Here is a 48,021-nt window from a genome sequence, read left to right on the forward strand (position 1 = left end):
CCTTGTCGGCCTTGGAGTAGACGGCAACGGTCTTGATGCCCAGCTCTTTGCAGGCACGCAGGATCCGCAAGGCGATTTCGCCGCGGTTGGCGATCAGAACTTTTTCCAACATCGCAGGCTCTCCGCTGGTCAAACGATGGTGAACAGCGGCTGGTCGTACTCAACCGGCTGACCGTCTTCTACCAGGATCGATTCGATCACACCGCTGGTTTCAGCTTCGATGTGATTCATCATTTTCATTGCTTCGACGATGCACAGGGTATCGCCTTTCTTGACGGTCTGACCGACTTCGGCAAAGGCCGGCGATGCTGGCGACGCCTTGCGGTAGAAGGTGCCGACCATCGGCGAGCGGGCCACGGTGCCATTGAGCTTGGCAGCCACAGGCTCCGCCGGGGCGACAGGTGCAGCGGCGACGGGCGCTGCGGCAGGCGCGGCCATCGGCGCCGGTGCGTAGTACTGCTGGGCCGGAGTCTTGCTGTGACGGCTGATCCGTACGGATTCTTCGCCTTCCTTGATTTCCAGCTCGTCGATGCCGGACTCTTCCAGCAGCTCGATCAGTTTCTTGACTTTACGAATATCCATCAATCATCAACTCCCAAGGGTCGGTCAGGGGCGTTCAGTAGGTGTTCTTGCCATGCGCCTTTCGAAGAAGGCTGCAAACACTCATGTGCCGTTGAAAAGGGCCGAGTGACGGCGAAAATTCTCGAACGTGTCGGTGAAAAACATGCACGTCGAACAGTGGGATGCTCATCGACAGCAGCGCGTCACGTCAGGGGTGACATCGGTCATGAAAAGCTGTCGAGTCATGTCCATTTCAAGCGGTGTCTCGCCATCGGCTTCACGGGCAAAGCGGGCGAACTATGCCGGAAACATCAGGCGTGTGTCCAGTTAAGCGCAATAGCCCGCACGTTGTCCGATGTTTGCGCGAAATTTGTGACTCGCTTGTCGGTTTCGGTCACTGCCGATGTCACCGATTGCCTGAAGAAGGTATTTTCCCGAGGAACGTTGCCGCGTCGACTTCGCCCACCACACGCGAGGCTGCCTGTTCGTTGCCGTTGCCGTCGAAGAACAGCAATGCGGGTGGGCCGAACAGCTTGAAGCGATCGAGCAGGGCACGTTGTTCCGCGTTGCTCTGGGTCATGTCCAGGCGAACCTTGCGGTAGCCCTGCAACCCGGCGATCACCTGCGCATCGGTCAGTACTTCATGTTCGATGACCTTGCAGCTGATGCACCAGTCGGCATACCAGTCCAGTACCAGCGGTTGTCCGGCGGCAGTCGCCTGGCGCAGGGCCTGTTCGAAGCCGTCGGTGGTGGTGACCGTCTGCCAGGCGTCCTGCGCGGCCGTCGCGGCAGCCGCTGGCGCACCGGTCGTGGCCTGGCGCGCCAGCGGCTGGAACGGATCGGATTGGCCGCTCAAAGCGCCGTGCCAGCACGCCAGGGCATAAAACACCAGGGCCAACCCGAGCACCTGTTGCAGGCGCTGGCGCGCAGGTTTGGCGACCCACTCCAGAGCCCCCATGAACACCCCGACGCCGGCTGCCAGCAGGCCGATCAGCAGCAGGGTCACGCTGCCTGGCAGCACGCGAGCGAGCAGGGCGATGGCCAGGCCCAGCAGCAAGACCCCAATGGCATTTTTCACGGTGACCAGCCAAGGGCCGCTTTTGGGCAGCCAGGCCGCGCCACCGGTGGCCACCAGCAGCAACGGCGCGCCCATGCCCAGACCCAGTGCAAACAGTTTCAGTCCGCCCCCCAGGGCATCACCGCTGGCGCTGATATAAAGCAGCGCGCCGGCCAGCGGCGCCGACACGCACGGCGACACCAGCAGGCTCGACACCACCCCGAGCACGGCGGCTCCCCACAGCGAGCCGCCCTTGGCATTGCCTGCCACACGATCGAGGCGCTGGCTCACGGCAGCCGGCAGCTTGAGCTCGAACAGGCCGAACATGGCCAGCGCGAATACCACGAAGAACAGGGCGAACGGCACCAGCACCCACACCGACTGCAGTCGTGCCTGCAGGTTGAGTTCGGCGCCGAACTTGCCCATCAGCGCACCTAGCAGGGCAAAACAAACGGCCATCGGCAGCACATAGGCCAGCGACAGGCTGAAGCCGCGCAGCCCGCCCACCTGCCCGCGCAGCACCACGCCGGACAGGATCGGCAGCATCGGCAGCACGCAGGGCGTGAAGGTCAGGCCGATACCGGCCAGAAAGAACAACGCCAGTTCATGCCATTGCCATCCCCCTGGGGATGCCGCATCGCTCGCCACTGGAGCAGCCTGGCCAATGCCAGGCACGGAAAGGCGTTGGGTTTCCGGCGGATAGCACAGGCCTTTGTCGGCGCAGCCCTGGAAGCCTACAGCCAGGGTGAAGGCACGCTGGTCACCGGCGGGGCGAGGGATCTTCACGTCGAGAATGCCGTGGTAGACCTCGACATCGCCGAAATACTCGTCGTGTTTCTGCTCGCCGGCCGGCAGTTGCGCGGCCCCCAGCGCGATGTCGGCAGGCTCGGTCTTGAATTCGAAGCGATGACGGTAGAGATAGTAGCCTTCGGCAATCACGAAGCGCAGGGTGATGTCCTGTGCAGAAGCCTCTACCTGTTCGAGTTGGAACGCCTGGCCGACCGGCAGGAAGTCGGCGCTGTTATTGAGCGAAGCACCGCCCAGGGTGGCGCTGGGCCTCGCGTCGAGCAGGCCCGAAGCCGCAACGGGCAGTGCGAAAACCAACAACAGGAGGCAAAGCAGGCGGCGCATGACAGTTCTCGAACAGCAATTGAGCGCGCATCATACTGGAGCGATGCGGTACTGCCGAATTGCCAGGGCCCGATTTCATGTAACAGGATGGGTCACCTGGACAGGGTCGCCCGGACAGGGTCGCCCAGTTCGCTACAAGCTCTACACCCTGAACGCCTCCACCGCCGTGCGCAACTCGCCACCCAGGCGCAGCAGATGCTCGCCCTGCGCGCGCCCCTGCCCGATGCGCAGCAGGTTGTCTTCACCCAAGCCATGAATGCGCTCGCCGTGCTCGCGAATCTCGCCCACGGCACCGCTCTGCTGCGCGGTTGAATCAGCGATGCGCACGGCGGTGGCAGAGATGGTCTGGATGGCCGCGACGATCTGCGCCAGCGCACCGTCCGCTGCCTGGGCCTGGCTGGCCGTCGCCTGGGCATGAACGACTTGGGCGCGCATGCCGTGCACGGACTCGCGCGCCGCCGTCTGCAGGTTGCCGATCAAGCTCTGGATCTGATGGGTCGCCCCGGTCGTGCGCGACGCCAGCGAACGGACCTCTTCGGCAACCACCGCGAAGCCGCGGCCCATTTCTCCGGCACGCGCCGCCTCGATTGCGGCATTGAGTGCCAGCAGGTTGGTCTGGTCGGCGATCGAGCGGATGACGGTCAGCACCCCACCGATGGTGGCCGACTCCTCGGCAAGCTGCTCGATCATCTGCGCGTTGCCCTGCACTTCACCCACCAGCGCATGCAGCCCTTTGAGGCTTTGCCCGATGACATGCTGGCCATGCTCCACCGCTTCGCCCGCTGATCGGCTGGCCGCAGCTGCCTGGCTGGCATCGTCCGCTACCTGGCCGATGGTTGCCTCCAGCTCGCCCAGCGCATCGCGAATCTGTGCGGTATCGCCTGCCTGACGCAGCGCCCCCTGGTGCAGGCCACCGCTGAGTTCGGCCAGTTGGTGACTGCTGCCTGCCACTTGCTCGGCGTTCTGGCGAATGGTGCCGACCAACCCGACCAGATACCGGCGCAAGCGATTCAGAGACGCTTCGATGGCCTGCAATTCATGGTTGGTACGGCCCAGGGCGATCGGCTTGGCGAAATCCCCCTCGGCCCAGGTCGACAAGGCCGGATCCAGGCGTGTCAGCGCACCGGCCAGGCGGCGCTGCATGCGGTCGATGAGCAACGCGATCAACAGGATCAGGCCGATCATGGCCCCCTGCAGCAGACGCACTTCGCCCTGGATTCTGGCGTGCTCCCCACGCACGGCCGGCTCCAGCTCGCCCAGGCCATGCTGGACTGCGCCGATGCGTTGCTGGGCGGAATCGGCCAGTTCGGTACGCCGCTGGATCAGCTCACGGGTACGGCCCAGTTCGGCCGGATAGCGCGTCAGCAAGCTGGCCAGCTCGCGCTTGAAGTCCACGCCATCATCCTGAGCCTCGCCGGTGTTTTCGTTCTGCAAACCCATCAGCGCCGCAAAGTCATCGGCCCCCGACGCGGTGGAGCTGGCCACCCCCAGCAGCGGCAGGCTTTGCAGCGTATCGGCCTGGGCCCTGATGCCGGCAAGTTCGCGCTCGACGTCTGCGGCCAGTTCGCTGCGTCCGCTGCTGATCATTTTCTCGCGTGCCAGGGACAGTTTTGCCAGGTGCTGGCTGGCGGGCAGCAGTGCGGCCTGATAGGGCCCGTTGCTCGCGGCATACCGAGCCAGTTGTTCCAACGTACCACCCAGTTCACGTTCTGCCTGCACCAGCAGCGCCTGTGGATCGCCCGCCAGCTTGCCGGCAGCCAGCAACTGCTCGGCAGTGAATGTGCCCAGCGCATCGACGTCGCTGCGCAATGCGCCGCTCAGTTCACTGGGCAGGGTGGCGATCCCTTCACGCAGCCGCATCAGGCCCTGGGTCGCTTCGGCATGGCGCAGCGCATCGCCGCTGTTCAGGTAATCCTGGACGTTGCGCACGACGTCGTCCTGAAACTGCCGGGACAGTTGCAGGTAGCGCTCCATCAACAGATAGGGCTTTTCCAGCGCCCGTTGCGACCACCACAGCGTTGCCGCCAGGGCGGTGCACACGGCGACCAGCAGCAGGGTGTTCAGATTGGTGAGCAGTTTCAGGCGCATGGGGGGCACTACCAACAGCGAAATGGTCAGTGCGTGAAGGTAGGGGCGATCTGTTACAGGCGCGTGACTTCAACGTGAAAAAGATGGCACATGGCCTGTATTTTCGGTTGGCCATTGAATTCGACGCTCAGACACATCCGGATGTCTTTACCGCGACTGCGACATGCCGATGCATCCTTTATAGTGGCGATACTGCCTTGCCCGGAAAACTTTGCCCATGGGAGGCACGTTAGCCGGGTGGCGAGGTCAGAACCCATGAATTCCGCGATAGAAAGGACATAAGCCATGCTGGACTGGAAGAATCGTGCGGGCAACGGCGGAGCGCGCGAGCGTGCCGACAGCAGTGGCGGCCCACGCAGCCATGTCAAGAGCCTGCTGCTGAGCAAGGCCGTGCTGGGTGCGCTGGCTGTCTATCTGGTGGTGACCCTGTTGCTGGGCTGGTACTGGAGCGAAGAGCCCGAGCTGTTCCCGGTGCAGCAGAACGCACAGTCGGCTGCCCAGCGCGACGGGCGTCAGATGGTGGTGGGCTACACCACGGTGGAGACCCTCAAGACAGTAGCGTCGACCCTGCTGAACAAGCCTGGTGGCTACATTTCCAACGACCGCTTTCCGCCTGGCCTGTGGATGGACAACATGCCCAGCTGGGAATACGGCGTGCTGGTACAGGTTCGCGACCTGAGTCGTGCGCTGCGCAAGGACTTCGCTCGTTCGCAGTCGCAGTCCGCCGAAGACAGTGACCTGGCCCGCGCCGAGCCGCGCTTCAACTTCGACAACAAGAGCTGGGTGCTGCCTTCCAGCGAGTCGGAGTTCCAGGAAGGCATCAACCTGCTCACTCGTTACCAGAATCGCCTGTCCGACCCAAGCCAGACCAATGCGCTGTTCTACACCCGTGCCGACAATCTGAACAACTGGCTGGGCGACGTCGGTACGCGTCTGGGCTCGTTGTCGCAGCGTTTGTCTGCCAGTGTCGGTCGCGTCAAGTTGAACACCACGCTCAAGACCGAAAGCGTCATTGCTGGCCAGGCGCCTCAGGTCGACGAGGAAATCGTCGAGACACCGTGGATGCAGATCGACAACGTGTTCTACGAGGCACGCGGTCAGGCCTGGGCGCTGTCGCATCTGCTGCGCGCTATCGAAGTCGACTTTGCCGATGTATTGGCCAAGAAGAATGCAACCGTCAGCGTGCGCCAGATCATCCGCGAGCTGGAAGCGTCGCAGGCACCGGTGTGGAGCCCGATGATTCTCAATGGCAGCGGTTTCGGCATGTGGGCGAACCACTCGCTGGTGATGGCCAACTACATCTCTCGGGCCAACGCCGCAGTGATCGACCTGCGCCAACTGCTGTCGCAGGGCTGAAGACATGCCGATCTCGACCCAGGAGGTCGAACATCGTGCAGCGTCCGATGCCGAGTCGATCGCCTGGGTCGACGAGTCCGATCAGGTGCTGGGGACCTTGCCCAGGCTAGAACTGCGCGAGCGTGGGCTGATCGGCCGCGGCACCTACATTCTCCTGTTCAACAGCCAGGGTGAGCTGTGCGTGCACCGGCGTACCTTGAGCAAGGCGATCTACCCTGGCTACTGGGACGTGGCGGCGGGCGGCATGGTGCAGGGCAACGAGACCTATGCGGAATCGGCCGCGCGCGAGCTTGAGGAAGAGTTGGGCGTGAGCGGCGTGGAATTGACCGCTCACGAGCATTTCCTTTTCGACCAGCCCGGCAACCGGGTCTGGTGTGCAGTGTTCTCGGCCGTCTGGGATGGCGATCTGCAACTGCAACCGGAGGAAGTGCTCGAGGCCCGGTTCGTCCCGGTTCAGCAGGCTCTGGATGAAAGCACCACCGAGCCTTACTGCCCCGATTCCCTGGCTGCATTACTGCGATTCCTGACCTGCCGGGACAACGCCTGACCCCGCGGCCGCTTTGCAGGAGCGGCCATCGACCGCGAAGCAGACACTGCGAACTTGCGGCCCCACCGCGCAGCCCGTTCCCACGCATCACTCAACCCCCTGTAGGAGCGGTCATCGGCCGCGAAGCAGACACCGCGAACTTGCTGCCCCACCGCGCCGCTCGTTCCCACGCATCACTCAACCCCCTGTAGGAGCGGTCATCGGCCGCGAAACGGGCACTGCGGACTTGCTGCCCCACCGCGCCGCCTGTTTCGCGGCCACTGACCGCTCCCACGCATCACTCAACCCCCCTGTAGGAGCGGTCATCGGCCGCGAAACGGGCACCACGGTATTCCCTGTAAAGCATCGCACTTGATGAAATCATCCGATCCTCGGCAATTGCCCCCGCCAGGCACTTAGCACACACCCGGTTTCCCGTTAAACTGCTCGGCCTGATCCACTTCACATGAGGCATGCCGGTGGCCAAGAAAGCCGCATCCTTCGCCGCCCTCGGCGGCTTGGTGTTCTCCACCGACAGCGGTCGGCATTGTCCGGACTGCCGTCAGCCGATCGACGCCTGCACCTGCAAGCAAACGGCCGTGCCCGAAGGCGACGGCATTGCCCGGGTGCGGCGCGAAAGCAAGGGGCGCGGCGGCAAGACCGTGACCACCATCACCGGTGTCCCACTCCCGGCCGATGCGCTCAAGGAGCTGGCAACCACCCTCAAGCGCCGTTGCGGCACAGGCGGTGCGTTGAAAGACGGCGTCATCGAAATCCAGGGCGACCATGTCGAGCTGCTGCTCGCCGAGCTGGTCAAGCAGGGCTTCAAGGCCCGCAAGTCCGGTGGTTGAGCCGCACACCTTGTAAACTTGAAGTACTCGCCGGGGTCTACCCCTGCAGGCGCAGCAATCGTCATCTTTACCCTCTACACTGCGCAGGGCCCGACGGCCCGCGACAACCGACTTTTTTCATAGGGGACCTCGATGTCCGTACGACGCACACGTAAAGACGATGGCAGCCAATGGACAGTGGCCGACAGCCGCAGCGTTTATGGCATCCGCCACTGGGGCGCGGGCTATTTCGCCATCAACGAGGCGGGCCGTGTCGAGGTTCGTCCGAACGGCCCTGATAGCTCGCCGATCGATCTTTACGAGCAGGTCGACCAACTGCGCAAGAGCGGCCTGTCGCTGCCGCTGCTGGTGCGCTTCCCCGATATCCTGCAAGACCGCGTGCGCCAGCTGACCGGCGCCTTCGATGCCAACATCGCTCGCCTGGACTACCAGAGTCGCTACACCGCGCTGTACCCGATCAAGGTGAACCAGCAGGAAGCGGTGGTGGAAAACATCATCGCCACCGAAGGTGTGTCGATCGGCCTGGAAGCCGGCTCCAAGCCTGAGCTGCTGGCCGTGCTGGCACTGGCGCCCAAGGGCGGGACCATCGTCTGCAACGGCTACAAGGACCGCGAATTCATCCGCCTGGCCCTGATTGGCCAGAAGCTGGGCCACAACGTTTTCATCGTCATCGAAAAAGAGTCCGAAGTGGCACTGGTGATCGAAGAGGCGGCCGAGCTCAAGGTCAAGCCGCAGATCGGTTTGCGCGTGCGCCTGTCGTCCCTGGCATCGAGCAAGTGGGCCGACACCGGCGGTGAAAAATCTAAGTTCGGCTTGTCTGCCGCTCAGTTGTTGTCGGTCGTCGAGCGTTTCCGCGAAGCCGGCGTGGACCAGGGCATTCGCTTGCTGCACTTCCATATGGGCTCGCAGATCGCCAATCTGGCGGACTACCAGCACGGTTTCAAGGAGGCCATTCGCTATTACGGCGAGCTGCGTTCGCTGGGCCTGCCGGTCGATCACATCGATGTGGGCGGCGGCCTGGGTGTCGACTACGACGGTACTCACTCGCGCAATGCCAGCTCGATCAACTACGACATGGACGACTATGCCGGTGTGGTAGTGGGCATGCTCAAGGAATTCTGCGATGCCCAGGGCATGCCGCATCCGCACATCTTCTCGGAGAGTGGCCGCTCGCTGACCGCGCACCACGCCATGCTGGTGGTGCAGGTCACCGACGTCGAGCGTCACAACGACGAAGTGCCGGAGATCGTCGACAAGCAGAGCCTGCCCGAAACCCTGCAGTGGCTGGTGGATCTGCTCGGGCCGACCGACATCGAGATGGTCACCGAAAACTACTGGCGTGCCACCCACTACATCAGTGACATCGCGGCGCAGTATGCCGACGGCAAGGTCACCCTGGCGCAGAAGGCCCTGGCCGAACAGTGCTACTTCGCCGTGTGCCGCCGCCTGCATAACTCGCTCAAGGCCCGTCAGCGCTCGCATCGCCAGGTGCTGGACGAGCTCAACGACAAGCTTGCCGACAAGTACATCTGCAACTTCTCGGTGTTCCAGAGCCTGCCCGATACCTGGGCCATCGGCCAGGTCCTGCCGATCCTGCCGCTGCACCGTCTCGACGAAGAGCCGCTGCGCCGCGCCGTACTGCAAGACCTGACCTGCGACTCCGACGGCAAGATCAAGCAGTACGTCGATGAACAAAGCATCGAGACCAGCCTGCCGGTGCACGCCGTCAACCAGGGCGAGGATTACCTGCTGGGCATCTTCCTGGTCGGCGCGTACCAGGAAATTCTCGGCGACATGCACAACCTGTTCGGTGACACCGACTCGGTGAATATCTATCAGCGCCAGGATGGCAGCGTCTACAGCGCCGGTATCGAAACCCACGACACCATCGAAGACATGCTGCGCTACGTGCATCTGTCTCCGGAGGAGTTGATGACGCATTACCGCGACAAGGTTGCCAGCGCCAAGATCACCGCGCGCGAACGCACCCAGTACCTGGACGCCCTGCGCCTGGGCCTGACGCGTTCTTCGTACCTGTCGTCGTAACGAGTGGGTCTGGTTGCCCGGCTCCTCGCGCTCGCCGCCCTGCTGGGGCTGCTAAGCGCTTGTTCCGGGCTGCACACTCTGGATGCAGTGACGGCGTCCGGCGGCTACCAGCTCACGCAGGGCGTAGCCTACGGCGCCGACCCGCGCCAGAAGCTGGATGTGTACCGCTCCACTCGACCACTGCCGGATACTCCGGTGGTGGTTTTTTTCTATGGGGGTACCTGGAACAGCGGCGAGCGAGGCGACTATCGTTTCGTCGCCCAGGCGTTGGCCGCCCGTGGGTTGCTGGTGGTGGTCGCCGACTACCGTCTCTATCCACAGGTGCGCTATCCCAGCTTTCTCGAAGACGGCGCCCAGGCCGTTGCCTGGACCTATCGCAACATCGGCAAGTACGGTGGCAGCGTTCAGCGTCTGTTCGTGATGGGCCACAGCTCCGGCGGCTATAACGCCGCCATGCTTGCCCTCGATCCGCAGTGGCTGCGTAAAGCCGGGGTCCCCGCCAATGCGCTGCGCGGCTGGATCGGCCTGGCCGGCCCCTATGATTTCTTGCCGATCGAGAATCCCGAAGCCAAGCCGGTATTCTTCTTCCCCGATTCACCGCCCCAATCGCAACCCATCAACCAGGCTCTGGCAGGCTCGCCGCCGGCGCTGCTCATCGCCGCGACCCATGACTCGACCGTGGACCCGGTACGCAACAGCGAAAACCTCGCACACCGACTGCGCCTCGCCGGCGTCCCGGTGCAGGAACGCTATTACCGCCGACCGAACCATCGCACCCTGGTAGCCTCATTCGCCTGGCCCTTGCGCTGGCTGGCACCCGTGCTGGACGAGGTAGAACGGTTCGTTACCCACAGCCGATAAGCCTGCCCCAACCCTGTAGAAGCAGGTTCTACCCACGCAAGGCACTCCATAGGCCTGACTAAGCTCCTATGGAAGCGGGTCCTACCCACGCAATGCACCCCATAGGCCTGACCCAAATCCTGTGGGAGCGGGTTCTACCCGCGAAAGGGCCGTCGCGAGCGATGCAGGACTAAGGCACCCACTCATCCCTACGCTGCAACCGCCACGCCACCCACCCCAGCGTCGCCGCCCGCAGCGCCATGAACAGCAGGAAGCTTATCCACAGGCCGTGATTTCCCCATCCAGTGCTCAACCAGCCGATTGGCAACATCACCGCTACGCTGACCAGCATGGCATTGCGCATCTCCCGGGCGCGGGTAGCGCCGATGAACAGGCCGTCCAGCAGATAGCTGCCTACTGCAATCAACGGCAGCACCGCCAGGTATGGCAGGAACGGGTAGGCCGCCTCGCGGACACTGGCAATATCGGTCTGCAGGTTGATGAATACATGCCCGCCCAGCAGAAACAGCACGGCAAACCCGCTGCTGGCAATCAGCGACCATCCCAGGGATACCACCATCGAGCGGCGCAGCGTCTGCCGATCGCGTGCACCGATGGCGTGACCGCACAGGGCTTCGACCGCATGGGCCAGGCCGTCCAGCGCATAGGCGGTTATCAACAGGCCATTGAGCAACAGCGCATTGGCGGCCACGGTGGCGTCGCCGAAACGGGCGCCCTGGATGGTGATCAGCAGGAAGACCCCGGAGAGCGCCAGACTGCGCAGGAAAATATCGCGGTTCACGCCCAGCAGCGGGCGCCAATTGCGCCATGACCTCAGCGCCGCCCACGCCATGGCGCCCGGATACGCTCGCAGGGAAGGCCGGGTAAGTGCCAGGCCGAGCAGGGCGCCGACCCATTCGGCTATCACCGAGGCGCGCGCCGAGCCGATCACGCCCCAGTCCAGGCCGAGCACGAACCACAGGTTAAGGGCGATGTTGACCAGGTTGGTGGTCAGCAGCAGTTGCAACGGCGCGCGGGCATTCTGGGTACCAAGGAACCAGCCGATCAAGGCGTAGCTGGCCAGGGCGGCAGGCAGCCCCAGCAGGCGTGTCTGGAAGAAATCGTGGGTGGCTTGTTCCAGTGCCGCAGACGGCGCCATGAAGCTCAGGGCCAGATGGCTGAAGGGCAGGGCCAACAGGGAGAGCAGCAGGGAGAACAGCAGGCTCAGGGCAAGACCCTGCACCAGAATCTGGCGCAGTGCACGACCATCATGGCGTCCGGCAGCCTGTGCGGAGAACCCCGTGGTGCCCATGCGCAGAAAACTCATCAGCGACACCATGAAGGTGAACAGGCTACCCCCCACGGCCACTGCGCCCAACTGGTGGGCATGGGGCAGATGGCCGATCACCGCGCTGTCCACCAGCGTCACCAGGGGCACCGACAGGTTGGACAGGATCATCGGCGCAGCCAGGGCCCAGACCCTCTTGTGAGTAGGGCGATGGCGCCAATCGGTCAGTAGGATGGACATGTAGGCTCCGAAGTCGGGGCCGGGATTGTAGCTCAGCCCACTGTAGGAGCGGTCCGTGGCCGCGAAGAATACGCTGCGATACCCCTGACACACCGCAGCGCTCATTTCGCGGCCGATGACGGCTCCCACAGGATGATCGCAATCCATGTAGGAGCGGTCTGTGGCCGCGAAGGAATCGGCGCGGTCCACCTGACATACCCCCCTACACTTGTCTCAGCCGGTAACCCCGGCCACGAAAACATCAATATTGATATATATTCTCAGCCTTGCTTTTCACTGCCTTGGGTACCTCGAATTGAACAAAGGACTGTTTCTGGCCTGCGCCCTGGCCCTGCTCGGCGGGTGCGATTCATCGACATCGGAGAAACCCGTCGAGCCCCCGCCACCGGCCGCCGTGAATGCTCTGCCCAAGCCTGCGGCGAGCGTCGATCTGCCGGCCCTGGCGCAACGTTACAAAGGCCGTGAACTGGCCGTTGCCGACGTCTCCGAAGTCCAGCTCGACGGCGCCAGTACCCTCGCCGTGACCTTCACTGCACCGCTGGACCCCAAGCAGAATTTCGCCGACAAGGTTCATCTGGTTGACAGCACCCGTGGCAAGCTGGACGGCGCCTGGGAACTGTCCGACAACCTCATGGAGCTGCGCTTTCGCCATCTGGAACCCAAGCGCAAACTGGTACTCACGGTCAATACCGGTCTGCTTTCCGTGAACCAGAACACCCTGGCAGCCCCACACACCGTTCGCCTCGAAACCCGAGACCTGCAGCCTACCGTAGGCTTCGCCAGCCGCGGCTCGCTGTTGCCCACCCGGCTCGCCGAAGGCTTGCCGGTCATTGCCCTGAATGTCGACAAGGTCGATGTCGAATTCTTCCGCGTCCGACCCGAGCAACTGCCAGCCTTTCTCAGCCGCTGGGGCCGCAACAGCAGCCTGCAAAGCTACGAATCCCGCGAGCTGTTGCCCATGGCCGAACTGGTCTACGGCGGCCGCTTCGATCTCGATCCCGCACGCAATACCCGCGAGACCCTGCTGCTGCCTCTCGGCGGCATCAAGCCATTGCAGCAACCAGGCGTCTATCTGGCGGTGATGCGTGCCTCGGGCAGCTACGACTATGCGCAGCCAGCGACGCTGTTCACCCTCAGCGATATCGGCTTGTCCGTGCACCGCTATGCCGAGCGCATGGATGTATTCACACAGGCCCTGGAGGGCGGCAAGGCCTTGGCCGACGTCAGCCTGCAGTTGCTCGACGCCCAGGGCCGGGCCATCGGCGAAGGCAAGACCGACGCCGCCGGCCATGCCCAACTCGCCTCGCCGGTGAAAGCCGAAGTATTGCTGGCGCGCCAGGGCGACCAGACCAGCCTGCTGCGCTTGAACACCGCGGCACTGGATCTGGCCGAATTCGACATCGCCGGACCCAAGGCGCACCCGTTGCAGTTTTTCGTGTTCGGTCCGCGAGACCTCTACCGTCCCGGCGAAACCGTGCTACTCAATGCCTTGTTGCGCGACAACGACGGGCACCCGGTCAAGCCGCAACCGGTCAGCGTCGAGGTCCGCCGCCCGGACGATCAGCTCAGTCGCAAGTTCGTCTGGCAGCCGGATGCCTCCGGCCTGTATCAGTACCAGTTGCCACTGGCTGGCGAAGCCCCGACCGGGCGCTGGCAGCTGCTGCTCGATCTGGGCGACGGCAAGCCTCAGGTTCACGAATTCCAGGTGGAAGATTTTCTCCCCGAGCGCATGGCGCTGGACCTCAAGGGCCCGGACACGCCCATCGCGCCCGCCGATGCGCTGGCTGTCGAGGTGACCGGCCGCTATCTGTACGGCGCGCCGGCTGCGGGCAATCGTTTGAGCGGTCAGGTCTACGTGCGTCCGCTGCGCGAGGCTGTGTCGACGCTGCCCGGGTTCCAGTTCGGCTCGCTGACCGAAGGCGAACTCAATCAGGATCTGGAGCTGGACGAGACCACTCTCGACGCGCAGGGCAGGGCGACCCTCGCCATCGACAGCCGCTGGAGCGAAGCCAAGTCCCCATTGCAGGTGGTGCTGCAAGCCAGCCTGCAGGAATCCGGCGGCCGGCCCATCACTCGTCGTCTGGTGCAACCGGTATGGCCTGCGGATCGGCTGCCCGGTGTGCGAGGAACGTTCGAAGGCGAGAACGTCGACGGCGATGGACCGGCCGAGTTCGAGCTGCTCGTGGCCGATGCCCAGGGTCACAAGCTCGCTGCCGATGCCCTCAAGGTACGCCTGGTGCGCGAACGCCGCGATTACTACTGGAACTACTCCGAGAGCGACGGCTGGAGCTACAACTACAACGAGAAATTCCTGAACCTGAGCGAGGAAACCGTTGCAGTTGCGGAGGGTGGCACCGCCAAGGTCAGCTTCCCCGTTGAATGGGGGCCGTACCGCGTCGAGGTCGAAGATCCGCAAACCGGCTTGGTCAGCAGCCTGCGCTTCTGGGCCGGCTACAGCTGGCAGGACAACACCGAAGGCGGCGCGGTACGCCCCGATCAGGTCAAGCTGGCCCTGGACAAGCCCCACTACGCAGATGGCGATACGGCCAGGGTGACAGTGACACCGCCCGCGGCCGGCAATGGCTATCTGCTGGTGGAGTCCGCCGAGGGCCCCTTGTGGTGGCAGGAGATCGACGTACCTGCCGAGGGCAAGACCTTCGACATCAAGGTCGATCCGAAGTGGGCCCGGCATGACCTCTACATCAGCGCGCTGGTGGTCCGTCCCGGCGAGCGCAAGGCCAACGTCACCCCCAAGCGTGCGGTCGGCCTGCTGCACCTGCCGCTTGAGCGTGCCACGCGCAAGCTGGCGCTGACCCTCGACGCGCCTGCGAGCATGCGCCCGCAGCAGCCGCTCACGGTCAAGGTCACGGCCCGCAACAGCGATGGCAGCATCCCCCGTCAGGCCCACGTACTGCTGGCAGCGGTGGACGTCGGTATCCTCAATATCACCCAGTACGCCACGCCCGATCCTTTCGCCGCGCTGTTCGGCCGCAAGGGCTATGGCGCCGACCAACTGGACATTTATGGGCAGTTGATCGAAGCGGGGCAGGGCCGGCTGGCCAGCCTGGCATTCGGTGGCGATGCGGCCGATCTGGCCAAGGGCGGCAAGCGCCCGCAGACCAGCGTCACCATCGTTGCGTTGCAAAGCGCTCCGGTGACGTTGAACGAGCAGGGCGAAGGGCAAATCACCCTCGATATTCCTGACTTCAACGGCGAGCTGCGCGTGATGGCCCAGGCCTGGACCGATGATCGCTTCGGCATGGCCGAGGCGCGTACGGTGGTCGCCGCGCCGCTGGTTGCAGAACTGTCCGCGCCGCGCTTCCTCGCCGGTGGCGACCAGGCCCGCATTGCGCTCGACATCACCAACCTCACCGAACGAGCGCAAACCCTGACCGTGCAGGTGAACGCAGATGGGCCGTTGACCCTGCTGGACGCTCCCCGGCAACCGCTGCAACTGGCCAAGGGGCAACGTCAGACCCTGCATCTGCAGGTACAAGCTACGGGCGGATTGGGTCAAGGTCACATCAAGGCACGAATAGAAGGGCTGAACCTGCCCGGCGAAACCTTGCCTGCCATTAGCCGGGACTGGACCCTGGGCGTGCGCCCCGCCTATCCGGCGTTGGTCAGGCATCTGCGCAACGTGCTCAAGGATCAGCCCTGGACGCTTCCCGCCGGTACCCTGTCGCCCTTCGAGCCCGCTGGGCGCGAGGCACTGCTCAGCCTGTCGAACCGGCCGCCGCTGAACATCGGCGAGCAGATCAAGGCGCTCAAGGCGTATCCCTACGGCTGCCTTGAGCAGACCGTCAGTGGCCTCTACCCGTCGCTGTATTCCGATGCCGCCAGCCTGAAAAAACTGGGTGTGGAAAGCGACACCGACACCGAGCGCACGCGCAAGATGGACATCGGTATCGAGCGGCTGCTGGGCATGCAGCGTTACAACGGCAGCTTCGGCCTGTGGGGTCCGGATGGCGAGGAAGAGTACTGGCTGACCGCGTACGTGACCGATTTCCTCCTGCGTGCTCGGGATCAGGGCTACGCCGTACCACCCGAGCCGTTGAAGAAAGCCAGCGAGCGACTGTTGCGCTATCTGCAGGAGCGCGACCTGATCGAGGCCGACTACAGCGACAATCTCGACCACACCCGCTTTGCGGTCCAGGCTTATGCCGGCCTGGTGCTGGCGCGCAGCCAACAGGCACCGCTGGGCGCGCTGCGCAGCCTGTTCGAACGGCGCAGTGATGCGCGCTCGGGCCTGCCACTGGTGCAATTAGCGATCGCGCTGCAGAAAATGGGTGATCAGCCCCGTGCCGACCAGGCACTGCAAGCCGGTCTGGCGGCAGGACGCAACGACAGCGACTGGCTCGGCGACTATGGCACCCCGCTGCGTGACCAGGCACTGATCCTGGCCTTGCTGCAGGAGAACGATCTGAGCAAATCCACACTCGAAGAACGCCTGTTCACTCTCTCGGATCTGCTGGCCGGCAACGGTTGGCTATCGACCCAAGAGCGCAATGCCCTGTATCTGGCCGGTCGCAATGCGCTGGCCTTGCCCGAGCAACCCTGGACTGCCCAGGTACAAAGTGCCGGCGTCAGTCACCTGTTGAGTGACGCCCAGCCAGCGCTGAAACTTGCAGACGGTGCGCTGTCCGAGTCGCTCACCGTTACCAGCCAGGCACAACAGCCGCTCTACCAGCAGGTGACGCTGTCGGGCTATCCGGTACGGCCGCCGGCGCCGCACGAAGAAAATCTGTCGATCCGTCGCCAATACCTGAGTTTGGACGGCGAGCCGCTCAAGCTCGATACCCTCAAGAGTGGCGAGCTGGTGCTGGTGCATCTGGTGGTGGGTGCCAAACAGCGTGTACCGGACGCGCTGGTGGTGGATCTGCTGCCCGCTGGGCTGGAAATCGAAAACCAGAACCTGGCGCTAAGTGCCGCCAGTCTGGACAACGCCAGCAGCAGTGTCCGGCAGTGGCGCGAATCGATGCAAAACGCCAACCTGCAGCATCAGGAGTTTCGCGATGACCGCTACGTGGCCGCACTCAAGCTCGATGGCTACGGCAGCACGCACCTGCTGTATCTCGCGCGTGCCGTAACGCCGGGTATCTACAAAGTACCGCCACCGCAGGTGGAGTCGATGTACCGGCCCAACTGGCAGGCCGTCGGCATTACGCCAGCGGACCTGACGGTACGCCCGAGGTGAGGCTGGGCAAGGGCAGCGAACGGTTGCCCTTGCCATTCGACCCATGGCTCACTGAATGATCCAGCTCAGCAACCACAGGCCCAGTACGGCCCAGATGACACCCATGATGATCGATGCACGCATGAACGCTCGCACAGCGGAGTACAGGAACAGCAAGCCGACGATCAACGCGGCGATGGTGACGACATTGGTGTCCATACCCAGGGTCCGCGACAGGCCGTCGACGAAGTTGCCTCCTGCGTTGCCGAGCAGGCTGAAAAACCAGCTCAGGCTGTCTACCACCCAGCGGATGATTGCGCCCAGGGCCTGTCCCAGCCACTCGAAAAAGCCTTCTACATGCATAGTTGCGTCCTGATTCGGTTAGTGGCATTCATGCCATTGTGCCCCCTTTGGCCATGCGCCAGCGAGCCAAGTTCCCGACAGCGCCTGCAAGGTCGCCGCACTTGATCGGCAGCTTTCTGGTTTTTCCGAAACCGCGTCGAGGCAGATTCATTCGCTGTGTGCTGTTGGCGATTTGTGTGCCGGTCTTTCTTCTGTGGCTGGCCGATCGACTCTGGCCACTGCCGTTGCCCCGGGATGATCTGGCGCGCGTGGTACTCGCCGAGGACGGCACACCGCTGTGGCGTTTCGCCGATGCCGAAGGGGTATGGCGATATCCGGTCAGCGTGGACCAGGTTTCGCCCTATTATCTCGAAGCTTTGCTGACCTACGAGGACCGCTGGTTCTACCAGCATCCAGGGGTCAACCCGCTGGCCCTGGCCCGCGCGGCCTGGCTCAACCTCAGCGGCGGTCGGGTGTTGTCGGGCGGCAGTACGTTGTCGATGCAGGTGGCCCGCTTGCTCGATCCGCATTCACGGACCTTCGCCGGCAAACTGCATCAGCTATGGCGAACCGCGCAGTTGGAGTGGCACCTGAGCAAGGCGCAGATCCTCACGCTGTATCTGGACCGCGCGCCGTTCGGTGGCACCCTGCAGGGCGTGGCGGCGGCCAGTTGGGCGTATCTGGGCAAGTCGCCTGCACAGCTCACTCGCAGCGAAGCCGCTTTGCTGGCGGTGTTGCCCCAAGCGCCTAGCCGCCTGCGTCCCGACCGCCATCCGCAGCAGGCGCAAGCCGCTCGCAACAAAGTGCTGCAGCGCATGGCCGAGCACGGCGTGTGGCCCACTGCACAGGTACGCGAAGCACAACAGGAGCCTTTGTTGCTGGCCCCGCGGCAGGAGCCGGCGTTGGCGCCATTGCTGGCCAGGCGCCTGAACCGCAGTGACAGTCCGCCGCTGATCCACACCTTGATCGACGCCAGCCTGCAACGGCGCCTGGAAGACCTGCTGCTGGGCTGGCGAGCGCGCCTGCCCGAGCGAACCTCGGCGGCCATCCTGGTGGTAGACGCGCAGACCATGGCCGTGCGCGCCTACCTGGGCTCGGTGGACCTGGCCGATGACCGGCGCTTCGGTCACGTCGACATGGTCAGTGCCGTCAGGTCGCCAGGCTCCACGCTCAAGCCGTTTCTTTACGGCATGGCCATGGACGCCGGCCTGATTCATTCCGAGTCTCTGTTGCAGGATGTCCCGCGACGCTACGGTGATTACCGCCCAGGCAATTTTTCCGCAGGATTCAGCGGTCCGGTCGCGGCCAGTTCGGCGCTGGCCCTGTCGCTCAATCTGCCCGCCGTGCAGGTGCTCGAGGCGCTGGGCCCCAAGCGCTTTGCCGCGCAGTTGCGCAACGGCGGCCTGCACCTGAGCTGGCCCGTGGCCGCCGAGCCCAACCTGGCGATGATCCTGGGCGGGATGGGCAGTCGCCTCGACGATCTGGTCGCCGCCTACAGTGCTTTCGCCCGCAGCGGCAACAGTGCTGCACTGCGCTGGCAGCCGCAGGATGTACTGCGCGAGCGGCCGATGATGTCGGCAGGCGCGGCGTGGATCGTGCGGCGCATCCTCAGCGGTCAGGCTCGGCCGGATCAAGACCTGCACGCCGAACTCGTCCGGCGTCCGACGCTGGCCTGGAAGACCGGCACCAGCTACGGTTTTCGTGACGCCTGGTCGATCGGCATCGGCCCGCGTTATCTGATCGGGGTATGGATCGGTCGCCCAGATGGCACCCCGGTCCCCGGCCAGTTCGGCCTCGCTTCGGCCGCGCCGTTGATGCTGCAGGTGCACGATGTCCTGAGCAATCGCGACACGCAGCGGGCCATTGCGGCGCCTGTCCAGCGCGTACCGTCCAGCGTCGGCGTCGCCGCGATATGCTGGCCTTTGGGTCAAGCGCTGGATCGGCGCGACCCCAGCTGCCGACGCCAGCGCTTTGCCTGGACACTGGACAAGACCGTCCCGCCCACCCTGCAGGCGCTGGACCAACCGCTGGGTACCGGGCTGCAGGAACAGGTCTGGCTCTCGCCCGCAGGATTGCGCACCAGTGCCTCCTGCCCCGGCGCCCAGGCACGCTCCATTGCCCTGTGGCCGGCCGCACTCGAACCCTGGCTGGCCAAGGCCGAACATCGCCAGATGCGTGTGCCGGACTCGGATCCACAATGCCCCGCGCCACCGTTGCCGGCCATGGCACCCTTGTCGATCGTCGGCGTGCGCAGCGGTGATCGGCTGCGCCATCCGGCCGCCGATGCCGGCCCATTGCGGATACACCTCGAAACACTCGGCGGACAGGGACAGCGTTGGTGGTTCATCAATGGCATGCCCCAGCAAAGCAGTGCACAGGACACTGGCCTGAACGCGGTGTTCGAGCGCATGGGGCGGTATCAAGTCACAGTGCTGGACGAGGCGGGGCAGACTGCCAGGGCCGAGCTGACCGTGGTGGACTGAGCATGGCGGGTGCCAACCGGGCTGATCAGCTCAGCCAGAACAGTGTCAGCACGAACCCTGCCAGCAGAAACGGCGTGAGCGGCAGCACGGTTGCCGACTCGGGGTTCAGGTACTCCACCTTGCGCCGATAGCGAATGCTCAACCGGTACCAGATCATCGGTGACACGAAGACCCACAGCACCAGGGCCACGATACCGCCGATCAGCGTGCCAACCAGGTGACTGCTGTCCGAGGCCAGCGCCAATGCCCAGAGCAGCTTGACCTCGCCACAGCTCAGGCGGCCATTGAGGTAGCCAGGCAAGGTAAGCGCCATGCTCAACACCAGCGCTGCGGCCGCCTCGACCATGCTCGAGCCTATCCAGGTGTGCCCGGTGGCAAACAGGCACACCAGCGCCAGCACCCCGGCGCCGACGGTCAGTTTGTCGGCGATGCGCCGCTGCCGGATGTCCTGCTCGGCGCACAAGGTAAACCACAGGAGAAGAACGAGACTTGGCATGGCAGCACCCGCTTGACGACGACAGTGACTCACTTCTGAAACAGGCCTTCTGTTTCAGATTAGACGTCTGACGCGTGACGATGGGGTTGCTGCGACACTTTTTTTCATCGCTGGCGGCAGGCTCAGCGAGGCGGGTAGGTGGACAGGATGTCGCTCACCGCTTTCTGGATGACAGTGCTGCGCTCGCTTGGCGAAACGGCATTGTCGTTGACCAGTTGTTCGGTGCTGCCACGCCACACCAGTTTGCCGTCCCGCGCATCGAGCATGTCCAGCTGCAGGGTCGCCACCTTGTAATCGATGCTGCGTGTTTCGTTCATGGCGGGCGATGCCCAATACGGACCCCAGTAGCCCCCACCCCAGCCACCGCCATAATTGGTCGTGACCTGCTGCTGACGAGTGTCGACGATCAGGTAGGCCTGCAGCGTGACGTCGGCACGGCCATCGGCAGCGGCAGGGCGTAGTCCGCGCTGGTCGAGCTGACTGCTGACGGCTTGGCGAATGCGCTGCTCGGTCAGGTCGCTGCGAACCCGCGGATCGTCTGGCCGATATTGCACCGCCGGCTCTTTCCAGGCCCAGCTGCGATAGGCCGCGAAGTCGCGGCTGGCATCGAAATCATGATTGACTCGAGGGGTTTGGCAGGCGCTCAGCAGCAGGGCCAGCGGTAGAACGGCAAGATGACGCAACATGGTGAAATCTCCTGTGGGTCAGGACGGAGGATAAGCCGTGAGCGCCTTTTGCACAGCGTTGCGTAACGCCTCGTTACGATCGCTCAGGCTGCCTTGGCTGCTGGTTTCAGCACTCGCGCTCCAGACGGGCTGGCCGCTCTTGCCGTCGAACAGGTCGATGCGCACCACCATCACCTGGATCTGGTAAGTGCGTACCACCGGATAGCTGCCATAGGCGCCGTAACGGTCGTAGCGATCATAGCCGCCATAACCACGTCCGTAGCCGGCCCCGTAGCCGACATCGTCGCGGGTCTGTTGCAGGCGGGTTTCCAGGCGCAGGCTGGTGCCGACTCGCAAGTCGGCGTTGTCGCCACTGCGCTGGGGTCGCAAGCCGCGCTGGTCGAGGGCATTGCTGACCGCTTCGGCGATCTGCGCAGAGTCCGCCCAACTGGTCCCGGCCGGTAGCTGCCCGTTGGCCCAGGCCCAATTACGATACCGGGCATAGTCGCGCGGGGGAGCGGGGTAGGCACTGGCATCGAACGTCTGCGCTGCCTGCGCGGGGGCCGGCGGCAGGGGCCTGGAGCTGGCAACATAGGGATTGGGGCTTTGGCAGGCCGCCAGGGTCAGGCAGAAAGCGCAAAGGGACAGGCGACGCATGGCAGTCTCCGAGATACCGATCAAGCGGGGCGGCAGATCCAGTGCAGGTAGCGACCCAGGCCGGCAAATGCCGGATGGCGCCGATGGGCGAGCTCCATTTCCACCAGTTGCGCAAGGTCGGCGCGCTTCTGAAAGTCGACAGGCATGTAGTCGTGGAACACGCGCACACCGCTTTTGGATTCGACACGCCAGGTGCCGTCAAGTTGCGCAGCAAGTTCGCGCGGGTCTAATGGCTGCTGGGGTGTAAGGCTCTGTTTTTCGCCTGCCAGCTCATTGCTGTGCAGTTTGCGGAAATGACCCTTGAGCAGATTGCGGTAGACCAGCGCATCGCGATTGTAGAACGCCAATGACAGCCAGCCATTGGCGGCAGTCAGCGAATGCAGGACGGGCAGAATGGCATGGGGCTCGGCCAGCCATTCCAGCACGGCGTGGCAGATCACCAGATCGAAGGCGGGCAATCCAAGTGCGGGCAGCTGCTGCCAGGACGCCTGGATGAATGTGGCGCTCTGGCCCGCTGCCGCGAAGCGCTCGCGCGCACCGTCAAGCATGGGTTCGGCCGGTTCGCTGAAGGTGACCTGATGACCTTGCTCGGCCAGCCACAAGGCCATGTGGCCCAAGCCGCCGCCGATGTCCAGCACGCGCAGGGGACGCTGAGGCAGAGCTTCGCGCAGGTCGGCCTGGAGCACGGCAAGGCGGATCGCGCCTTTGGCGCCGCCATAGATCTTCTCGGCAAAGCGGGTCGCCAATTGATCGAAATGGCGATCGTTCATCGAGCGAACCGCCGCTCGCTGTCAGCGAGTTTGGCGCGTACCACCTGTTCCATGTCCAGGCCCAGTTCGCTGCACAGCAGCAACAGGTACAGCACCACGTCACCAACCTCTTGACCGGCATGTTCGAGCTGCTCGGCCGACAGTTGTCGCGACTGGTCTTCGGTCAGCCACTGGAAGATTTCCAGCAGCTCGGACATCTCCACGCTCGCGGCCATGGCCAGGTTCTTCGGGCTGTGAAAGCGCCGCCAATCGTTGTTTTCGCGGATCTGATGAAGGCGTTGGGTAAGTGCGTCTAGGTTCATTGCAAAGCTCCTGAAGGCGCATAGCTTCAAGCCGAACTTTGCCGAACGCAATAGCTACAGAACCACAGGCCCCCAAGTGCCGCTCATGTGCAACAGCTCGTCGCGCCCATGCAAGGCCAACTGCCCGCCGAGCTCTGCAGCAGTGGCGCTCAAGATCAACTCGCTGGGCAGGCGTACCGGTTTGTGGAATTCCACCGCCAGCTGGTAATTGCTCAACGGCAGGCGTTCGCGCAAGGCCGCCACACTTTGCGCCAAGCTCCACATGCCATGGGCAATGGCAGTGGGAAAGCCGAACAGACGCGCGCTCAGGGCGCTCAGATGAATCGGGTTGTAATCGCCCGAGACTCGCGCGTAGCGTCGTCCGGTGTCCGCCGCCGCATACCAGCGATGTACCGCTACCAAGGCCTGCTGCGGATGCGGGAGGGGCGCGGGCGCGGACTCCGGCAGGCCCTCGACCTTCGCGTGGCGACACAAAAAGGTGCTGTGTTCCTGCCACAGCGACCCCAAGGGATCGTCGACTTGGGTCACCAGGTCGAACGTCACCCCTTTCTCATGGCGCTGCAGATTCTGCGTATGCACGCTGACCCGTACACCGGCGACCCCGCCCAACGGGCGCAACACCTGGATGCGGTTGCGTAGATGGACCAGGCCCAGCAGGGGAAACGGAAAACTTTTGTCGGTCATCAAGCGCATCTGCAAGGCAAACGCCAGCACATGTGGGTAAGTGGCCGGCAGCATGCCGCCTTCGCCGAACCCGCACAGTTCGCGGTAGGCCGCCAGGTGTCGCGGGTCGGCCGACAGACTGCAACGCAGGCCCAGCTCAGGCAAACGCTCGCCGGTGATCTTGCGGTTGAGCGCTGCTTTCAGATAGGCGCTGGGCAGGTCGGGATTGCGTGCCAAAGTCTGCCAGTGGATTGCCATGTCAGGCCCCCAGAATGCTTTGGCCGCACACGCGCAGCACTTGGCCATTGACGCCACCACTGCCGGGCTGCGCCAGCCAGGCAACGGCCTCGGCAACGTCCTGCGGTTGGCCACCCTGGCCCAGTGAGCTCATGCGCCTCCCGGCTTCGCGCAGGGCAAAAGGCATCTGTGCGGTCATGCCGGTTTCGATGAAGCCAGGTGCCACGGCGTTGATGGTCGCACCGCGTATGGCCAGCCTGGCGGCGAACGCTTCCGCCAGGCCGATTAGTCCGGCCTTGCTCGCGGCGTAGTTGCTCTGCCCACGGTTGCCGGCAATCCCCGAAGTCGACGAGAGCAATACCACCCGGCCGTCATCGCGCAGCGTGCCACTGTCGAACAGCGCCTGGGTCAGCCGTTGCGGGGCGAGCAGGTTGACCGCCAGCACCGAATCCCAATACTCGGGCGTCATGTTGACCAGGGTCTTGTCGCGGGTGATGCCTGCGTTGTGCACCACGATGTCGATCCCCTCCGGCAGCGCCGCGATCAGCTCGCTGGCGGCGTCATCGGCGCAGATGTCGAGGTCAATCGTGCGCCCGCCCAGCCGTGCCGCCAACGCTTGCAAGTCATGGCGTGCCTGGGGCACATCGAGCAGGATCACTTCGGCGCCGTCGCGCGCCAGGGTTTCCGCGATCGACGCACCGATGCCCCGCGCGGCGCCGGTGACCAGCGCCTTGCGGCCTGCCAACGGGCGGGTCCAGTCAGTGACCTGGCGGGCGCTGGCCTGCAGCGACAGCACCTGGCCCGACACGAACGCACTCTTGGGCGAAAGAAAGAAGCGCAACGCACCTTCCAGCTGTTCGTCGGCTTCAGGTGCGATATACAGCAATTGCAATGTCCCACCGTTGCGCAGCTCCTTGGCCAGCGACCGACTGAAACCTTCTACGGCACGCTGGGCAATGTGTGCCTGCGGGTCTTCCAGGTCGCGGGGGTTGCGTCCCAGAATGACGATGTGCGCGTTATGGTCCAGGCTCTTGATCACCGGCTGGAAGAATTCGCGCAAGCGTACCAGCTGGGTACTGTCGACGAGCTCGCTGGCGTCGAACACCACGGCCTTGAGCTTGGGTCCCAGGCCGGCGGTCCAGCTCGGCAGGTCAGCGGCGCCGTACGCGGTGTCGGTCAAGCGTGAAGCGAAGCCGGCCACCTTGTCGGCGAGCCCACCGCCGCCCAGCAGCAGGGTGCCTTCCACCGGTCGCAACCGTCCGCCTTGCCAGCGCTCCAGGCGCGCCGGCGCAGGCAGGCCAACGGCCCCTACCAGGCGACGGCCAAGGTCGGAGTTGGCGAAGTCGATATATCGATCGGACATGGAACGTGCTCCGGTTCAAAGGGTTCAAAGTGTGGACCACGGCAAGGCGCGCGTCGTTCGCCCGGGCCCCGTGCCATGCATCATGCTCGACCCGGAATCTCGCTTTCGCCTTTCAATCCAGGAGGTTCGACATGAACCTAGATACGCATACGGTGCGCCGGGTTGCCATCGTTGGCAGCAATCGTATCCCGTTCGCTCGCGCCAACGGGCCCTACGCCCGAGTCGGAAATCAGGCCATGCTCACGGCCGCGCTCGAAGGCCTGATCGAACGTTATGGTCTGCACGGCCTGCGTCTGGGTGAAGTTGCCGCCGGTGCGGTGCTCAAGCATTCCCGCGATTTCAACTTGACCCGAGAGAGCGTCCTGGGCTCGCGGCTGTCCGCACAGACCCCGGCCTACGATGTTCAGCAAGCGTGTGGCACGGGTCTGGAAAGCGCGCTGCTGGTGGCCAACAAGATCGCGTTGGGCCAGATCGAATGTGGCATTGCCGGCGGTGTCGACAGCGCGTCCGATGCGCCCATCGCGGTCGATGAAGGCTTGCGCCAGATCCTGTTGCAGACGCATCGGGCCAAATCGCTGGGCGACCGAGCCAAGGCATTGCTGCAACTGCGGCCACAGCATCTGCGCCCCGAGCTGCCGCGCAACGGCGAGCCGCGCACCGGTCTGTCGATGGGGCAGCATTGCGAGCTGATGGCGCAGCACTGGAACATCCCCCGCCACGAGCAGGATGAACTGGCGCTGCGCAGTCACCAGAACCTGGCTACCGCCTATGCCCAAGGCTGGCAGAACGATCTCACCACGCCGTTTGGCGGGCTGGTCCGCGACCACAATCTGCGTCCCGACCTGACCCTGGAAAAGCTCTCGGCGCTCAAGCCAGTGTTCGAGAAAAACCAGCAGGGTACGCTCACCGCAGGCAACTCCACCCCTTTGACCGATGGCGCTTCGGTGGTGCTGTTGGCCAGCGAAGCCTGGGCCAGGGAGCGCGGGCTGCCGGTGCTGGCGTACTGGCGCGATGGCGAAACCGCTGCAGTGGACTTCGTGGGGGGGCAGGAAGGGTTGCTGATGGCACCGGTCTACGCGGTTCCGCGACTGTTGGCGCGCAATGGCTTGAGCCTGCAGGATTTCGATTACTACGAAATACATGAAGCCTTCGCCGCACAAGTACTCTGTACCCTCAAGGCCTGGGAGGATGCAGACTACTGCCGCACGCGCCTGGGGCTGGATGCGCCGCTGGGTTCGATCGATCGCAGCCGCCTCAACGTCAAGGGCAGCTCGTTGGCGGCGGGTCACCCGTTCGCGGCCACCGGCGGACGCATCCTCGGCAACCTGAGCAAGCTTCTGGACAAAGCCGGCCGTGGCCGCGGCCTGATTTCGATTTGCGCAGCCGGCGGCCAGGGCGTCACGGCAATCATCGAGCGCTGACGGTTGCGCTCACGGGCACGCTTGCAGTTTCCACACGTAGTTGGTTGGCATAGTTTTCCGCCATGATCGAACACACGATCAACTGCAGCGGGTGATAGATCATGATCGGCAGCAGAATCAAGCCCAGGCCGGGGTTGCTGCCGAAAATCAACGCCGCCATCGGTGCGCCTGCCGCCAGTGACTTCTTGCTGGCGCAGAACACGGCGGCCACCTTGTCGGCGTGACTGAAGCCCAGCAGTTTGGCGGTGCGCGTGGTCAACAGCAGGATCAGTGCCAACAGCAGGGCACTCCCGCCCACGGCCATGGCCAATACCGATGCGCCCTGCTGCTGCCACAGGCCCGATACCATCGAGTTGCAGAAGGCGGCATACACCAGCAGCAGGATCACGGCCTTGTCGATCAGGTTGGTGTAACGCTTGTGCCGTCCGAAGAATTTGCCGAACAACGGCCGCAGCAGTTGCCCCAGCACCAGCGGCAACAGCAGCATCGCGCACAGGTCGAGCAGGGTTTCCCCAAGGTCGATGCCGCCCGAACCGCCACCGACCACCAGCGCGCAGAGAAACGGCGTGATGAAGATACCCAGCACGCTCGACAGGCTGGCGTTGAGGATCGCTGCTGGTACGTTGCCGCCCGCACTGCCCGTCAGTGCCACCGACGACGATATGGTCGAGGGCAGGGCTGCGAGGTACAGAAAGCCCACCATCAAGGTGCCGGGAATGAAAGCGCCGAGGGTCTTGTCGCACGCCAGCCACAGCAGCGGGAACACCACGAAGGTGAAGGCTTGAACCATCACATGCAGGCGCCAGTTCTTCAATCCATGGCGGATCTGCTCGCTGGACAGGTTCATGCCATGCAGGAAGAACACCACGAACACGCCGATATTGGTCACCAGACCTGCGTGCATGGCGCCGCCGGTGGCGCCAAATCCTGGAAAAATCCACGCCAGCAGGACTGCCAGCACCATGCCGCAGAGAAACCAATCGGTCACCACGCGCTTGAGGTGTTTGAGAATGTGCATGAATGAATCGCCTGTGCGTCGATGGACATTGAGAACGGCAGGCTAACTCAGGCACTCTATTGCCGTCTTGCGACAGAGGGCCAATCAATGCCGCCAAACGGACATGTATCGCCACCACGCCCCATCCCCGCCTTGGCAAGCCTGCCTCGGCCGTTGTATGCGCGTGCCGAAAGCCTGGGTGCAGGGTCGTGGACGCCCGCCCACCGACACGATTGGGCGCAGTTTTCCTACGCCATCAGCGGCGTCCTCGGCGTGCACACCGATGAAGGCAGTTTCTTCGCGCCGCCGCAGTGGGGTATCTGGATTCCGGCGGGAGTGGAACACAAGGTCGTCACCTCGATGCGCGCCGAGATGCGCAGTCTGTACGTGCGCAGAGAAGAGTCGCCTTTCCTCACGGATCACTGCAAGGTGCTCGAGGTCACCCCGCTGGCACGGGAGCTGATCAAGGGTTTCTGCGAGTTGCCCCATGACTACCCGGCCGGTGACACCGCTCAGGCACGTCTGGTGCAGGTATTGCTGGATCAGTTGGCGGAGCTGCCCGAGGTGGCGTTCTCGTTGCCCTTGCCCAGGGAGCATCGTCTGTTGGCGTTGTGCAACCAGCTGATTGCCGCCCCTGATCAGGCCACCACGCTGACCCAGTGGGCGCATCGCCTGGGGACGTCGGAAAAGACCCTGATGCGCCTGTTCCAGCGCGAAACCGGCATGAGCTATCGGGCCTGGCGGCAGCGCATGCGGCTGCTGTCGTCGCTGCAGGCGCTGGAAAACGGTGACAGTGTGACCACGGCCGCATTGAACAACGGCTACGAATCCACATCGGCCTTCATCGCAGCGTTCAAGGCGCTGTTCGGTTTCACCCCGGGCGAGCTTTAATGCATGAGCGCCGCTGTCCATCAGCTGCGAAAGCGCTATGATCGTCCACCGCTTGGCGAGTTGTTTGCATCCTTTTACAGGCTCGGGTCGGCAAGCCGCGCTCGCTGTGAGACGATGCCGCCAGAATTCGCGTGTTTGGCTACGAAGGACCCAGAATAAAAGCTGATGAAGACTCCAAAACGCATTGAACCGCTGATCGAGGACGGTCTGGTGGACGAGGTGCTGCGACCGCTGATGAGCGGTAAAGAAGCAGCTGTCTATGTGGTGCGCTGTGGCAAGGAATTGCGCTGCGCCAAGGTCTACAAGGAGGCGAACAAACGAAGCTTTCGCCAGGCGGCCGAATATCAGGAAGGCCGCAAGGTGCGCAACAGCCGACAGGCTCGGGCAATGGCCAAGGGTTCCAAGTTCGGTCGCAAGGAAACCGAGGACGCCTGGCAGAACGCCGAGGTCGCGGCGTTGTTCCGGCTGGCCAGTGCCGGTGTGCGTGTGCCCAAGCCGTACGATTTTCTCGAGGGCGTCTTGCTCATGGAGATGATCTGCGACGAGGACGGCGATGCAGCCCCACGTCTCAACGACGTCGAGCTGGAACCGGACCAGGCGCGCGAGTACCACGCGTTCCTCATCCACCAGATCGTGCTGATGCTGTGCACAGGCCTGGTGCACGGCGACCTCTCCGAGTTCAACGTGCTGCTGACGCCCGATGGCCCGGTGATCATCGATCTGCCGCAGGCCGTGGATGCGGCGGGCAACAACCATGCCTTCAGCATGCTCGAGCGCGACGTCGGCAACATGGCCAGCTATTTCGGCCGGTTCGCTCCCGAGCTTCGCCAGACGCGCTACGCCAAGGAAATGTGGGCGTTGTACGAAGAAGGCAAGCTGCACCCGGCCAGTGTGCTGACCGGTGAGTTCGCAGAGGAAGAAGTGGAAGCCGATGTGGGCGGGGTCATGCGTGAAATCGAGGCCGCGCGCCTGGACGACATTCGCCGGCGTGCCGCGCGCGAGGCCGATGACCAGCCAACCAAGACAACGGAAGAACCGCCTCCGCCCTGGTTGCAGTAAGCGGCCGAGCTTGAAGCCGATGCCGTTTTCCCTGCGTCAGCTGCAACAGCCCCCGGATGCCAGCTCCTGAAGGATCGGGCAGTCCGGGCGGTCATCGCCGTGACAGTGTTCCACCAGGTGTTCCAGGGTGTCGCGCAGGCTGCTCAGCTCGCCGATTCGGCGGTCGAGTTCGTCGATATGCCGGCGCGCCAGCTGTTTCACGTCGGCGCTGGCACGCTTGCGGTCCTGCCACAGCGTGAGCAGCCTGGCCACTTCTTCCAGGGAAAACCCAAGGTCGCGCGAGCGCTTGATGAAACCGAGCGTGTGCACGTCCGCTGCCTGATACAGGCGGTAGCCGCTGTCGCTGCGCACGGCCGGCGCGAGCAGTCCGATGGACTCGTAGTAACGAATCATCTTTGCGCTGAGGCCGCTTTCGCGGGCGGCCTGGCCAATGTTCATGCTCGAAATGTCCTCGCAGGCGTTTGCGCCAGTATCAACCTTGCCCCTCTGGCAAGGTCAATACTCCAGTGGCTCGGGCTTCAAGTACAAGCCGGCGCTGCCTGCAGCGATACGGAATTTCTGAATCTGCCCGGCCTGCAGGGTCACGATTACCGGTTTGTATTCGGTCATGCCCGGCGCACACCCAGGCGTTTGCCCCGGAAGCTGACGCAAACCGACCGACACGGGGCCTGGCGGCAGGTTGAACGACGTGGCCTGCTCCTGAAACAAACGCCCGACCAGTTGGTCCTGCAGGTACACCCCGATCTCGCAGGATGTGGCGACTTCCAGGCGCTCGCGGGAAACGATCAGAATGCCGTAGGGCTGGCCGGTACTGGCACCGGCCCAACAGCTCTGCGCTGCCAGGGCACACATTCCGAAAAGCCATGCAGTGGTGGGGCGCATCGAATTTCTCCTGGCGGGTGGGCAGCGTCCAGCTTGGACGAGCCGCTGGAGGAATTCCAGCCCGGCCGATCCGAGCAGAACTTGATCTTTACCTTGACCTTGCCTCGATGGGAAGGTTGAAAATGATCGCAATCCCGTCCAGCGAGGTATCACCCATGCAACTGTTCAACGTGCAAGGCATGACCTGTGGCCATTGCGTACGCGCCGTGACCCAGGCCATTACCGCTCAAGATCCGGCTGCCCAGGTCCAGATCGATCTGGCATCGGGCAAGGTCGAAACCGACAGCAACCTGCCGCCCGAGCGAATCATCCAGCTGATCAGCGAAGAAGGCTACAGCGCGACAGCGGCATAACCCGGTTAAACTACGTCGCCTGTATTGCCAGGACGTAGTGAATACCCGATGAACTTCAAGACCATTCTGATCCTGGGGGCGCTGAGCGCGTTCGGCCCCCTGGCGATCGACTTCTACCTGCCGGGCTTCCCGGCCATGGCGCTCGCCTTCGGCACCGACGAAAAGCATATCCAGACCACCCTGGCTGCCTACTTCCTCGGTCTGTCGATCGGCCAACTGATCTACGGCCCAGTGGCCGATCGCTTTGGCCGCAGGGTCCCACTGCTCGTGGGTGTTTCGCTGTTCACCGTGGCTTCGCTGGCCTGTGCGTTCGCACCCACGCTGGAATGGCTCATCGTTGCCCGCTTCGTCCAGGCCCTGGGCGGTTGCGCCGGCATGGTGCTGGCTCGCGCCATTGTCAGCGACAAATGCGATGCGGTCGGCTCGGCCAAGGTGTTCTCGCAGCTGATGCTGGTCATGGGCCTGGCGCCGATCCTGGCTCCCATGCTCGGCGGCGTGCTGGTCAACAGTTGGGGCTGGCAGTGGATCTTCATCCTGCTCACCCTGTTCAGCGCCGCCTGCACCTTGGCCGTCGCCCTGGGCCTGCCGGAAAGCATGCCCGCCGACAGGCCCAGACGCCCCCTTGCAGGCGCTCCCAGGCTGTACGGTGGGTTGTTGCTGGACCCTGTGTTCATGGGGCATGCGCTGACCGGCGGAATCGCCATGGCCGGCATGTTCGCCTATATCGCCGGGTCACCGTTCGTGTTCATCAAACTCTACGGCGTACCCGCCGAACACTATGGCTGGCTGTTCGGCAGCAATGCCGCAGGGTTCATTCTGATGGCGCAGGTCAACGCTCGCCTGTTGTCGCGTCGTGGTCCGGCGTTGCTGCTGTCGCGCACCGTATGGGTATACATGGCAGCGGGCGCGGTGCTGCTTGCGCTCAGTGCGCTGCAGCCAGCGGTATTGTGGCCATTGCTGATTCCGTTGTTCGTCTGTCTGGCGAGCCTGGGGGGGATCATCCCCAACGCTTCCGCGTGTGCCATGAGCGGGCAGGGCTCGCGTGCCGGCAGCGCATCGGCGCTGCTAGGGTGCCTGCAATTCAGCCTCGCCGCCGCTGCCGCGTCGTTGGTCGGGTTACTGCACGACGGCACGGCAATGCCGATGGCCTGGGTGATCGCTGGCTGCGGCATCCTTGCCGTCTGTGCGGCGGTACTGACACACCGCTGCCAGCGGCGTCGCGACCTGCCGATAGGCACTTAGCCAGCGTTGCTTCCCCGCGCCTGCGGCAAGCCGTAGGGCGCCTGCAAGCGGGCCTCCAGCGTGGCGATGAAGGCCCGCGCCTCGGCTTCGCTGCGGAATGACACCGCATGCTGGTCCATGCGCACTTGCCAGCAGCTGCCACGTGGTTGCTTCAACTCAGAAAGAAGAACTTTCATTGCGATGTCCTCGGGCTCGAGATGAGGACCCAGTGTAGTCCTCATTTCGGCCGTGCGAGCGTCATCGGGTGCCCGTCGGACTGACGGCGAGGCAGCGCGAGCCAAACAATCATGTAGGTCTGCGAGGACGGACATTGCGGGAAAAGTCCGCCCCGGCTGTGAGGTCAAACCTGTAATGAATCATGTATCCAACCGACTTTCCTGCAAGAGAGCGACGCGTTGCGGGCGCTTGAGCAAGCGTCCCGGAAATTGCCATCGGTAAGGGCGTCTCATACAAGTACAGGGTATTGCACACCCCTCGCATTCGATGCTCATTCCCGGCGATTTCGTCCAATTCCGTACAACGGCAGGGTGCATATAATCACCCCGGCAACCATTGCCAGATTGACGAACGTTTCCACAGGGAGTGAACACATGCAACCAACACCTTGCATCAGCCGGATCGCCACATTGCTGGCCGACCCCAAGCGCAGCGCCATGCTCTGGGCGCTCATCGACGGCACCACGCGAGGCGCCGACGAGCTGGCATCGCTGGCAGGTGTCTCGCCCTCGTCGGCCGGCGCGCATCTGGCGCGGTTGTCGGCAGGTGGTCTGCTGACGCTCGAAGCGCGTGGGCGCAAGCGTTTCTTTCGCCTGGCCAAGCCGGAAGTGGGGGCAGCGGTGGAGGCATTGGCCAGCGTCTCGTTGGTGCAGGCCAATGCAGGAATGGCGGCGCGCATCAGCGTGCCCAAGCCGCGCTCGCCCAAGGCCCTGCATCAGGTACGCCTGTGCGGTGATCATCTGGGCGGCGTGCTGGCGGCCGACCTGTTCCAGCGCATGGTCCAGAACGGCTGGCTCGAACACTATGAACAGCGGCTCGAAGTGACTGCGTTGGGCAGCAGCCGTCTGGCCAGCCAAGGCATCTACACCCAGGCGCTGGTCAATCGCGGCCGCCAGCCGCTGCACAGCTGTTGCGACTGGAGCACCCAGCGCCCGCACGTGGGTGGCGCACTCGGTGCAGGGCTGCTGACCCTGTTCCTGCAGTCGGGCTGGCTCAAGCTCAACGAAGACAGCCGCGCGCTGCAGGTCACCCGCTTGGGCATGAGCGAGATCGGTCGCCTGGGTACGTGATGGGGGGGCAAGGCGGCGCTTCGACGCCGCCGGCCTCACTGCCTGATCAGGCGAGCATCCAGGCTGTTCTGCGCCAGGCGTTTGGCTTGGTCCTCGGTCATGCCCAGATGGGTGTGCAGCGCGTAGTAGTTCTCGGTGACGTAGCCGCCGAAATAGGCCGGGTCATCGGAATTGACCGTGACCTTCACCCCACGTTCGAGCATGTCGAGAATGTTGTGCTGGCTCATGTGATCGAACACACACAGCTTGGTGTTGGAGAGCGGGCACACGGTCAGTGGGATCTGCTCGTCGATGATGCGCTGCATCAGGCGCTCATCCTCGATGGCACGCACGCCGTGGTCGATGCGTTCGATCTTGAGCAAGTCCAGAGCTTCCCAGATGTACTCAGGCGGGCCTTCTTCACCGGCATGGGCGACCGTCAGGAAGCCCTCGTCGCGGGCGCGGTCGAACACACGCTTGAACTTGCTCGGCGGATGGCCCATCTCGGAGCTGTCCAGCCCCACGGCAACGAATGCGTCGCGGAAAGGCAGGGCCTGATCCAGGGTCTTCTGTGCCTCGTCTTCGCTCAGGTGGCGCAGAAAGCTGAGGATCAGCCCACTGTCGACGCCCAGCCGAGTGCGACCGTCGTTGAGTGCGGCGGTGATGCCGCCCAGTACGGTTTCAAAGGCAATGCCACGGTCGGTGTGGGTCTGCGGATCGAAGAACGGTTCGGTGTGCACCACGTTCTGAGCCTGGCAGCGCAACAGATAGGCCCAGGTCAGGTCGTAGAAATCCTGCTCGGTGCGCAACACGTCGGCACCGCGGTAGTACAGGTCGAGAAACTCCTGCAGATTGTTGAACGCATAGGCTCCACGCAGCGCCTCTACATCATTCCAGGGCAGCGCGATCTTGTTGCGCTCGGCCAGGGCGAACAGCAGCTCGGGTTCCAGCGAGCCTTCCAGGTGCATGTGCAGTTCGGCCTTGGGCAAGGCATTGAGCCAGTCGTACATGGTGTTTTCGTTCTCTCATCAGGTGCAATCGTGCCCGATTCTACAGGTATTGCCCTTGCCTCGCAGCCGCAGGGGCTTGACCGGCAGGTTCGCGCCGACGTCCGGGTGCCAGTCCCGGCCAACTGCCACGCCATTCAGGTCGAAGCGCGCGTGCTCTTTTCCACCACGCACATCGGCGTGCCCGCCACCGGTTCACGGACGATCTGCACCTGCACCTCGAATACCCGCTGCATCAATTGCGCATCGACGACCTGCCCAGGCGGGCCATCGGCTACCAGCCGTCCTTGATACATCACCGCCAGATGATCGGCGTAGCGGCATGCCTGGTTGATATCGTGCAACACGGTGACCACGGTCTTGCCTTCGGCGGCAAGCTGGCGCATCAGGTCGAGTAGCTCGACCTGATGGCTGATATCCAGATAGGTCGTGGGCTCGTCGAGCAACACCACTGGCGTGTTCTGCGCCAGCACCATGGCCAGCCAGGCCCTTTGACGCTGGCCGCCGGAGAGGTCCGCCAGCGCGGTGTCGGCGAGTGATTCCAAACCCATGCGCTGCAAGGCCTGGTCCACGGCAGCGCGGTCCGTACCGCTCAGGCGTCCCCAGAAGCTGTTGTGCGGGCTGCGCCCGTAAGCCACCAGCTGGGCAACGCTGACCCCCTCCGGAATGGGCAGCACCTGCGGCAGGAACGCGACATGCTGCGCCAACGTGCGCGACGACAGTTGCGCGTACGCCTGGCCGTCGAGGCTCACCGTGCCGCATTGCGGCGTAATGATGCGTGCCAGCGCCTTGAGCAGCGTCGACTTGCCACAGCCATTGGGCCCGATCAGCGCGGTGACTTGCCCGGCAGGTGGGGTGAACGAGAGATTGCGTACGATAGGCGTGGCGCCGTAGCCGATATCCACGCCGTCGGCCTTGATGATGCTCATGATGTCAGCCCTTGAAGCGTGCCAGCAGCCAGAGAAAGTAAGGTGCGCCGATGACCGCGGTCAGAACGCCCGCCGGGATCTCGCTGGGCGCGATCAGTGTGCGGCCCAGCGTGTCGGCCAGCACCAGCAAGAGGGCGCCGATCAACATCGAGGCCGGCAGCAGGTGCTGATGATGCCCGCCCACCAGGCGGCGTGCCATGTGCGGAGCAACCAAGCCAAGAAAGCCCACCGGGCCGATGATGCCCACGCCCAGGCTGCTCAACAGCACCGCGGCGCCCATTGCCAGCCAGCGTGTGCGCTTGAGTGCGGTACCCAGGCAGTGCGCCGCTTCGTCGCCCAGGCCGATCAGGTTCAGCGGTTTCGCCAGGCCCAGCGCCAAAGGCATCAGTACCAGGAACGGCAGGGCCAACGCCAGATGATGCCAACTGCGACTCCACAGGCTGCCCGTCAAGGCCAGCAGCGCGGTGTTGATGTCCAGCGGGTGCGACAGGATCAGAAACTCGGTGATGCTCGACAGGGTCACGGCGATCGCCACCCCGGACAACGCAAAGCGCACGCCGGAAAAGCTCACACCGCTGTTGTACAGCGCCAGCAGCAGCGCGCCGCCAGCGCCGCCCACACTGGCCACCAGCGGCAGCCAGGTGAAAGGCAATTGCGGCACCGCGATGATGGCAATGGTCAGGGCCAGCCCCGCGCCCTGGGTCACCCCCAGAATCTCCGGGGACGCCAGTGGGTTGCGGATCACCCCCTGCACCAGGGCACCGGCCAGGCCCAGGGCGCTGCCGGTCAGGATCGCAATCAGCCCGCGCGGCAAGCGATGATTCCACACTTCGAAGTCCAGCGGGTCATGCGCCAGCAACCGCTCGAACACTGCACTTGGCGCCAGCCAGGAGGTGCCTGCGCTCAGGCTCAGCCACAAGGCAGCGAGCAACAGCGCCAGCAGGATCAGCAGGCGAGGGTAGGGCCGGGTCATTGCGTACGCCTGGCTAGGTAGAGGAAGAACGGTGCACCGATCAGCGCGGTCACCACCCCAGCCGGCGTTTCCGCCGGGAAGGCTACGGCGCGGCTCACAAGATCGGCCGCCAGCACGATCGCCGCACCCAACAGGGCGCTTGCCGGAATCAGCCAGCGGTAGTCGTTGCCCAGGTATTGCCTGGCAATGTTCGGTGCGATCAGGCCCACGAAGCCGATGGGGCCGACTGCGCAGACACTGGCACCCACCAGCAGCAGACTGGCGAAAAACACCTGCAGGCGCAGGCCGGCGATACCGACCCCCAGCGAGCGAGCCGCATCCTCGCCCAGATTCACCAGATTCAGGCGTGGTGCGCAGAAGAGTGCCCACAGAGCACCGATCAGGGTGCAAGGCCACAGCAGTTGCAGTTGCGCGGCACCGACGTTGGCCAGCGATCCGGCCAGCCAGTTGAGCACGCTCTGCGCCTGTGCCTCGACCAGTATCACGGTCAGCCGCGTCAACGCCGCACACAGTGCCGCCACGGTGACCCCGGCCAGCACCAGTCGGCCTTGCGCCGCCGCCGGGGACCAGGCACCCCCCAGGCTGAAAACGATCACCCAGGCCAAGGCGCCACCCAGACACGTCATCAGCAATGCGCCGCCGGCGAACGGCAGGGCCACCAGGCCCGTGGAGAACAACGCCAGGCCCAGCGCGGCACCCGCCGTGACCCCGAACAGGGACGGCGATGCCAGTCGGTTGCGGGTAATGCCCTGCATCAACGCACCGGCCAGTCCCAGACAGGCACCGACCAACGCCGCGCAGAGCGCCCGCGGCACCCGCAGCTGGGCGACGATATAGGCCATGTTGCCGCCCTCACGGCCCTGGTTGAACAGCCCGTTGAACGCATCCGCCTGGCTGATCCTGAACGGCGACCAGGCGTACAGCGACATCCAGAACAGCCCGGCGACGGCCACCGCGCCGAGCCCCATCGCCCACCAACGCCTCATTCAGGGCGTCATGGCGGCTTTGCCGCCCTTGAGAATAGCCAGTGCGTCTTCGGCAATCTGCTCGGATGCCATCACCCCACGGTTGCGTGCCCAGGTGTCACCGTCGACCTCTGCAACCTGATGATTGCGCACTGCGCCCAGCACTTGCCACAGTGGCTGCTGGCTCCAGCTGTCGACCAGGCTCGGATGCCGGTAGTGCCCGACGAGCAGCCAGGCAGGGTCCAGTGCCAGCAGTTGCTCCAGGCTGACGAACTCGGTCGGTGCCGCGTTGCTGCGTACCGGCGGGACCTGCAAACCGATAGCCGCCAGTACGCTGCCCGCATAGGAGCGGGGTCCGTGTACGGAGAAGCTGTCTTCCCGAGCCACACCGAACAGCACTTTGGTCCCGGCGGGCATCTGCCCGGCGATGTCGGCGAGGCTGCGACGGTTCTGCGCGATCCGCGCCTGCATCGCCTCGTTCTTGCCCAACGCCCGACCAATCAACGCGGCGGACTTCAAGCTGCCTTCATAGTCTTCCCCGCGCGAGGGCAGCAGCAAGGTCGGCGCCAGGCTCGCCAGGTCGTTGTACAGCGCCTGGTGGCGATTGAGATCGGCAATGATCAGGTCAGGCTTGAGGCGTGCGATCTGTTCGATGCTAGGCTGGGCACGCAGGCCCACCGAGCTCCACTGACCAATGGCCTTACGTACCCTGGGCAATACGCGATTGGCGTCGCCATCGTCGGCGGCGCCTACCGGGGTGACGCCCACCGCTGCCAGGCTATCGAGAAAGGAGAACTCCAGCACCACCACACGTTGTGGTGCCTGAGGCAGATGGACGGTGTGTTGGCCATCATTGATATCGATGGGCGCTGCGACGACCAGTCGTGTGCACAAGGCCAGGACACTGGCGACGATCATCGAGGTGAGGCGGGAACTGCGCATGGACAAATACCTTCGCTGTGGAACCTGCGCGCTGGGCGGGCGCGCAAAAACGGCGGGTACTATTCCATATCAGGCTGTTCTGATCAAAAAACATTCTCTTTTACGAGTGTTTCGCGCTGTCGAGCTTACCTTCGAAACGATGGGTACAGCTCAACACTCCACCAGGTTGACCGCCAACCCACCGCGCGAGGTCTCCTTGTATTTGTCGTGCATGTCGGCACCGGTGTCACGCATGGTCCGAATGGCGTGATCCAGCGAGATGAAGTGCTCGCCATCCCCACGCAGTGCCATTTGCGCGGCATTGATCGCCTTGACCGCGGCAATCGCGTTGCGCTCGATGCACGGCACCTGAACCAGGCCACCGACCGGATCGCAGGTCAGCCCCAGGTTGTGCTCCAGGCCGATTTCCGCTGCGTTCTCGACCTGCTCGGGCGTGGCACCCAGCACCTCGGCCAAGCCGGCAGCCGCCATGGCGCAAGCCGAACCGACCTCACCCTGGCAACCCACCTCGGCGCCGGAAATCGATGCGTTCTTCTTGCACAGGATGCCTACCGCCGCAGCTGCCAGGAAGAACCGAACCACGTCGTCGGCCGAGGCTTCCGGGCAAAACTTCATGTAGTAGTGCAACACCGCCGGAATGATCCCGGCCGCGCCGTTGGTGGGAGCGGTCACCATGCGCCCGCCAGCGGCATTTTCCTCGTTGACCGCGAGGGCAAAGACGTTCACCCACTCCATGGCGCTGAGGGTGGAACCGATGACGTTGGGCTTGCCGATCTCCTGCAGGTTCTGGTGCAGACGATAGGCGCGGCGGCGCACGTTCAGCCCGCCCGGCAGAATGCCTTGCCCGGTCAGACCTTTATCCACGCAGGCCTGCATCGCTTGCCAGATCACCGCCAATTGCTCACGAATCTGCGCTTCGGAACGCCAGGCCTTTTCGTTTTCCATCATCAGTGCCGCAATGCTCAGGCCGGTGCGCTTGCACAGGCTCAGCAACTGCGCCGCCGAGGAAAAGTCGTAGGGCAGGACGGTGGTGTCGTTGTCCAGCACACCGCTGGCAGCCTGCTCGGCATCGACCACGAAACCGCCACCGACCGAATAGTAGGTTTGCTCATGCACCTCGCCATTCTGCAAGTGCGCCGCCAAGGTCATGCCATTGGGGTGGTAGGGCAGGCTCTCATCGAGCAGAAGCATGTCACGCTGCCAGTCGAAATGGATCATGTGATCGCCCAAGTGCAGGCATTGCCGCTGGATCACTTCGTCGACTCGAGGCCCGACGGTGTCCGGGTCGACCCGGTCGGGCCATTCGCCCATCAAGCCCATCAGTGTCGCGCGGTCACTGCCATGGCCTATGCCGGTGGCGGACAGCGAGCCATACAAGCGGGCTTCGATCCGCTCCACCAGCGGCGCCATGCCCTGTTCGGTGAGATTTTTGGCAAACAAGGCAGCGGCGCGCATCGGGCCCACCGTATGCGAACTGGAGGGGCCGATGCCGATCTTGAACATGTCGAATACGCTGATAGCCATGTCTGCCTCATTCTCTCTCTATACACTCGTGCCTTATCTTTGGCCTGACAGACATTTCAGACAAACGATACTTACTAAGTCATTGTTTAGCGGGGCTCACCGATGAGCAAGATCCTCAATGCCCAAATGCACGCCTGGCTGCAAGTGTTTGCGTGCGCCGCGCGGCATCTGTCCTTCACCCGCTGCGCCGATGAATTGCATGTCACCCCCGGCGCCATTAGCCAGCAGATGAAGCAGTTGGAAGATCGCCTGGGCTTTGCGCTGTTTCATCGGGTGGGCCGCGGCCTGCAATTGACTGCGCAGGGGCAGCGCCTCGCGGTGGTCGCCAACGAAGTGCACAGCCGCATCGACGAAGAACTGCGGCTGTTGCATTCCGGCACCATCGGCGGCGTATTCAAACTGCGCAGCATCCCTTCCTTTTTGAGCAAGTGGCTGATGCCACGCTTGCCCAGCCTCGAGCGGGCTTTCCCCGAGCTCCAGCTGCGAGTGATCGCCGAGGACAGCAGCGGCTCACTGCGTGACGACGATTTCGACCTGGCCATCGACCTCAACGATGGCAGCTACCCGGGCCTGGTCACTACACCGTTGCTGGAAGAGGAACTGTTCCCGGTGTGCTCGCCAATGCTGCTGGAGGGTCGTCCGCCATTGGACAGCCCTGGCCAGTTGGTGCACTTCCCATTGCTGCACGACATCACCGCCTGGCGCGGCAGCTATGAATATGCGGAGTGGGAGTTCTACCTCTCGGCCATCGGCGCCGAAGGCATCGATGTGCGCCGCGGCCACACCTTCAATCGCAATCACCTGACCATCGATGCGGCGCGCATGGGCATGGGTGTCGCCATCGCCCGTCGCGCGCTGATCACCGACGAGCTGGAGCAAGGCTCGCTGATCGTGCCGTTCGGATGGCCCATCCAGGCTCGCAAGAAATACGTGCTGGCTTACCGCGAAGGCGCGCTCAACACCCCCACCCGACGCGCTGTCCATGACTGGCTGGTGGCCCAGGCACAGGTCTGCCCCTGAACCTTTGCCCCTGTCACGTACTCTGATCCGCTGATTCTTGTTACATCCAGTTACTTTCAGCGGCACAGGTCGCAGCAATCAGTAAAGGCAGGCCATGATCGCGTTACTCAAGCAGGAAAAATTTCTACTTCTGGCGGTGATCGCCGCCTGCATCGCCTTTCCAGCCGAGCACTATCTGCTCAGCCACGGTCAAGGTGTGGCATTGGGCGCAGGTATCGCCCTGGTCGTGGCGATCATCTTCGCCTCGGTGCGCGTTGCCGGGCATGCCGAGTTGCTCGCCGAAAAATTCGGCGACCCCTACGGCACCATGATCCTCACCCTGTCGGCGGTGCTGGTCGAAGTGGTGGTACTGGGCATCATGATGAGCAACGAGCCGTCTCCGACCCTGGTGCGCGACACCATCTATTCGGCGGTGATGCTCGACATCAACGGCATTCTCGGGCTCGCGGCACTGATGGGCGGCCTCAAGCACGGCGAGCAGTCCTACAACGACGACTCGGCGCGCAGCTACAGCGTCATGATCCTCACCGCCATGGGTGTGTCCATGGTGGTGCCGGAGTTCATCCCCGAGGGCAACTGGAAGGTCTATTCAGGCTTCACCATCGGCGCCATGCTGGTGCTCTACGCCTTGTTCCTGCGCATGCAGGTCGGGCCGCACAGCTATTTCTTCAGCTACAACTATCCGGAAAAGAAGAAGCGCAAGGGCGTGACCACCGAACCCGAGAAGCCGGTTCACCTGGGTTGGTCGGTGGGTACCCTGGTGTTTGGTATCGTCGTCATCGGCGCCCTGGCCGAAGTCATGTCCAAAACCATCGACCTGGGTCTCGAGGGCACCGGCGCGCCGCCCGTGATGACGGCCATTCTGGTGGCAGCCATTTCCGCTGCGCCGGAAATCCTGACCGCACTGCGTGCAGCATTGGCCAACCGCATGCAGTCGGTGGTCAACATCGCCCTGGGTGCCTCGCTGTCAACGGTGATTCTTACCGTGCCGGTCATGGAAGGCCTGGCCCTGTACAGCGGCCAGCCGTTCCAGATGGCGATGACGCCAGTGCAGACAGTGATGATCTTCATCACCCTGCTGGTCTGCGCGATCAACCTCAACGACGGCGAGACCAATGCGATCGAAGGCATGACTCATTTCGTGTTGTTCGCAACCTTCATCATGCTGTCGATTCTGGGCCTGTAAACCACGGTCTACCTGGCAACGCCCGCATCCTGTAGGAGCGGGCAGTGCCCGCGAAGAGGCCCCCGCTGACACCACCGCTTCCCCCGGACCTCACCAGTCGATCTTCTCGCCCTTGTAATCGAGAAACTGCAACCCGCCCTTGCCCAGTTGCCCGGTGATCACATCCACCAATCCCCGGGTACTGGTGGCAACGTCCAGACTGGCACCGTCACCGCCCATGTCGGTCTTTACCCAGCCCGGATGCATCGACAGAACCGTCAACTGCGGCCGCGCCAACTCCGTCACGAAGGTATTGGTCATTGAGTTCAAGGCCGCCTTGCTCGCCTTGTACAACGCCATGGGCGACCCTTCAGGCATCGCCACGCTGCCCAGCACCGAACTCATGAAGGCGATCGCACCGCCGTCGGCGACATTTCCCGCCAGTCGCTGGGCCAGACGGATCGGCGCCACGGCATTGATGACGAACAGTTCACCGATGTCTGCATCGCTGGCCTGGTCAGTGTTGTAGCCCGCCGGCCCGGACACCCCAGCATTGATGAAAAGCAGATCGAACGTTTGCTGCTGCAGCCGCAGGCTCAGGGCATCCATGGACTCCAGGCGAGTCATCTCCAGCGCCTCCACCTTCGCGCCGGTGGCCGTCAGCGCTGGCGGCACCTTGCCCGGATCGCGAACCGTGGCCGTCACCTCCCAGCCATCCTCGCTCAAGCGTTCCACCAGCCCGAGGCCCAGGCCACGGGATGCACCAATCACCAGCGCTTTCTTTGCAGTTGTCATTGCCACTCTCCTGGACAAAGGAAACAGACTAGCATTCGCAGTGAGCAAGCGACGCGCTCATGACGCGCCGGCTTCCAGGATGATCCGCCCCCGGGAAAGGTCGGCAAGCTGCTGCGCCAGGAGTGGAATGACCTCACTGGCCACCGCCAGCCGCAGGTCGACGCCGTTGCTGGTGAAATCTTCTGCAGTGACCAGCCCCTTAGCCTCTGCCACCCGAAGCTTGACCAGGGCCAGCTCACTGAATGTGCAGGAACAGCTCACCGCCACCCGCGCGATCAGCAGGCGCTTGGGCGCCTGCTGCAGGCATTTGTTCGCCCCTCCGCCATAGGCACGGGCCAACCCTCCTGTACCCAACTGAATGCCGCCGTACCAGCGAATCACCAGCACCACCACTTGATCGCAATCCTGGGCTTCTATCGCCGCCAGGATCGGTCGGCCGGCGGTACCGCCCGGTTCGCCGTCGTCGTTGCTGCGGTACTGATCGCCCAGCTTCCACGCCCAGCAGTTGTGGGTCGCGGCCAGGTCACTGGTCTGTTCGATGAACGCCTGGGCGTCCTGCACGCTGGCAATCGGTGCGGCGAAGGTAATGAAACGACTCTTGCGAATCTCCTCGCGGTACTCGCAGGGTCCCAGCAGGGTGGAAGGCATCGCTATCTCTTGGCTGTGGCAGTGATTACACCGCGGGGGTCAATCCGCATCCTTTCAGAATGATGCGGATCAGGTTGTCACTGGCGTGTTCGAAGTCTTGCCGCGTCAGACGCGCCTGTCCGGTGACCCGACAGATCTGCGTGGCAAAGTCGGCGTAATGCTGGGTACTGCCCCACAGCAGGAAGATCAGGTGCACGGGGTCGACGGGATCCATCTTGCCGGCGTCGATCCAGGCCTGGAACACTGCGGCACGCCCCGCGAACCAACTGCGATAGTCCTGGCTGAAATACTCGCTCAGGCACTCGCCGCCGCTGATGATCTCCATGGCGAAGATTCGTGACGCCAGGGGCTGGCGGCGGGAAAACTCCATCTTGGCGCGGATGTAGCGGGTCAGCGCCTGCGCCGGATCATCCTCGGCGCGCAACGTATTGAAGGTGCTGTCCCACAACTCGATGATGTTGCTCAATACCGCAATGTACAGGCCGAGTTTGCTGGTGAAGTAATAATGCAGGTTGGCCTTGGGCAGGCCCGCATTCAGGGCAATGGTGTTCATGCTGGTGCCCTTGAAACCGTGCCGGGCGAACTCGTCTTCGGCCGCCTTGAGAATCGCTTCTTCATTCTTCTGGCGGATGCGGCTGGCAGGTTTGCCACTGGCCGAGGCGCTGTGCGCGGGGACTTCAAGACTCATGGGCGACTTCCGAACCGATCGTTTGAATACTGCAGATGCGTTGATAGCGTACCCGCCCTGATCCGACAAGCCTTGATGGATAAACCACGACGATCCTTCAGCGTGTCTGCGCCAGGCTTTCCAGAAAGCTTTCCAGCACCAGATGGGGCCTTCTGCCCTTGCGCGTGACCCAGGACAGCGTCAGGTCATAGAACCGCTCGTTTGGTTTCAACGCACGCAGACGCCCCTGCTGTACCCAGAAGGTAGCGTAGTGGTCGGGCAGGTAGCCGATGTAGCGTCCCGTCAGAATCAGAAACGCCATGCCCTCGCGATCCGAGGCGCTGGCTGTGCATTTGAGCACCTGGTAATGCGCCTGGATGTCGGCCGGCAGGCGAAATGTCGGCGCAATGGCTTCCTGTGCGTTGAGCCGGTCGCCATCGAGTGCCTCGTCACTGGCGTAGAACAGCGGGTGGCCGACTGCGCAGTACAACAACGAACGCTCACTGTACAGCGGCTGGTACTCGAGCCCCGACAGCGGACTCGACTGCGGCACCACACCAACATGCAAGCTGCCATCGAGTACGCCCTGCTCGACCTGGCTGGGCGCGATCATGCGAATCTGGATGCGCACATCGGGCCCGCGGTCCTTGAGTTGTGCCAATGCATGGGTAATGCGCATGTGCGGCAGCGTCACCAAGTTATCGGTCAAACCGATGTTCAGCTCGCCACGCAGGTGCTGATGCAGCCCGTTGACGCCGGTGCGGAAGCTTTCCAGCGCCGCCAGCAACTGCAGCGCCGATTGATAGACCTCGCGACCTTCCTCGGTCAGGGAAAACCCTGCGCGGCCACGCTGACACAGGCGCAGGCCCAAACGCTGCTCCAGGTCGCTCATCTGCTGGCTGATCGCCGAGCGACCGATGCCCAGGACATTCTCGGCCGCAGAAAAGCCGCCGCACTCCACCACGCTGCGAAAGATGCGCAGCAGGCGAATATCGAAATCACTGACCTGCGCGAGCGGATCGGGGCGACGGCTCATAGTTTAGTGGCTGCCTGACTGAAGATCGCAAAAGTTGGGTTTTCCAGACTTTATCGTCGTGACACCGTAGAGGCAACACGCTTGTCATCGCGTCTTCAATCGCTCAATGAGGTTTGTGCACATGAACATGCCCGAGAACGCCCCTGTCGGCATCACCAGCCAGCTCAAGCTGGATGCTCACTGGATGCCGTATACCGCCAATCGCAGCTTCCAGCGTGACCCGCGGATCATCGTCGCGGCCCAGGGCAGTTGGCTGACCGATGACAAGGGCCGGCAGATCTACGACAGCCTCTCCGGCCTCTGGACCTGCGGTGCGGGCCATACGCGCAAGGAAATCCAGGAAGCGGTGTCGCGTCAGCTCGGTGTGCTCGACTACTCACCCGCGTTCCAGTACGGCCACCCGCTGTCCTTTCAGCTGGCGGAAAAAATCACCGAGCTGACCCCCGGCAACCTCAACCACGTCTTCTATACCAACTCCGGCTCCGAGTGCTGCGACACCGCCGTGAAAATGATCCGTGCCTACTGGCGCCTCAAGGGCCAGGCCACCAAGACCAAGATGATTGGCCGGGCCCGCGGCTATCACGGCGTCAACGTTGCCGGCACCAGCCTGGGCGGCGTCAACGGCAACCGCAAGATGTTCGGCCAGTTGATGGACGTGGACCACATTCCTCACACCCTGCTGCCGGGCAATACCTACTCCAAGGGTTCGCCGGAGGAGGGTGGCATTGCCTTGGCCGACGAGATGCTCAAGGTCATCGAGCTGCACGACGCTTCCAACATCGCCGCCCTGATCGTCGAGCCCATGGCCGGTTCGGCAGGTGTACTGCCACCGCCCAAGGGCTATCTCAAGCGTCTGCGTGAAATCTGCGACCAGCACAATATTCTGCTGATCTTCGATGAGGTCATCACCGGCTTCGGTCGCACTGGCGCCATGTTCGGCGCCGACACCTTCGGTGTGACGCCGGACCTGATGTGCATCGCCAAGCAGATCACCAACGGCGCCATTCCGATGGGAGCGGTCATCGCCAGCACCGAGATCTACCAGACCTTCATGAACCAGGCCACGCCCGAGTACGCCGTGGAGTTCCCCCACGGCTATACCTACTCGGCGCACCCTGTGGCCTGCGCCGCCGGCCTTGCCGCGCTGGACCTGCTGCAGCGCGAAAACCTGGTGCAGAACGTCGCCGAGCTGGCACCGCATTTCGAAACCGTACTGCACGGTGTCAAGGGCGCGAAGAACATCGTCGATATCCGCAACTATGGCCTTGCCGGCGCGATCCAGCTGGCGCCACGCGACGGCGACGCCATCGTGCGCCCTTATGAGGTGTCCATGAAGCTTTGGAAAGCCGGGTTCTACGTGCGTTTCGGCGGTGACACCCTGCAGTTCGGCCCAACCTTCAACGCCCAGCCGCAAGACCTCGATCGCCTGTTCGATGCTGTTGGCGAAGCCCTCAACCAGATCGACTGACCTTTTTTCCAAGGAGCCCATTGCATGAGCACTATCCAACACTTGATCAACGGCGATCTGGTTTCCAGCGGCGACCGCACGGCCGATGTCTTCAACCCGTCGACCGGGCAGGCCATCCGCAAACTGCAGCTGGCCAGTCGCGAGACCGTGCAACTGGCTATCGACGCCGCCAAGGCCGCGTTTCCAGCCTGGCGCAAGACCCCAGCGGCCAAGCGTGCCCAGGTGATGTTCCGCTTCAAGCAACTGCTCGAGCAGAACGAAGCCAAGATCGCCCAGATGATCAGTGAAGAGCACGGCAAAACGCTGGAAGACGCTGCAGGTGAACTCAAGCGCGGCATCGAAAACGTCGAGTTCGCCTGCGCAGCGCCCGAAGTGCTCAAGGGTGAGTACAGCCGCAACGTCGGCCCCAATATCGATGCATGGTCCGACTTCCAGCCACTGGGTATCGTTGCCGGTATCACGCCGTTCAACTTTCCGGCCATGGTTCCACTGTGGATGTACCCACTTGCCATCGTTTGCGGCAACTGCTTCATCCTCAAGCCGTCCGAGCGTGATCCCAGCTCTACACTCTATATAGCGCAACTGCTGTTGGAGGCGGGCCTCCCGGCTGGCGTGCTCAATGTCGTGCACGGTGACAAGGTCGCGGTGGATGCCCTCATCGAAGCGCCGGAGGTCAAGGCACTGAGTTTCGTTGGGTCCACGCCGATCGCCGAGTACATCTACAGCGAAGGCACCCGTCGCGGCAAACGCGTTCAGGCCTTGGGTGGCGCAAAGAACCACGCAGTGCTGATGCCCGACGCCGATCTGGACAATGCGGTCAGCGCCTTGATGGGTGCGGCCTACGGTTCCTGCGGTGAACGCTGCATGGCCATTTCGGTGGCCGTGTGCGTCGGCGACCAGGTTGCTGATGCCCTTGTGGCCAAGCTGACCCCGCAGATCAAGTCGCTGAAGATCGGCGCCGGCACCTCTTGCGGCCTGGACATGGGCCCATTGGTGACCGCCCAGGCCCGTGACAAGGTCTCAGGCTATGTCGACGACGGTGAGCAGGCCGGCGCGAAGCTGGTCGTGGACGGTCGCGGTCTGAGTGTATCGGGCAACGAAGAAGGCTTCTTCCTCGGCGGGTGCCTGTTCGACCATGTCACCCCACAGATGCGTATCTATAAAGAAGAGATATTTGGCCCGGTGCTGTGCATCGTCCGTGTCGAAAGCCTCGAGCAGGCCATGCAGTTGATCAACGACCACGAGTACGGCAACGGCACCTGCATCTTCACCCGTGACGGTGAAGCGGCACGCCTGTTCTGCGACGAGATCGAAGTCGGCATGGTCGGGGTCAACGTACCGCTGCCGGTGCCGGTCGCCTATCACAGCTTCGGCGGTTGGAAGCGCTCCCTGTTTGGCGACCTCCATGCCTATGGCCCGGATGGCGTACGCTTCTACACGCGACGCAAGGCCATCACTCAGCGCTGGCCACAACGTGCCAGCCATGAAGCTTCGCAATTCGCTTTCCCCAGCCTCTAAGCATCGAGAAAGGGCGGGCCGCCAGGCCCGCCCTTTGCTTTCAGGGATATATGACAGTTTTTTGAAATTACCTGTTGACGCCCCTCTCAATATGTCTATAATTCGCCCCACTTCCG

General features: G+C 63.5%; 44 protein-coding genes (1 of these 44 only partly in view). 17 read left to right on the forward strand and 27 right to left on the reverse strand.

The window, feature by feature from the left end:
• The 4 genes from accC to IFT57_RS16170 all read right to left on the reverse strand — a co-directional run.
• A protein-coding gene (gene accC / locus IFT57_RS16155; protein ID WP_192048177.1) for an acetyl-CoA carboxylase biotin carboxylase subunit crosses the window boundary here: on the reverse strand, positions 1-112 show its start. It extends 1,235 nt beyond the left edge of the window; 112 of the gene's 1,347 nt are visible here — the first part of the coding sequence; the start codon lies at positions 110-112; its stop codon lies off the left edge, out of view.
• 17 nt (positions 113-129) lie between these two features.
• A complete protein-coding gene (gene accB, locus IFT57_RS16160) occupies positions 130-582 on the reverse strand; it encodes an acetyl-CoA carboxylase biotin carboxyl carrier protein (protein WP_122796476.1) in 453 nt (150 codons plus the stop codon).
• Positions 583-967: 385 nt separating this feature from the next.
• Entirely contained in the window at positions 968-2,749 is a 1,782-nt protein-coding gene (locus IFT57_RS16165) for a protein-disulfide reductase DsbD (protein WP_192152035.1), read from the reverse strand.
• Between the two features lie 141 nt (positions 2,750-2,890).
• On the reverse strand, positions 2,891-4,837 hold the full coding sequence (locus IFT57_RS16170) for a methyl-accepting chemotaxis protein (RefSeq protein ID WP_192152036.1): 1,947 nt from the start codon (positions 4,835-4,837) through the stop codon (positions 2,891-2,893).
• 285 nt (positions 4,838-5,122) lie between these two features.
• Between IFT57_RS16170 and IFT57_RS16175 the strand changes: the two genes are divergently transcribed.
• From IFT57_RS16175 to IFT57_RS16195, 5 genes are all read left to right on the forward strand, one after another.
• Positions 5,123-6,193 carry a DUF2333 family protein gene (locus tag IFT57_RS16175; RefSeq protein WP_192152037.1) on the forward strand — a complete coding sequence of 357 codons (1,071 nt, stop codon included), beginning with the start codon at positions 5,123-5,125 and terminating at the stop codon, positions 6,191-6,193.
• Positions 6,194-6,197: 4 nt separating this feature from the next.
• Positions 6,198-6,740 (forward strand): NUDIX hydrolase, encoded by a 543-nt coding sequence (locus tag IFT57_RS16180; RefSeq protein WP_192152038.1) that lies wholly within the window; start codon positions 6,198-6,200, stop codon positions 6,738-6,740.
• A gap of 458 nt (positions 6,741-7,198) precedes the next feature.
• Entirely contained in the window at positions 7,199-7,570 is a 372-nt protein-coding gene (locus tag IFT57_RS16185; RefSeq protein ID WP_122796597.1) for a translation initiation factor Sui1, read from the forward strand.
• A gap of 132 nt (positions 7,571-7,702) precedes the next feature.
• Positions 7,703-9,616: an arginine decarboxylase gene (gene speA / locus IFT57_RS16190; protein ID WP_122480302.1), complete on the forward strand. Its 1,914-nt coding sequence runs from the start codon at positions 7,703-7,705 to the stop codon at positions 9,614-9,616.
• 3 nt (positions 9,617-9,619) lie between these two features.
• Entirely contained in the window at positions 9,620-10,477 is an 858-nt protein-coding gene (locus IFT57_RS16195) for an alpha/beta hydrolase (RefSeq protein WP_446731203.1), read from the forward strand.
• Positions 10,478-10,646: 169 nt separating this feature from the next.
• Here the strand turns inward: IFT57_RS16195 and IFT57_RS16200 are convergent, their stop codons facing one another.
• On the reverse strand, positions 10,647-11,984 hold the full coding sequence (locus tag IFT57_RS16200) for an MATE family efflux transporter (RefSeq protein ID WP_192152039.1): 1,338 nt from the start codon (positions 11,982-11,984) through the stop codon (positions 10,647-10,649).
• A gap of 295 nt (positions 11,985-12,279) precedes the next feature.
• On the opposite strand from IFT57_RS16200, the gene IFT57_RS16205 reads away from it, so the two are divergent.
• Entirely contained in the window at positions 12,280-17,181 is a 4,902-nt protein-coding gene (locus IFT57_RS16205) for an alpha-2-macroglobulin family protein (protein WP_192152040.1), read from the forward strand.
• Between the two features lie 48 nt (positions 17,182-17,229).
• On the opposite strand, the gene IFT57_RS16210 is transcribed toward IFT57_RS16205, so the two are convergent.
• Positions 17,230-17,523, reverse strand: coding sequence for a hypothetical protein (locus IFT57_RS16210; protein ID WP_192152041.1), 294 nt, complete (start codon positions 17,521-17,523; stop codon positions 17,230-17,232).
• A gap of 176 nt (positions 17,524-17,699) precedes the next feature.
• Between IFT57_RS16210 and pbpC the strand changes: the two genes are divergently transcribed.
• Entirely contained in the window at positions 17,700-19,985 is a 2,286-nt protein-coding gene (gene pbpC / locus IFT57_RS16215; RefSeq protein ID WP_446731204.1) for a peptidoglycan glycosyltransferase PbpC, read from the forward strand.
• Between the two features lie 25 nt (positions 19,986-20,010).
• Here pbpC and IFT57_RS16220 read toward each other — a convergent pair whose 3' ends face one another.
• The 7 genes from IFT57_RS16220 to IFT57_RS16250 all read right to left on the reverse strand — a co-directional run bounded on the left by IFT57_RS16220 (position 20,011) and on the right by IFT57_RS16250 (position 25,138).
• Complete coding sequence (locus tag IFT57_RS16220; protein ID WP_122796469.1) at positions 20,011-20,481, reverse strand: prepilin peptidase; 471 nt, start codon at positions 20,479-20,481, stop codon at positions 20,011-20,013.
• A 122-nt stretch (positions 20,482-20,603) separates the two neighbouring features.
• Entirely contained in the window at positions 20,604-21,167 is a 564-nt protein-coding gene (locus IFT57_RS16225) for a DUF4136 domain-containing protein (RefSeq protein WP_192152043.1), read from the reverse strand.
• Between the two features lie 18 nt (positions 21,168-21,185).
• Positions 21,186-21,803, reverse strand: a complete 618-nt coding sequence (locus IFT57_RS16230) for a DUF4136 domain-containing protein (protein WP_192152044.1) — start codon at positions 21,801-21,803, stop codon at positions 21,186-21,188.
• Between the two features lie 20 nt (positions 21,804-21,823).
• Complete coding sequence (locus tag IFT57_RS16235) at positions 21,824-22,573, reverse strand: methyltransferase (RefSeq protein WP_192152045.1); 750 nt, start codon at positions 22,571-22,573, stop codon at positions 21,824-21,826.
• On the reverse strand, positions 22,570-22,875 hold the full coding sequence (locus IFT57_RS16240; protein WP_192152046.1) for a MazG-like family protein: 306 nt from the start codon (positions 22,873-22,875) through the stop codon (positions 22,570-22,572). Before IFT57_RS16240 ends, IFT57_RS16235 begins: the two co-directional genes overlap by 4 nt.
• 54 nt (positions 22,876-22,929) lie before the next feature.
• Positions 22,930-23,796 (reverse strand): MaoC family dehydratase, encoded by an 867-nt coding sequence (locus IFT57_RS16245; protein ID WP_192152047.1) that lies wholly within the window; start codon positions 23,794-23,796, stop codon positions 22,930-22,932.
• 1 nt (position 23,797) lies between these two features.
• Entirely contained in the window at positions 23,798-25,138 is a 1,341-nt protein-coding gene (locus IFT57_RS16250) for a 3-oxoacyl-ACP reductase (RefSeq protein WP_192152048.1), read from the reverse strand.
• 131 nt (positions 25,139-25,269) lie between these two features.
• On the opposite strand from IFT57_RS16250, the gene IFT57_RS16255 reads away from it, so the two are divergent.
• Positions 25,270-26,559, forward strand: a complete 1,290-nt coding sequence (locus IFT57_RS16255) for an acetyl-CoA C-acetyltransferase (protein ID WP_192152049.1) — start codon at positions 25,270-25,272, stop codon at positions 26,557-26,559.
• Here IFT57_RS16255 and IFT57_RS16260 read toward each other — a convergent pair.
• Positions 26,546-27,577, reverse strand: coding sequence for a bile acid:sodium symporter family protein (locus IFT57_RS16260; RefSeq protein ID WP_192152050.1), 1,032 nt, complete (start codon positions 27,575-27,577; stop codon positions 26,546-26,548). The genes IFT57_RS16255 and IFT57_RS16260 overlap by 14 nt on opposite strands.
• 87 nt (positions 27,578-27,664) lie before the next feature.
• Here IFT57_RS16260 and IFT57_RS16265 point away from each other — a divergent pair, with 87 nt between their 5' ends.
• Together IFT57_RS16265 and IFT57_RS16270 are read left to right on the forward strand one after the other, a co-directional pair.
• Complete coding sequence (locus tag IFT57_RS16265) at positions 27,665-28,447, forward strand: AraC family transcriptional regulator (RefSeq protein WP_192152051.1); 783 nt, start codon at positions 27,665-27,667, stop codon at positions 28,445-28,447.
• A gap of 165 nt (positions 28,448-28,612) precedes the next feature.
• Entirely contained in the window at positions 28,613-29,506 is an 894-nt protein-coding gene (locus IFT57_RS16270; protein WP_122480286.1) for a PA4780 family RIO1-like protein kinase, read from the forward strand.
• 36 nt (positions 29,507-29,542) lie between these two features.
• On the opposite strand, the gene cueR is transcribed toward IFT57_RS16270, so the two are convergent.
• Positions 29,543-29,944 carry a Cu(I)-responsive transcriptional regulator gene (cueR, locus tag IFT57_RS16275; RefSeq protein WP_122796460.1) on the reverse strand — a complete coding sequence of 134 codons (402 nt, stop codon included), beginning with the start codon at positions 29,942-29,944 and terminating at the stop codon, positions 29,543-29,545.
• A gap of 57 nt (positions 29,945-30,001) precedes the next feature.
• Positions 30,002-30,388 (reverse strand): hypothetical protein, encoded by a 387-nt coding sequence (locus tag IFT57_RS16280; protein ID WP_122714690.1) that lies wholly within the window; start codon positions 30,386-30,388, stop codon positions 30,002-30,004.
• Positions 30,389-30,543: 155 nt separating this feature from the next.
• On the opposite strand from IFT57_RS16280, the gene IFT57_RS16285 reads away from it, so the two are divergent.
• Positions 30,544-30,741 carry a heavy-metal-associated domain-containing protein gene (locus IFT57_RS16285; protein ID WP_192152052.1) on the forward strand — a complete coding sequence of 66 codons (198 nt, stop codon included), beginning with the start codon at positions 30,544-30,546 and terminating at the stop codon, positions 30,739-30,741.
• Between the two features lie 48 nt (positions 30,742-30,789).
• Positions 30,790-31,983 carry a multidrug effflux MFS transporter gene (locus tag IFT57_RS16290; protein ID WP_192152053.1) on the forward strand — a complete coding sequence of 398 codons (1,194 nt, stop codon included), beginning with the start codon at positions 30,790-30,792 and terminating at the stop codon, positions 31,981-31,983.
• Here IFT57_RS16290 and IFT57_RS16295 read toward each other — a convergent pair.
• The gene (locus IFT57_RS16295; protein ID WP_192152054.1) at positions 31,980-32,159 is read right to left on the reverse strand and encodes a hypothetical protein; all 180 of its coding nucleotides are present in this window, start codon (positions 32,157-32,159) and stop codon (positions 31,980-31,982) included. The two genes, IFT57_RS16290 and IFT57_RS16295, sit on opposite strands and share 4 nt — an antisense overlap.
• Positions 32,160-32,573: 414 nt before the next feature.
• Between IFT57_RS16295 and IFT57_RS16300 the strand changes: the two genes are divergently transcribed.
• Complete coding sequence (locus tag IFT57_RS16300) at positions 32,574-33,269, forward strand: ArsR/SmtB family transcription factor (protein ID WP_122796456.1); 696 nt, start codon at positions 32,574-32,576, stop codon at positions 33,267-33,269.
• Between the two features lie 35 nt (positions 33,270-33,304).
• Here the strand turns inward: IFT57_RS16300 and IFT57_RS16305 are convergent, their stop codons facing one another.
• The 6 genes from IFT57_RS16305 to IFT57_RS16330 form a co-directional block, all read right to left on the reverse strand.
• Positions 33,305-34,258: an adenosine deaminase gene (locus IFT57_RS16305; RefSeq protein WP_192152055.1), complete on the reverse strand. Its 954-nt coding sequence runs from the start codon at positions 34,256-34,258 to the stop codon at positions 33,305-33,307.
• A 134-nt stretch (positions 34,259-34,392) separates the two neighbouring features.
• Entirely contained in the window at positions 34,393-35,184 is a 792-nt protein-coding gene (gene fecE, locus IFT57_RS16310) for a Fe(3+) dicitrate ABC transporter ATP-binding protein FecE (RefSeq protein WP_192152056.1), read from the reverse strand.
• Between the two features lie 4 nt (positions 35,185-35,188).
• A complete protein-coding gene (locus IFT57_RS16315) occupies positions 35,189-36,157 on the reverse strand; it encodes an iron chelate uptake ABC transporter family permease subunit (protein ID WP_192152057.1) in 969 nt (322 codons plus the stop codon).
• Positions 36,154-37,143, reverse strand: a complete 990-nt coding sequence (gene fecC / locus IFT57_RS16320; protein ID WP_192152058.1) for an iron-dicitrate ABC transporter permease FecC — start codon at positions 37,141-37,143, stop codon at positions 36,154-36,156. The genes IFT57_RS16315 and fecC overlap by 4 nt, the downstream gene beginning before the upstream one ends.
• Positions 37,144-38,040, reverse strand: a complete 897-nt coding sequence (locus tag IFT57_RS16325) for a Fe(3+) dicitrate ABC transporter substrate-binding protein (RefSeq protein WP_446731207.1) — start codon at positions 38,038-38,040, stop codon at positions 37,144-37,146. It lies immediately after the preceding gene.
• A 174-nt stretch (positions 38,041-38,214) separates the two neighbouring features.
• A complete protein-coding gene (locus tag IFT57_RS16330; protein WP_192152060.1) occupies positions 38,215-39,588 on the reverse strand; it encodes an L-serine ammonia-lyase in 1,374 nt (457 codons plus the stop codon).
• 102 nt (positions 39,589-39,690) lie between these two features.
• Between IFT57_RS16330 and IFT57_RS16335 the strand changes: the two genes are divergently transcribed.
• On the forward strand, positions 39,691-40,608 hold the full coding sequence (locus IFT57_RS16335) for a LysR substrate-binding domain-containing protein (protein WP_122796449.1): 918 nt from the start codon (positions 39,691-39,693) through the stop codon (positions 40,606-40,608).
• Positions 40,609-40,702: 94 nt separating this feature from the next.
• A complete protein-coding gene (locus IFT57_RS16340) occupies positions 40,703-41,794 on the forward strand; it encodes a calcium:proton antiporter (protein WP_122714702.1) in 1,092 nt (363 codons plus the stop codon).
• 90 nt (positions 41,795-41,884) lie between these two features.
• Here IFT57_RS16340 and IFT57_RS16345 read toward each other — a convergent pair whose 3' ends face one another.
• The 4 genes from IFT57_RS16345 to IFT57_RS16360 form a co-directional block, all read right to left on the reverse strand.
• Positions 41,885-42,568 (reverse strand): SDR family oxidoreductase, encoded by a 684-nt coding sequence (locus IFT57_RS16345; RefSeq protein WP_192152061.1) that lies wholly within the window; start codon positions 42,566-42,568, stop codon positions 41,885-41,887.
• A 57-nt stretch (positions 42,569-42,625) separates the two neighbouring features.
• The gene (locus IFT57_RS16350) at positions 42,626-43,216 is read right to left on the reverse strand and encodes an IMPACT family protein (RefSeq protein ID WP_192152062.1); all 591 of its coding nucleotides are present in this window, start codon (positions 43,214-43,216) and stop codon (positions 42,626-42,628) included.
• A gap of 25 nt (positions 43,217-43,241) precedes the next feature.
• Positions 43,242-43,904: a TetR/AcrR family transcriptional regulator gene (locus IFT57_RS16355; RefSeq protein ID WP_192152063.1), complete on the reverse strand. Its 663-nt coding sequence runs from the start codon at positions 43,902-43,904 to the stop codon at positions 43,242-43,244.
• 97 nt (positions 43,905-44,001) lie between these two features.
• On the reverse strand, positions 44,002-44,919 hold the full coding sequence (locus IFT57_RS16360) for a LysR family transcriptional regulator (protein WP_122796444.1): 918 nt from the start codon (positions 44,917-44,919) through the stop codon (positions 44,002-44,004).
• 121 nt (positions 44,920-45,040) lie between these two features.
• Here IFT57_RS16360 and IFT57_RS16365 point away from each other — a divergent pair, with 121 nt between their 5' ends.
• A complete protein-coding gene (locus tag IFT57_RS16365; RefSeq protein WP_192152064.1) occupies positions 45,041-46,387 on the forward strand; it encodes an aspartate aminotransferase family protein in 1,347 nt (448 codons plus the stop codon).
• Between the two features lie 24 nt (positions 46,388-46,411).
• Positions 46,412-47,905 carry a CoA-acylating methylmalonate-semialdehyde dehydrogenase gene (locus IFT57_RS16370; protein WP_122480266.1) on the forward strand — a complete coding sequence of 498 codons (1,494 nt, stop codon included), beginning with the start codon at positions 46,412-46,414 and terminating at the stop codon, positions 47,903-47,905.
• Positions 47,906-48,021: the final 116 nt, after the last annotated feature.

This window comes from Pseudomonas sp. CFBP 13719, assembly GCF_014842095.1.
GTDB lineage: Bacteria > Pseudomonadota > Gammaproteobacteria > Pseudomonadales > Pseudomonadaceae > Aquipseudomonas.

Bases quoted from the DNA above. Each gene is read 5' to 3' on its own strand.
- accB (WP_122796476.1), bottom strand. From the start codon at position 582: ATGGATATTCGTAAAGTCAAGAAACTGATCGAGCTGCTGGAAGAGTCC.
- IFT57_RS16165 (WP_192152035.1), bottom strand. From the start codon at position 2,749: ATGCGCCGCCTGCTTTGCCTCCTGTTGTTGGTTTTCGCACTGCCCGTT.
- IFT57_RS16170 (WP_192152036.1), bottom strand. From the start codon at position 4,837: ATGCGCCTGAAACTGCTCACCAATCTGAACACCCTGCTGCTGGTCGCC.
- IFT57_RS16175 (WP_192152037.1), top strand. From the start codon at position 5,123: ATGCTGGACTGGAAGAATCGTGCGGGCAACGGCGGAGCGCGCGAGCGT.
- IFT57_RS16180 (WP_192152038.1), top strand. From the start codon at position 6,198: ATGCCGATCTCGACCCAGGAGGTCGAACATCGTGCAGCGTCCGATGCC.
- speA (WP_122480302.1), top strand. From the start codon at position 7,703: ATGTCCGTACGACGCACACGTAAAGACGATGGCAGCCAATGGACAGTG.
- IFT57_RS16200 (WP_192152039.1), bottom strand. From the start codon at position 11,984: ATGTCCATCCTACTGACCGATTGGCGCCATCGCCCTACTCACAAGAGG.
- IFT57_RS16210 (WP_192152041.1), bottom strand. From the start codon at position 17,523: ATGCATGTAGAAGGCTTTTTCGAGTGGCTGGGACAGGCCCTGGGCGCA.
- IFT57_RS16220 (WP_122796469.1), bottom strand. From the start codon at position 20,481: ATGCCAAGTCTCGTTCTTCTCCTGTGGTTTACCTTGTGCGCCGAGCAG.
- IFT57_RS16225 (WP_192152043.1), bottom strand. From the start codon at position 21,167: ATGTTGCGTCATCTTGCCGTTCTACCGCTGGCCCTGCTGCTGAGCGCC.
- IFT57_RS16230 (WP_192152044.1), bottom strand. From the start codon at position 21,803: ATGCGTCGCCTGTCCCTTTGCGCTTTCTGCCTGACCCTGGCGGCCTGC.
- IFT57_RS16235 (WP_192152045.1), bottom strand. From the start codon at position 22,573: ATGAACGATCGCCATTTCGATCAATTGGCGACCCGCTTTGCCGAGAAG.
- IFT57_RS16240 (WP_192152046.1), bottom strand. From the start codon at position 22,875: ATGAACCTAGACGCACTTACCCAACGCCTTCATCAGATCCGCGAAAAC.
- IFT57_RS16245 (WP_192152047.1), bottom strand. From the start codon at position 23,796: ATGGCAATCCACTGGCAGACTTTGGCACGCAATCCCGACCTGCCCAGC.
- IFT57_RS16250 (WP_192152048.1), bottom strand. From the start codon at position 25,138: ATGTCCGATCGATATATCGACTTCGCCAACTCCGACCTTGGCCGTCGC.
- IFT57_RS16255 (WP_192152049.1), top strand. From the start codon at position 25,270: ATGAACCTAGATACGCATACGGTGCGCCGGGTTGCCATCGTTGGCAGC.
- IFT57_RS16260 (WP_192152050.1), bottom strand. From the start codon at position 27,577: ATGCACATTCTCAAACACCTCAAGCGCGTGGTGACCGATTGGTTTCTC.
- IFT57_RS16265 (WP_192152051.1), top strand. From the start codon at position 27,665: ATGCCGCCAAACGGACATGTATCGCCACCACGCCCCATCCCCGCCTTG.
- IFT57_RS16270 (WP_122480286.1), top strand. From the start codon at position 28,613: ATGAAGACTCCAAAACGCATTGAACCGCTGATCGAGGACGGTCTGGTG.
- cueR (WP_122796460.1), bottom strand. From the start codon at position 29,944: ATGAACATTGGCCAGGCCGCCCGCGAAAGCGGCCTCAGCGCAAAGATG.
- IFT57_RS16280 (WP_122714690.1), bottom strand. From the start codon at position 30,388: ATGCGCCCCACCACTGCATGGCTTTTCGGAATGTGTGCCCTGGCAGCG.
- IFT57_RS16285 (WP_192152052.1), top strand. From the start codon at position 30,544: ATGCAACTGTTCAACGTGCAAGGCATGACCTGTGGCCATTGCGTACGC.
- IFT57_RS16290 (WP_192152053.1), top strand. From the start codon at position 30,790: ATGAACTTCAAGACCATTCTGATCCTGGGGGCGCTGAGCGCGTTCGGC.
- IFT57_RS16295 (WP_192152054.1), bottom strand. From the start codon at position 32,159: ATGAAAGTTCTTCTTTCTGAGTTGAAGCAACCACGTGGCAGCTGCTGG.
- IFT57_RS16300 (WP_122796456.1), top strand. From the start codon at position 32,574: ATGCAACCAACACCTTGCATCAGCCGGATCGCCACATTGCTGGCCGAC.
- IFT57_RS16305 (WP_192152055.1), bottom strand. From the start codon at position 34,258: ATGTACGACTGGCTCAATGCCTTGCCCAAGGCCGAACTGCACATGCAC.
- fecE (WP_192152056.1), bottom strand. From the start codon at position 35,184: ATGAGCATCATCAAGGCCGACGGCGTGGATATCGGCTACGGCGCCACG.
- IFT57_RS16315 (WP_192152057.1), bottom strand. From the start codon at position 36,157: ATGACCCGGCCCTACCCTCGCCTGCTGATCCTGCTGGCGCTGTTGCTC.
- fecC (WP_192152058.1), bottom strand. From the start codon at position 37,143: ATGAGGCGTTGGTGGGCGATGGGGCTCGGCGCGGTGGCCGTCGCCGGG.
- IFT57_RS16325 (WP_446731207.1), bottom strand. From the start codon at position 38,040: ATGATCGTCGCCAGTGTCCTGGCCTTGTGCACACGACTGGTCGTCGCA.
- IFT57_RS16330 (WP_192152060.1), bottom strand. From the start codon at position 39,588: ATGGCTATCAGCGTATTCGACATGTTCAAGATCGGCATCGGCCCCTCC.
- IFT57_RS16335 (WP_122796449.1), top strand. From the start codon at position 39,691: ATGAGCAAGATCCTCAATGCCCAAATGCACGCCTGGCTGCAAGTGTTT.
- IFT57_RS16340 (WP_122714702.1), top strand. From the start codon at position 40,703: ATGATCGCGTTACTCAAGCAGGAAAAATTTCTACTTCTGGCGGTGATC.
- IFT57_RS16345 (WP_192152061.1), bottom strand. From the start codon at position 42,568: ATGACAACTGCAAAGAAAGCGCTGGTGATTGGTGCATCCCGTGGCCTG.
- IFT57_RS16350 (WP_192152062.1), bottom strand. From the start codon at position 43,216: ATGCCTTCCACCCTGCTGGGACCCTGCGAGTACCGCGAGGAGATTCGC.
- IFT57_RS16355 (WP_192152063.1), bottom strand. From the start codon at position 43,904: ATGAGTCTTGAAGTCCCCGCGCACAGCGCCTCGGCCAGTGGCAAACCT.
- IFT57_RS16360 (WP_122796444.1), bottom strand. From the start codon at position 44,919: ATGAGCCGTCGCCCCGATCCGCTCGCGCAGGTCAGTGATTTCGATATT.
- IFT57_RS16365 (WP_192152064.1), top strand. From the start codon at position 45,041: ATGAACATGCCCGAGAACGCCCCTGTCGGCATCACCAGCCAGCTCAAG.
- IFT57_RS16370 (WP_122480266.1), top strand. From the start codon at position 46,412: ATGAGCACTATCCAACACTTGATCAACGGCGATCTGGTTTCCAGCGGC.